This window comes from Rothia sp. 88186D007BW, assembly GCF_053544215.1.
Genome location: NZ_JBPPTR010000004.1, coordinates 56,313 through 112,695, shown reverse-complemented (window position 1 = coordinate 112,695; position 56,383 = coordinate 56,313). Strand labels below are relative to the sequence as shown.

General features: G+C 55.5%; 57 protein-coding genes and 1 tRNA gene (2 of these 58 only partly in view). 17 read left to right on the top strand and 41 right to left on the bottom strand.

What is annotated here, in order from left to right:
• Positions 1-566: the 3' portion of a TIGR03089 family protein gene (locus tag ACEE09_RS03470; protein ID WP_449082102.1), read on the top strand. Its footprint begins 184 nt before the window's first position; 566 of the gene's 750 nt are visible here — the last part of the coding sequence; its start codon lies beyond the left edge, outside the window; it ends in the stop codon at positions 564-566.
• Here ACEE09_RS03470 and ACEE09_RS03465 read toward each other — a convergent pair.
• Positions 517-1,092: a GtrA family protein gene (locus ACEE09_RS03465; RefSeq protein ID WP_449082100.1), complete on the bottom strand. Its 576-nt coding sequence runs from the start codon at positions 1,090-1,092 to the stop codon at positions 517-519. The genes ACEE09_RS03470 and ACEE09_RS03465 overlap by 50 nt on opposite strands.
• A gap of 140 nt (positions 1,093-1,232) precedes the next feature.
• On the opposite strand from ACEE09_RS03465, the gene ACEE09_RS03460 reads away from it, so the two are divergent.
• From ACEE09_RS03460 to ACEE09_RS03445, 4 genes are all read left to right on the top strand, one after another.
• Entirely contained in the window at positions 1,233-2,408 is a 1,176-nt protein-coding gene (locus ACEE09_RS03460) for a 5-(carboxyamino)imidazole ribonucleotide synthase (RefSeq protein WP_449082098.1), read from the top strand.
• A gap of 79 nt (positions 2,409-2,487) precedes the next feature.
• Positions 2,488-3,030, top strand: a complete 543-nt coding sequence (purE, locus tag ACEE09_RS03455) for a 5-(carboxyamino)imidazole ribonucleotide mutase (protein ID WP_449082186.1) — start codon at positions 2,488-2,490, stop codon at positions 3,028-3,030.
• A gap of 188 nt (positions 3,031-3,218) precedes the next feature.
• A complete protein-coding gene (locus ACEE09_RS03450) occupies positions 3,219-4,784 on the top strand; it encodes an LCP family protein (protein ID WP_449082096.1) in 1,566 nt (521 codons plus the stop codon).
• Between the two features lie 36 nt (positions 4,785-4,820).
• A complete protein-coding gene (locus tag ACEE09_RS03445) occupies positions 4,821-5,840 on the top strand; it encodes a lipid II:glycine glycyltransferase FemX (protein WP_449082095.1) in 1,020 nt (339 codons plus the stop codon).
• 142 nt (positions 5,841-5,982) lie between these two features.
• Here the strand turns inward: ACEE09_RS03445 and glpX are convergent, their stop codons facing one another.
• Positions 5,983-6,978 (bottom strand): class II fructose-bisphosphatase, encoded by a 996-nt coding sequence (glpX, locus tag ACEE09_RS03440; RefSeq protein ID WP_449082093.1) that lies wholly within the window; start codon positions 6,976-6,978, stop codon positions 5,983-5,985.
• Between the two features lie 200 nt (positions 6,979-7,178).
• Between glpX and ACEE09_RS03435 the strand changes: the two genes are divergently transcribed.
• From ACEE09_RS03435 to ACEE09_RS03420, 4 genes are all read left to right on the top strand, one after another.
• Positions 7,179-7,874, top strand: coding sequence for a DUF4245 domain-containing protein (locus ACEE09_RS03435; RefSeq protein WP_449082091.1), 696 nt, complete (start codon positions 7,179-7,181; stop codon positions 7,872-7,874).
• A gap of 107 nt (positions 7,875-7,981) precedes the next feature.
• Entirely contained in the window at positions 7,982-8,605 is a 624-nt protein-coding gene (locus ACEE09_RS03430) for a carbonic anhydrase (protein WP_449082090.1), read from the top strand.
• Between the two features lie 90 nt (positions 8,606-8,695).
• The gene (locus ACEE09_RS03425; RefSeq protein WP_449082088.1) at positions 8,696-10,102 is read left to right on the top strand and encodes a class II fumarate hydratase; all 1,407 of its coding nucleotides are present in this window, start codon (positions 8,696-8,698) and stop codon (positions 10,100-10,102) included.
• Between the two features lie 205 nt (positions 10,103-10,307).
• Positions 10,308-10,814, top strand: coding sequence for a MarR family winged helix-turn-helix transcriptional regulator (locus tag ACEE09_RS03420; RefSeq protein WP_449082086.1), 507 nt, complete (start codon positions 10,308-10,310; stop codon positions 10,812-10,814).
• Here ACEE09_RS03420 and ACEE09_RS03415 read toward each other — a convergent pair whose 3' ends face one another.
• From ACEE09_RS03415 to ACEE09_RS03405, 3 genes are all read right to left on the bottom strand, one after another.
• Positions 10,815-11,297: an NUDIX hydrolase gene (locus tag ACEE09_RS03415; RefSeq protein WP_449082084.1), complete on the bottom strand. Its 483-nt coding sequence runs from the start codon at positions 11,295-11,297 to the stop codon at positions 10,815-10,817.
• 104 nt (positions 11,298-11,401) lie between these two features.
• Positions 11,402-11,905: a prepilin peptidase gene (locus tag ACEE09_RS03410; RefSeq protein ID WP_449082083.1), complete on the bottom strand. Its 504-nt coding sequence runs from the start codon at positions 11,903-11,905 to the stop codon at positions 11,402-11,404.
• Positions 11,906-11,958: 53 nt separating this feature from the next.
• A complete protein-coding gene (locus ACEE09_RS03405) occupies positions 11,959-12,720 on the bottom strand; it encodes an isoprenyl transferase (protein ID WP_449082081.1) in 762 nt (253 codons plus the stop codon).
• Positions 12,721-12,913: 193 nt separating this feature from the next.
• On the opposite strand from ACEE09_RS03405, the gene trhA reads away from it, so the two are divergent.
• On the top strand, positions 12,914-13,654 hold the full coding sequence (gene trhA, locus ACEE09_RS03400; RefSeq protein WP_449082080.1) for a PAQR family membrane homeostasis protein TrhA: 741 nt from the start codon (positions 12,914-12,916) through the stop codon (positions 13,652-13,654).
• Between the two features lie 117 nt (positions 13,655-13,771).
• Here the strand turns inward: trhA and ACEE09_RS03395 are convergent, their stop codons facing one another.
• Positions 13,772-14,113, bottom strand: coding sequence for a hypothetical protein (locus ACEE09_RS03395; protein WP_449082078.1), 342 nt, complete (start codon positions 14,111-14,113; stop codon positions 13,772-13,774).
• Positions 14,114-14,197: 84 nt separating this feature from the next.
• On the bottom strand, positions 14,198-15,157 hold the full coding sequence (gene mca, locus ACEE09_RS03390; RefSeq protein WP_449082076.1) for a mycothiol conjugate amidase Mca: 960 nt from the start codon (positions 15,155-15,157) through the stop codon (positions 14,198-14,200).
• 149 nt (positions 15,158-15,306) lie between these two features.
• Here mca and ACEE09_RS03385 point away from each other — a divergent pair, with 149 nt between their 5' ends.
• Together ACEE09_RS03385 and greA are read left to right on the top strand one after the other, a co-directional pair.
• Positions 15,307-15,732 (top strand): DUF4307 domain-containing protein, encoded by a 426-nt coding sequence (locus tag ACEE09_RS03385; protein WP_449082075.1) that lies wholly within the window; start codon positions 15,307-15,309, stop codon positions 15,730-15,732.
• Between the two features lie 156 nt (positions 15,733-15,888).
• Positions 15,889-16,389, top strand: a complete 501-nt coding sequence (greA, locus tag ACEE09_RS03380) for a transcription elongation factor GreA (RefSeq protein ID WP_449082073.1) — start codon at positions 15,889-15,891, stop codon at positions 16,387-16,389.
• A gap of 126 nt (positions 16,390-16,515) precedes the next feature.
• Here the strand turns inward: greA and ACEE09_RS03375 are convergent, their stop codons facing one another.
• The 26 genes from ACEE09_RS03375 to sdhC form a co-directional block, all read right to left on the bottom strand.
• On the bottom strand, positions 16,516-17,769 hold the full coding sequence (locus ACEE09_RS03375; RefSeq protein ID WP_449082071.1) for an AI-2E family transporter: 1,254 nt from the start codon (positions 17,767-17,769) through the stop codon (positions 16,516-16,518).
• A gap of 237 nt (positions 17,770-18,006) precedes the next feature.
• On the bottom strand, positions 18,007-18,909 hold the full coding sequence (locus ACEE09_RS03370; RefSeq protein WP_449082069.1) for a Bax inhibitor-1/YccA family protein: 903 nt from the start codon (positions 18,907-18,909) through the stop codon (positions 18,007-18,009).
• A 114-nt stretch (positions 18,910-19,023) separates the two neighbouring features.
• On the bottom strand, positions 19,024-19,902 hold the full coding sequence (locus tag ACEE09_RS03365) for an HAD hydrolase family protein (protein ID WP_449082067.1): 879 nt from the start codon (positions 19,900-19,902) through the stop codon (positions 19,024-19,026).
• Positions 19,903-20,112: 210 nt separating this feature from the next.
• Positions 20,113-20,346, bottom strand: coding sequence for a helix-turn-helix domain-containing protein (locus ACEE09_RS03360; protein ID WP_449082065.1), 234 nt, complete (start codon positions 20,344-20,346; stop codon positions 20,113-20,115).
• Positions 20,333-20,875 (bottom strand): DUF2975 domain-containing protein, encoded by a 543-nt coding sequence (locus tag ACEE09_RS03355; RefSeq protein WP_449082063.1) that lies wholly within the window; start codon positions 20,873-20,875, stop codon positions 20,333-20,335. The genes ACEE09_RS03360 and ACEE09_RS03355 overlap by 14 nt, the downstream gene beginning before the upstream one ends.
• A 238-nt stretch (positions 20,876-21,113) precedes the next feature.
• A tRNA-Leu gene (locus tag ACEE09_RS03350) sits at positions 21,114-21,187 on the bottom strand.
• 68 nt (positions 21,188-21,255) lie between these two features.
• Positions 21,256-22,641 (bottom strand): NAD(P)/FAD-dependent oxidoreductase, encoded by a 1,386-nt coding sequence (locus ACEE09_RS03345; protein ID WP_449082061.1) that lies wholly within the window; start codon positions 22,639-22,641, stop codon positions 21,256-21,258.
• 190 nt (positions 22,642-22,831) lie between these two features.
• Positions 22,832-24,079, bottom strand: a complete 1,248-nt coding sequence (locus ACEE09_RS03340) for a S8 family peptidase (RefSeq protein ID WP_449082060.1) — start codon at positions 24,077-24,079, stop codon at positions 22,832-22,834.
• A 210-nt stretch (positions 24,080-24,289) separates the two neighbouring features.
• Complete coding sequence (locus ACEE09_RS03335) at positions 24,290-25,246, bottom strand: Ppx/GppA phosphatase family protein (protein WP_449082059.1); 957 nt, start codon at positions 25,244-25,246, stop codon at positions 24,290-24,292.
• Between the two features lie 66 nt (positions 25,247-25,312).
• Positions 25,313-25,894 carry a DUF501 domain-containing protein gene (locus tag ACEE09_RS03330; protein ID WP_449082057.1) on the bottom strand — a complete coding sequence of 194 codons (582 nt, stop codon included), beginning with the start codon at positions 25,892-25,894 and terminating at the stop codon, positions 25,313-25,315.
• A gap of 43 nt (positions 25,895-25,937) precedes the next feature.
• A complete protein-coding gene (locus ACEE09_RS03325; protein WP_449082056.1) occupies positions 25,938-26,633 on the bottom strand; it encodes an FtsB family cell division protein in 696 nt (231 codons plus the stop codon).
• A gap of 182 nt (positions 26,634-26,815) precedes the next feature.
• Positions 26,816-28,096, bottom strand: a complete 1,281-nt coding sequence (gene eno / locus ACEE09_RS03320; protein WP_449082054.1) for a phosphopyruvate hydratase — start codon at positions 28,094-28,096, stop codon at positions 26,816-26,818.
• 260 nt (positions 28,097-28,356) lie between these two features.
• A complete protein-coding gene (locus tag ACEE09_RS03315) occupies positions 28,357-29,049 on the bottom strand; it encodes a MazG nucleotide pyrophosphohydrolase domain-containing protein (RefSeq protein WP_449082052.1) in 693 nt (230 codons plus the stop codon).
• A gap of 8 nt (positions 29,050-29,057) precedes the next feature.
• The gene (locus ACEE09_RS03310) at positions 29,058-30,323 is read right to left on the bottom strand and encodes an adenosine deaminase (RefSeq protein WP_449082050.1); all 1,266 of its coding nucleotides are present in this window, start codon (positions 30,321-30,323) and stop codon (positions 29,058-29,060) included.
• Between the two features lie 84 nt (positions 30,324-30,407).
• A complete protein-coding gene (locus ACEE09_RS03305) occupies positions 30,408-31,913 on the bottom strand; it encodes a hypothetical protein (protein WP_449082049.1) in 1,506 nt (501 codons plus the stop codon).
• 35 nt (positions 31,914-31,948) lie between these two features.
• Complete coding sequence (locus ACEE09_RS03300; RefSeq protein ID WP_449082047.1) at positions 31,949-33,247, bottom strand: thymidine phosphorylase; 1,299 nt, start codon at positions 33,245-33,247, stop codon at positions 31,949-31,951.
• 141 nt (positions 33,248-33,388) lie between these two features.
• On the bottom strand, positions 33,389-33,790 hold the full coding sequence (locus ACEE09_RS03295) for a cytidine deaminase (protein ID WP_449082045.1): 402 nt from the start codon (positions 33,788-33,790) through the stop codon (positions 33,389-33,391).
• Positions 33,791-33,919: 129 nt separating this feature from the next.
• Positions 33,920-35,212, bottom strand: a complete 1,293-nt coding sequence (locus tag ACEE09_RS03290; protein ID WP_449082043.1) for an ABC transporter permease — start codon at positions 35,210-35,212, stop codon at positions 33,920-33,922.
• Positions 35,213-35,214: 2 nt separating this feature from the next.
• Positions 35,215-36,513, bottom strand: coding sequence for an ABC transporter permease (locus ACEE09_RS03285; RefSeq protein WP_449082041.1), 1,299 nt, complete (start codon positions 36,511-36,513; stop codon positions 35,215-35,217).
• Positions 36,500-38,113: an ABC transporter ATP-binding protein gene (locus ACEE09_RS03280; protein WP_449082039.1), complete on the bottom strand. Its 1,614-nt coding sequence runs from the start codon at positions 38,111-38,113 to the stop codon at positions 36,500-36,502. The genes ACEE09_RS03285 and ACEE09_RS03280 overlap by 14 nt, the downstream gene beginning before the upstream one ends.
• 224 nt (positions 38,114-38,337) lie before the next feature.
• Positions 38,338-39,435 carry a BMP family lipoprotein gene (locus ACEE09_RS03275; RefSeq protein ID WP_449082038.1) on the bottom strand — a complete coding sequence of 366 codons (1,098 nt, stop codon included), beginning with the start codon at positions 39,433-39,435 and terminating at the stop codon, positions 38,338-38,340.
• A gap of 296 nt (positions 39,436-39,731) precedes the next feature.
• Positions 39,732-40,955, bottom strand: coding sequence for an amidohydrolase (locus ACEE09_RS03270; RefSeq protein ID WP_449082036.1), 1,224 nt, complete (start codon positions 40,953-40,955; stop codon positions 39,732-39,734).
• Positions 40,956-41,177: 222 nt separating this feature from the next.
• Complete coding sequence (locus ACEE09_RS03265; RefSeq protein WP_449082034.1) at positions 41,178-41,963, bottom strand: succinate dehydrogenase iron-sulfur subunit; 786 nt, start codon at positions 41,961-41,963, stop codon at positions 41,178-41,180.
• Between the two features lies 1 nt (position 41,964).
• Positions 41,965-43,728 (bottom strand): succinate dehydrogenase flavoprotein subunit, encoded by a 1,764-nt coding sequence (sdhA, locus tag ACEE09_RS03260; RefSeq protein ID WP_449082032.1) that lies wholly within the window; start codon positions 43,726-43,728, stop codon positions 41,965-41,967.
• Between the two features lie 40 nt (positions 43,729-43,768).
• Positions 43,769-44,254, bottom strand: coding sequence for a succinate dehydrogenase hydrophobic membrane anchor subunit (locus ACEE09_RS03255; RefSeq protein WP_449082030.1), 486 nt, complete (start codon positions 44,252-44,254; stop codon positions 43,769-43,771).
• Between the two features lie 3 nt (positions 44,255-44,257).
• A complete protein-coding gene (gene sdhC / locus ACEE09_RS03250; RefSeq protein ID WP_449082028.1) occupies positions 44,258-44,638 on the bottom strand; it encodes a succinate dehydrogenase, cytochrome b556 subunit in 381 nt (126 codons plus the stop codon).
• A gap of 314 nt (positions 44,639-44,952) precedes the next feature.
• Here sdhC and ACEE09_RS03245 point away from each other — a divergent pair, with 314 nt between their 5' ends.
• The 5 genes from ACEE09_RS03245 to ACEE09_RS03225 all read left to right on the top strand — a co-directional run bounded on the left by ACEE09_RS03245 (position 44,953) and on the right by ACEE09_RS03225 (position 50,340).
• Positions 44,953-46,062: a mannose-1-phosphate guanylyltransferase gene (locus ACEE09_RS03245; RefSeq protein WP_449082026.1), complete on the top strand. Its 1,110-nt coding sequence runs from the start codon at positions 44,953-44,955 to the stop codon at positions 46,060-46,062.
• Positions 46,063-46,162: 100 nt separating this feature from the next.
• Positions 46,163-47,503, top strand: a complete 1,341-nt coding sequence (locus ACEE09_RS03240; protein WP_449082024.1) for a hypothetical protein — start codon at positions 46,163-46,165, stop codon at positions 47,501-47,503.
• Positions 47,504-47,798: 295 nt separating this feature from the next.
• Entirely contained in the window at positions 47,799-47,987 is a 189-nt protein-coding gene (locus ACEE09_RS03235) for an IS3 family transposase (protein ID WP_449082184.1), read from the top strand.
• 413 nt (positions 47,988-48,400) lie between these two features.
• Positions 48,401-49,636: a sensor histidine kinase gene (locus tag ACEE09_RS03230; protein ID WP_449082022.1), complete on the top strand. Its 1,236-nt coding sequence runs from the start codon at positions 48,401-48,403 to the stop codon at positions 49,634-49,636.
• A 41-nt stretch (positions 49,637-49,677) separates the two neighbouring features.
• Complete coding sequence (locus tag ACEE09_RS03225; protein ID WP_449082020.1) at positions 49,678-50,340, top strand: response regulator; 663 nt, start codon at positions 49,678-49,680, stop codon at positions 50,338-50,340.
• A 13-nt stretch (positions 50,341-50,353) separates the two neighbouring features.
• On the opposite strand, the gene ACEE09_RS03220 is transcribed toward ACEE09_RS03225, so the two are convergent.
• The 8 genes from ACEE09_RS03220 to lxmK form a co-directional block, all read right to left on the bottom strand.
• The gene (locus ACEE09_RS03220) at positions 50,354-51,277 is read right to left on the bottom strand and encodes a hypothetical protein (protein ID WP_449082018.1); all 924 of its coding nucleotides are present in this window, start codon (positions 51,275-51,277) and stop codon (positions 50,354-50,356) included.
• A gap of 13 nt (positions 51,278-51,290) precedes the next feature.
• Positions 51,291-52,550 carry a M16 family metallopeptidase gene (locus ACEE09_RS03215; RefSeq protein WP_449082016.1) on the bottom strand — a complete coding sequence of 420 codons (1,260 nt, stop codon included), beginning with the start codon at positions 52,548-52,550 and terminating at the stop codon, positions 51,291-51,293.
• 23 nt (positions 52,551-52,573) lie between these two features.
• Positions 52,574-53,440 carry a hypothetical protein gene (locus tag ACEE09_RS03210; RefSeq protein WP_449082015.1) on the bottom strand — a complete coding sequence of 289 codons (867 nt, stop codon included), beginning with the start codon at positions 53,438-53,440 and terminating at the stop codon, positions 52,574-52,576.
• Complete coding sequence (locus ACEE09_RS03205) at positions 53,437-54,072, bottom strand: flavoprotein (RefSeq protein WP_449082013.1); 636 nt, start codon at positions 54,070-54,072, stop codon at positions 53,437-53,439. The genes ACEE09_RS03210 and ACEE09_RS03205 overlap by 4 nt, the downstream gene beginning before the upstream one ends.
• Before the next feature lie 204 nt (positions 54,073-54,276).
• Positions 54,277-54,432 (bottom strand): hypothetical protein, encoded by a 156-nt coding sequence (locus tag ACEE09_RS03200; protein ID WP_449082012.1) that lies wholly within the window; start codon positions 54,430-54,432, stop codon positions 54,277-54,279.
• A gap of 218 nt (positions 54,433-54,650) precedes the next feature.
• Positions 54,651-54,806 (bottom strand): hypothetical protein, encoded by a 156-nt coding sequence (locus tag ACEE09_RS03195; RefSeq protein WP_449082010.1) that lies wholly within the window; start codon positions 54,804-54,806, stop codon positions 54,651-54,653.
• 89 nt (positions 54,807-54,895) lie between these two features.
• On the bottom strand, positions 54,896-55,846 hold the full coding sequence (locus ACEE09_RS03190; RefSeq protein ID WP_449082008.1) for a T3SS effector HopA1 family protein: 951 nt from the start codon (positions 55,844-55,846) through the stop codon (positions 54,896-54,898).
• Positions 55,843-56,383, bottom strand: partial view of a class V lanthionine synthetase subunit LxmK gene (gene lxmK, locus ACEE09_RS03185; protein ID WP_449082007.1) — the 3' end only. The gene runs 572 nt beyond the window's last position; the window shows 541 of its 1,113 coding nt (coding positions 573-1,113); its start codon lies off the right edge, out of view — the gene reads right to left on this strand; the stop codon is at positions 55,843-55,845. Before lxmK ends, ACEE09_RS03190 begins: the two co-directional genes overlap by 4 nt.

Below are 56,383 nucleotides of genomic sequence, written 5' to 3'. Positions count from 1 at the left end.
AACCCGGTTCCCTCATAGTTCTGCCCCAGCGCCTGCACTGGCGGTCACTGGTTTTGGCGGTCGCTGCCCTGCGGGTGGGGGCTACCTTGGCCTGGGGGCAGCAGGCGGGGGCGGACGTCCGCGCAGCCTTTGACCCCGCAGAGCTAGAGGGCGCAGATGAGGATTATCTTCTTGCGGTGGCCGCTGAGCCGCTAACTCCTCGTTTTATGGGGCAACTACCGGCAGAGGTTATTGATTATGCGGCTGAGGTGCGCTCGCACCCTGATGTTTATGTGGGTTGGGCGGCTCCTGGCGCGCAGGATCAGGCCTGGGAGGGGGCTAGCTATGGGAGTCTGATGGGCCAGCTTGTTCAAGAGGCTGTAGCTCTGAACACTCAGTTCGAGGCTGAGGTGGCGGCCCTACAGGTTCCGGGTGAGCATTTTGATGCCGTCTACCTGGAGAAGGCCCTGGCGGTGATGGCTTCGGGCCGGGCAGCTCTTATGCTTGACCCGGCGGTGGCCTGGAATCAGGAGCGTTTTAGTCGAGTTTTGGGCGATGAGCGGGCCCGGTCTTTGCCGTCTCAATAACGGGTAGGGAGCCTGTCATAATTTGGGTGGCCTCTTCAATGAGGTCGGCCCGCTTTTCTTCAGTGGTTTTGTTTTCGCTATGGTTCTTGCTCTGGGAGAAGACCCAGAATTTGTAGAGGAAGTAGCGCACGATGGTGCCCAAGATGGTGCCAATAATGGTGCCTGAGATGAAGGATGCTTGGGGGCTGGTGAGCCCTAGCACATAGACGCTAAAGAGTACGCAAGAAGCCTCAACACCGATACCGACGGCGTTGACGAGGCCGAATTCAATGGCCTCGCGCACCTTGTTGCCGGTGCGTTTTTCGCGGAAGGTCCAGAGGCGGTTTGCCACCCAGGAGAAGATGGTGGCGACAATGCCAGCTACGACCTTGGCCTTAGCGTGCCCATCGGAGAAGATGGAGTGCATGAGCGTCCAGGTCACCGCTGAGTTGATGATAAAGGCCATGCCGCCAACGCTGAGAAACTGCATTACTTCTCGGCCGTGGCTATGCCAGAGGGCAGCGAGACGCTCTTTTAGCGAAGTCATGTTTTCTCTCCCTAGTCAGTTGAGGGGGCAGGCCCCCTCTAGGGTGGGAACTGCTCGGTTACCTGTAGCTTGTACAGTATATAGCTCAGACTTTTACAAGCACCCTACACCCAGGTAGCCTAGTGGGTGTGACTTACCCTATGACTGGACCCAAAATTGGTGTTGTAGGTGGCGGCCAGCTGGCGCGTATGATGGCGCCCGCCGCCACTGAGCTTGGCTTTGACCTTCGTATTCTGGCTGAGAGCGAGGACGTCTGCGCCCGCCAGGCTGTGCCTTTCGCCCCTGTCGGTGATTACCGTGATTATGAAACCCTGTTAGAGTTTGCCCGCCATGTTGATGTGCTGACTTTCGACCATGAGCATGTGCCCACCGATTTTTTGCAGCGTCTGATGGCTGAGGGTGTTAATGTGCAGCCCCGCCCCGATGCCCTGGTTCATGCCCAGGACAAAATTGAGATGCGCAAGGCTGTTGACCGCCTGGGCCTGCCTAACCCTCGCTGGGCTGAGGTTCGCACTCTCGATGAGCTTCTTCTCTTCGGCAGCGAAAATGGCTGGCCGGTGGTGCTGAAAACTCCGCGAGGTGGCTATGACGGTAAGGGCGTCATGGTGCTCGATGATGAGCAGGAAGCCCGCACCGCAGCAAGCCCCTGGTTCGAGCAGCTCCCTGACCGCACCGATTTTTCGGCCCTGCTGGTTGAAGAGAAGGTGCCCTTTACCCGTGAGCTTTCTGCCCTGGTAGCCCGCCGCGATTCAGGCCAAGTTGTAGCCTGGCCTGTGGCTGAGTCTCTTCAGGTCAATTCCGTCTGTGATGAGGTCATTGCCCCTGCCCCCGGTATCACCCCTGAGGTGGCAGAAGCAGCCCAGGCCGCCGCCCTTATGGTAGCAGCTGAGCTAGGTGTTACCGGTGTGATGGCCGCTGAGCTCTTTGAGGTTCCTGGCTCTGAGGCTGGCTTCCTCATTAACGAGTTCGCCATGCGCCCGCATAACTCCGGTCACTGGACGCAGGATGGCTCAGTCACCAGCCAGTTTGAACAGCATCTTCGAGCCGTGGCTAACTACCCCCTGGGCAGCACTGAGATTAAGGGTCAAGTAGCCTTGATGAAGAACTTCTTGGGTGGAGCAAACGACGATATCTTCGCCGCCTACCCGCAGCTTATGGAAAAGTACCCGGCAGCTAAGGTTCACTACTACGGTAAGGCCGTCAAGCCTGGTCGCAAGATTGGTCATATCAATATGACCGGTGCAGCAGATGACCTTGCTGCCTTGCGTCAGCAGGCCACCGAAGCAGCGTCCCTGCTCACCGACGGCCCTGCCTAGGCATAACTTGGCAGGCTCGCCCCGCCCCACCTGTGTAGGGGCGGACGTCCGCACCCCACCCCTACCTTCAAGGAGCACTATGACCTCCCCCTACGACTCAACCCAGCCTATTGTCGGCATTGTGATGGGCTCAGACTCAGACTGGCCGGTCATGGAAGCCGCTGCCCAGGTGCTTGAAGAATTTGGCATCCCCTACGAAGCTGACGTTGTCTCTGCCCACCGTATGCCCGAAGACATGATCGCTTACGGGCGCGAAGCAGCAGACCGCGGGATCCGTATCATCATTGCCGGTGCTGGCGGCGCAGCCCACCTACCCGGCATGTTGGCCTCGGTCACTCCCCTGCCTGTTATCGGTGTGCCGGTCAAACTCAAGTCCCTTGACGGCATGGATTCGCTGCTCTCCATCGTGCAGATGCCTGCCGGTGTGCCCGTCGCTACCGTCTCTATCAACGGTGCCCGTAACGCCGGCCTGCTGGCCCTGCGCATGCTCGGCTCCGGTGACAGTGATTTCTCCCGCCAGGTACGAACCGACCTCCTAGAGTTCGCCGCTTCCCTGCGCCAGGTAGCCATGAATAAGGGCGCTGCCTTGCGCACCACAGTCGATGAGCAGAAAAACCGCTAGGCACTATAAACCCCTAAACGGTCAGCATAAACCCCTAAACGGTCAGCTCTGACCTGCACCTCAGCAAGCCCCAGAAGAGCACTCCGGGAGCACCCAGCTTCTTTCAGTAGTGTGGTTGAGTAGATTTTAAGCTGCTCAACCACACTCGGTTATTTTTTAGCCCCACCACGCTAGGGAGGCAATCATTTATGTCCGGTGAGCGCAAGCGTCCGCGCCCCATGGCACCTATCACGGGTATCAGAGGGCGAGGCCAGCACATGGTCAACCCCACCTACACCGACCCGCTGCGGCACCCCGAAGCCGCGTCGGCACCCGTCCGCACCCGCCGGGCCTGGCTCCTGCTACTGCTCACCCTGCTACTTCCCGGCTCTGCCCAGCTACTGACCGGTCAGAGGGCCCTGGGCCGCAGGGCCCTGAAGGTTACCTTTGCGGTATGGGGCCTGGTTCTAGCCCTGCTACTGCTCTGGATGCTACGCCGTACCCTAGTGCTCTCCCTAGTCACTAATACCTGGGTGCTGCTGCTGGTGACTCTTGCCCTGGTGGGTCTCGCTCTCGGCTGGGTCTACCTCTTCTTAGTGACCATGCTAGCTATCCGGCCCAACCTGCTCGAAGGCCGCGCTAAACCCCTAGTGACCCTCGCCCTGGTTGCCTGCATGGCCCTAACCGGTGGCGGGCTAGGCTACGCCGCCTACATCACCTGGGTCGGGCGCGGAGCACTAGGCTCCATCTTCGCCGGGGGAACCCCCATCAAAGAACACGATGGCCGCTACAACATTCTGCTCATGGGCGGGGACGCCGGCGCCGACCGGGTAGGCCGCCGCCCCGACTCCATGACCGTCGTATCCATTGACGCAACAAGCGGCCAAGCTATCACGATCTCTGTCCCGCGCAACCTGCAAAACGCCATTTTTGAGGACGGCTCCCCCCTCTGGAAAATCTACCCTGAAGGCTTCGACTGCGGTGATGAGTGCATCCTCAACGCCCTCTACCCCACCGTCACCGCCGACTACCCCGACCTCTACCCGGGCGCGGCAGACCCCGGCGCAGAAGCCACCATGGACGCCGTCTCAGGGGTACTAGGTATCACCGTTGAGAACTACATTCTGATTGATATGTCCGGCTTTGAACAGCTCATTGACGCTCTTGGCGGTATCACCATCGATGTAGGCGGCTACGTTCCCATCGGCGGCGGCACCAACGAAATCACCGGCCTGCCCAACCCCATCGACGGCTACATTGAACCCGGCGTTCAACGCCTAGATGGTTTCCACGCCCTCTGGTACGCCCGCTCCCGCGAAGGAGCCTCAGACTACGACCGTCAGGCCCGCCAACGCTGCGTACAGGCCGCCATGCTCAAACAGCTGGACCCAGCCAACGTGCTCACCAAATTTGCAGACATCACCGCTGCCGGTGAACAGGTCATCGAAACCAACATCCCACAAAGTGGCCTTGCCTCCCTGGGGGATGTCGCACTCAAATCTAAAAAATACAGCCTCATCCAATTCGCAGCAGGCCCACCCTACTTCGACACCAGCTTCCCCACCTACCCCGACTTCGACCAGCTCCACGCTGCGGTGCAAAAGGTCATTGCAGATTCAGCCTCAGGTATTCAGCCCACCGCCATCACCCAAGCTGCCGGGGGAACTAGCTCGCTGGCGTCCGCCCCCTCAGGTCTAGATACGATTGAAACTGTTGCCTACCGCGCCCAGCTCACCTCAGAGCTCAGCGAGAACGGCACCTGCTCAGTCCCCTAGCCCCACGGCTAAGAGCAAGACGGTAAGCTGGTGCCCATGAGTACAATTCTGCAGTCAGATATTTGGGCCCAGCTCCAAGAAGCTAACGGCCACCAGGTCTTTCGCGGCCAAGGGGAAGGCTGGCGCTACCTAGCCACCCTAGAAGGCGGTTCCACCGGCCGCTACCTCTACGCCCCCTACGGGCCTGAAGCCGACAGTGCCAGCGCCTTCGAGGCAGCCATCGCAGATATGAAGCGCGTAGCTGCCGAAAACAAATGCTGGTTTATCCGCGTTGAACCCACTAACGACGCTATCTGGGGCGCCCAGAAGGGCCAGGCCTTCCTCACCGCCCGAGGTTTTACCCTCTCCCCCCGCCAGGTGCAGCCCAGCCACACCCAAATCATTGACCTGACGCAGAGCGAAGAAGAAATCCTCAAAGATTTCAAATCAACCAACCGCAACCTGCACCGCAACATCCACAAAAAGGGTGTGACCTTCAGAAAGTCCCAGGACCCAGCAGATATCACCATCCTGCTCAAATACCTGGACGAGACTGCCGGCCGGGCAGGGTTCAACCGCCAGCACGATGACTACCTCACCCGCGTAGCCCAGGTGCTCATGCCCGCCGACGCCGCCACCCTCTTCATCGCAGAAGTAGACGGGGAACCTATCGGTGCCTCCCTGGTCTACGACTCAGATGACACCCGCGTCTACGCCCATGCCGCAACCTCTTTTGAGCACCGCAAACTACAGGTGGGAAACCCCCTACTCTCTACCATCATCTTGGATGCCAAAGACAAGGGCCTGACCACCATGGACCTTTTTGGTATTGCCCCAGCCGATGACCCTGACCACGAGTGGGCTGGCTTCACCAAGTTCAAAAAGTCCTTCGGCGGGCACTCTGTCACCTACCCCGGCACCTGGGACCTACCAGTATCACCCCTAGGCTACAAGACCTACCAGGGTATCCGCGCAGGCCGTGAAGCCCTCATCGCAGGTAAAAAAATTGCCACCGGCACCCTAGCCCCCAAAATCAAGGACACCGCCGCCAAGGTTCGCGCGCGTATCAGCAAATAAGATTGAGCAGGTCTTCCCTTCGCCGACTAACCTTCTTGGGCTCGCGCTGGGCGCTCGCCCAATTCATGCCAGCCCCAGCCAGTCGGTTTTCGGGAAGACCTGCTCAATCTCTAGTATCCGAACCTAAATCTGCTCTAGAGTTCTAACGGTTCATAGTCCCAGCAATCATAGCCGAGTAGCGGGAAAGACGGTGCTCAGCCTCAATCAGACGCACAGTGCCAGACTGTGAGCGCATGACCAGGGACTGGGTGGTCACAGTGTCACGCCCGTAGCGCACACCGCGCAGCAGCTTACCGTCAGTGATACCGGTAGCAGCGAAGAAGCAGTTATCGGTAGTGACCAAGTCATCGGTAGTCAGCACAGCATCCAGGTCATGGCCAGCGTCCAGGGCCTTTTGGCGTTCTGCCTCATCAGTGGGAGCCAGACGGCCCTGAATGATGCCGCCGGTGGCCTTAATAGCGCAGGCTGCAACAATACCTTCCGGGGTTCCACCAGTGCCCATCATGATATCCACATCGGTGCCTTCGCGGCAGGCGGCGATAGCACCAGCAACGTCACCGTCTAGGATCATGCGGGTACGGGCGCCGGTTGCGCGGATTTCTTCAACGAGCTTGGCGTGGCGGGGGCGGTCAAGTACGCAGACGGTGAGCTGGTTGATGTTGGTGCCTTTGGCCTTAGCTACCAGGTGCAGGTTCTGTTTGACCGGTAGGCGCAGGTCGACCATGTCGGCTGCTTCGGGGCCGGTGACTAGTTTTTCCATGTAGAAAACGGCTGAGGGGTCGAACATGGTGCCGCCTTCGGCAACAGCGATAACGGACAGGGCGTTGTCCATGCCCAGGGCGGTGAGGCGGGTGCCGTCAATGGGGTCAACGGCCACATCGAACTTGGCGCCGGTGCCATCGCCGACCTGCTCGCCGTTGAAGAGCATGGGGGCTTCGTCCTTTTCGCCTTCACCGATGACTACGGTGCCATTGAAGTGTACGGTTTTGAGGCGGGCGCGCATGGCGTCAACGGCGGCGCCATCGGCCTTGTTTTTATCGCCAGCGCCTACTAGGGGGCCTGATGCGATTGCGGCTGCTTCGGTTGCGCGTACTAGTTCTAGCGCAAGGTTACGATCTTCGTTGTGTACCTTTGACATGACTCACCTTCGAGTAGCTTGTTACAGTGCCAGCGGCTCCTCTCCTATTGAGGGCGCGTGGTCTCCGCCCTCTAGCCTACCCGGTAATATCGGTGAGCGCCTGTTTTATGACCGTGCACCCCTCACTATGACGGGTGCCGGTGGTTATGGTAAGTGGTGGTAGTTCGCGTCCTAGCTGTAGATAGACCAGAATAGAGAGCGTGACTTCATCAACTAGCCCTCATAAGCAGACCTTGCCGACGGCGTCCGCCTCTGAATCTCAGAAGTTGGACGCCGCTGAGCCGGTGGTTCCGCAGATTACCGAAAAACAGGCCCGCCGCATTAATACGCCGGCCCGCAATATGGTGATTTCGATGATTGTCTTGGTCTTCTTGCTTTTGCCGGTTCTCTGGCTCATGCCGCAGCCCGATAAGAACCCTTACCGGCCCAGCGTTGACCTACCTGTGATTGCCTATGAGGCCAGCCAGCAGGCAGGTTACCCGGTGGCGGCTGCTGAACAGGAGGGCTGGCACTATAACTATGCCCGCTGGGTTACCGGGCAGGCTGACGGTATCAACTATTGGTCCACCGGTCAGGTCACTGCCTCAAACCACTTTATTGAACTGGTGCAGGCGCAGGACACTAACCCCACCTGGATTGCTCAGACCGTGGGGCAGGCTGTCGCTGAGGCTACTATCCAGGCAGGGGGTGTGAGCTGGGAGGTTCGTTCCCTGGCCGATGCTGATGATCAGAAGAAGGTCACTAGCTTCTATATTGGTGAGGTAGCTGGCACCACGGTGATTCTTAAGGGTCAGGCTGAGACGGCGGAGTTTCAGTCTCTGGCTGAAACGACTGTTGCCTATATGGATGCTCCGTCTTCTACCGTTTCGCCTACTCCTTCTAGTGGGATTCAATAAGCCACCTGCCAGCATCCTCTCCTTCCAAAGTGTAATTTGCCTTATAGGGGTCTTTGGTGGGGCAGGTTGCTACTTTAAACCTAAGTCACCGCGAAAGGAAACTAGCTATGACTACCATTGAAACGCCCATCCAGGCTTGGGAACGCCTGATGGAAGGTAACGCCCGCTTTGTAGAGGGCACCCGCTCCCACCCTAACCAGGACGCTGCCCGCCGCGCCGAGCTTGTCGCAGGCCAGTACCCTTTCGCCGCTATTTTTGGTTGCGGTGACTCCCGTCTGGCTGCTGAAATCATTTTTGATCTTGGCCTCGGAGATGCTTTTGTGGTGCGCACTGCTGGGCAGGTGCTTGATGATGCGGTGCTCGGCTCCCTGGAATACGCTGGTGGTGAGCTCAAGACCCCGCTGATTATGGTGCTGGGCCATGACTCTTGTGGCGCCATTAAGGCCACTCACCAGGCCCTGATTTCGGGCAATATGCCTACCGGTTTTATCCGTAACCTGGTGGAGGGTATCTTACCTTCGGTTATTTCTACTGACCTGCCTGAGGACGCCACTATCAACGATATGGTGGTTGAGCACACCCGTCAGACTGCCGCTCGTATTGCTGAGCAGTCTGGGATTATCCGGGAAGGTATTGAGGACGGCTCCCTGGCTGTCGTTGGTGTCTTCTATCATCTGGCTGACGGTAAGGCTGATTTGGTCTATTCTTCCTCGCCGCTGATTACTGCCTAAGGCCCTGCCCCCTGCAGGGGGCGGTGAGGCTATCGTGTTATTTTGTGCCCCCGCTGCCAGAGCCAGCGGGGGCGTATTAGACTAGCTGGTATGGCAGAAAACACTGAATACCGTATTGAACATGACACTATGGGCGAGGTTCGCGTCCCCGTAGATGCCCTCTACCGCGCCCAGACCCAGCGCGCCGTTGAGAACTTCCCCATCTCTGGCCAGACACTGGAGTCTGCCCACATTCGCGCTCTCGCTCTTATCAAAAAAGCCGCTGCGAGCGCCAATGAGGAGCTGGGTGTTCTTGATGCCACCCGTGCTGCTGCTATTCGCGATGCTGCTGATAAGGTGGCCGCTGGTGACTACGATGAGCACTTCCCTATCGATGTCTTTCAGACTGGTTCAGGCACCTCTTCTAACATGAACACTAATGAGGTGCTGGCGACCCTAGCTAATCATGCCTTGGAGGGTGAGGATGTTGAGGTTCACCCCAATGACCATGTGAACGCTTCTCAGTCCTCTAACGATGTTTTCCCCACCTCGGTGCATGTTGCTGCCACGGAGGCGCTTATTAAGAGTCTTGTACCGGCTTTGGAGTATCTGGCTGAGTCTTTGGAGCGTAAGGCCCGCGAGTTTAAGGACGTTGTGAAGTCCGGCCGTACTCACTTGATGGATGCTACCCCTGTGACCTTGGGCCAGGAGTTCTCTGGTTATGCGGCCCAGGTGCGGTACGGGGTGGAGCGTGTCGAGGCTTCTTTGCCTCGGGTGGCGGAGGTTCCTCTAGGTGGTACCGCTGTTGGTACTGGTATTAACACCCCTGATGGTTTTAGTGCCCGCGTCATTGAGTTGTTGGCTGAAGAAACTGGCCTGCCGCTGACTGAGGCTCGTAACCATTTTGAGGCTCAGGCTAACCGTGATGGCTTGGTGGAGGCTTCGGGGCAGTTGCGTAATATCGCTTACTCGCTGATGAAGATTAATAACGATATTCGGTGGATGGGTTCTGGCCCTAACACTGGCCTGGGTGAGTTGCATATCCCTGATTTGCAGCCTGGTTCTTCTATCATGCCGGGTAAGGTCAACCCTGTGATTTGTGAGGCGGCCATTATGGTCTGCGCGCAGGTGATTGGTAACGACACCACTATCGCCCTGTCTTCTACCAATGGTGCTTTTGAGCTGAATGTGGGCATCCCGGTGATGGCCGCTAACCTTTTGCAGTCTATCCGCCTGCTGGCTAATACCTCGCGGGTGATGGCAGATAAGATGATTGACGGTCTAGAGGCTAATGTGGAGCGGGCCCGTTTCTTGGCTGAGGCCTCCCCCTCGACGGTGACCCCTATGAATAAGCTCATTGGGTATGAGGCTGCTGCCAAGATTGCTAAGTACGCGGTAGCTCACAAGACTACTGTGCGCGAGGCTGTGATTGATTTAGGTTATGTTGAGCGCGGTGAGGTGACGGAGGCTCAGCTTGATGAGGCGCTGGATGTGACCAAGATGCTGGGTAATTTCTAAACCTACCTAGTTTTATCTCTATCTAATATATAGGTGCGGGTGCGTTGCGTCCGGACGTAGGTGGGCAGGCTCTGATAGAGTCCGCCCACCTAACACAGGGCTAGTGCCCTGGCGCCAACTGACCTAAAGGTAGCCGCCATTAGGTGTGGTTTCTCTATCAGGGACTTGTTTTCTTCCACAGCCGCACAGTGAGTAGGCTTAAAGAATGGAACCATCACCCCGTAACCACACCTACTGGTCCTTTATTGACCAGGTTGGCGATCATCTCGCCAAACATTCCAGTACACCCATCGATGTTGAAGCAACCCTCCTTGCCATGTCGCTCAACCGTGTGTCCGTTGCTATGACCCATGGTTTCGAATCTAAAGTGCACCGCCCCGCAGGTAGCTCCTGGGCCGCCTACCGGGTGCTCTTTGCCCTCTGGCACTCCGGAGCTACCTCAGCTAGCTCTCTAGCTAACATCACCGGCATGACCAGAGCCGCCGTCTCAAACATCAGTAAACCCCTAGAAGCCAAGGGCTTTATCACCCGGGCCAAGGACCCAAAGGACGGTCGAGGCACCCTCGTTGAGCTCACCCAAGACGGAACCGATTTCATCAGCACCATCTTCACCCAGCAAAACCAGCTAGAAACCCAGTGGGCTAAAAAACTAACCCCTGTAGAACGCACCATGCTCGTTGAGCTTCTCCACAAGCTCTCTGCCCAGGCCTAGCTACCGGGCCTCTAGGTCAAACCGGGCGCCGCTCTGCCAGTGCAGGGCGGCGTCAATTCTATCGAGCATACGTTCACTGCAATAATCCGGTAGTTGCCCCACCGGCACCCAGCGAACCTGGCTCGACTCTTCATCATTCACCCGAGCCTGCCCCGAAACATAGCGGCAGTAGAAAGTATGGTCCAAAAACTGGCAGCGGTCCCCGTTACCAAAAGTCATAGGAGGGTCTGCTTTCACCTGGGCAAAACCTACCACCTCAATCACCACGCCCGCCTCTTCTTCAGCTTCACGCACGCAGGTCAGGGCAGGGTTCTCGCCGGGGTCGACGATGCCGGTTACCGGTGTCCAGGCCCCTGTATCGCTACGGCGCACCAGTAGAATATCGCCGTTATCGCGCTGGATTACAGCCGTAGCGCCAGAGAGCCAGAGCATGTCAGAACCAATTTTTTTGCGTAAATCGATAATGAATTGTGGGGTAGGCATATTATCCTTTCCTGGGCAGGTAGCCGGGGCTGGCTCCTGCCCCAGCCTGTGCAGAGCTAAGTGGTAGCGGGTCTGACCTGTGGAGGGTTTAGCCGGTGGAGGGTCTAGCCGGTGACGGGAAAGAGCAGGGCAAGAGTAGTACCTAAAAGCATGAAAGGGCCAAAAGCTATATGGGTGCTGCCTGTAGCCCGGCGAGCCAAAATAAGCACTAAAGAATACAGGCCACCAGCCAGAAAAATGAGCAAGTTCCCCCACAAGAGATTCAAGGGCGAAAAATAGCCCAAGAGTAGACCCAACACCCCAGCCAGTTTCACATCTCCCAGGCCCAGCGCCCCGCGGGAGGCCAGACGCATCAGGCCATAGAAACCAAACATCAGCACCCCACCCACAGCCACCTGACGGGCATGGGCAAGAGGGTCTGAAGAGACCAGCGCAATAGCCCCCAGAAGAGGTACACCCACCAGAACATAGAGAGGAAGCACAATCCGATCAGGCAGGCGGTGCTCACGCACATCAATCACCCACAAGCGAGCTGCAGCCACCAAGTAGCAGGCCAAGACCCAGGCCAGAAGAAGAGCAGCTACACCTGCCTGCCAGTGTCCGCCCAAACCTTCTACAGCCAGACTATATATCAAGTGAAGCATAGCCACCGTAGCCCCTGCTAGGAGCCAAACCGGCGCTGCCGCTGAGCATAATCACGCAAGGCCCGCAAAAAATCAACCCTGCGGAAATCAGGCCACAAGGCCTCACAAAAATAGAACTCAGAATAGGCTGACTGCCAGGTCATAAAACCAGAAAGACGCTGCTCCCCGGAGGTACGAATCAAAAGATCAGGGTCAGGCATGCCACTGGTATACAGGTGGCGAGAAATATCGTCACTGGTCAGGCTAGCCGCCAGCTCCTCTAAACTACGACCAGAACCTGCCGCCTCGCGCAGCAGGCCGCGCACAGCGTCCGTAATCTCCTGCCGGCCCCCGTAGCCAACCGCAATGTTCACCTGCAAACCACTAACCGCCGCCGTTTCTTCAACAGCTCTCTCAAAAGCAGAACGCAAGCTGGCAGGCAAAGACTCAAGCTGCCCCACCGGGCGTACCCGCCCCAGGCCGCTAGCTGCCAGCCGCCCCACAAAATCCTCAATGACCTCAACCAGGTCATTGAGCTCATCACTGCTTCGCTTCAGGTTCTCGGTGGAAAGCATGTAAAGAGTCACCATCGGAATCTTTAGCTCAGTGCACCAACCCAAAAACTCGATAATACGGGCAGCACCAGCCTCATGCCCGTGCTTAGTGCTCTCACCCAGCAGGGCAGCCCAGCGGCGGTTACCATCGACCAGCACACCAATATGCTGGGGTAGTTTCTCCGCTGGAATCGCAGAAATCAGGGACCGCTCATACACCGTATACAGTGGCTGCGGTAGCTTCATATGCTGCTCCTGGTTTTAGGGTGGCAGGTTATCTTTACCCTGCCCATTCTACCTGCAAGGCAGGCCAGGGCAGGGCAGGGCCTAACTCCCCTACCCATCAGATAGGTGGACGCCCCTCCCCAGCTTCTCCCGCCACAAGGTCAGCTACATATTCCCCTAGACCTCGCTTCTTTCCACCTGCCATACTAAAAATATGGCTTCACATGTTCACCGCTCCCACACCACCGGCTCCTCAGGCGCCCCTCACCAGGGCGTGCTCAACCGGCTCACCGATGCGCAAAGCGAAATCATCGAATTCTACCGGCAGAACGGTAAGCCCCTGCTACGCGGCTGGATTCATGCCGGGTTCGCCCCCTTCGCTTTCATTGCTGGCATTGTGCTCATCCTCCTCTCCGGCGGCGGGGTGGTAGGTATCGGCTGCGCTATTTTTGCTCTCACCGGCGTCCTACTGTTCGGTGTCTCTGGTATCTACCACCGCGGGTTTTGGCCCGCTAAAACCCGTATGTTCCTCAAACGCCTGGATCACACCAATATCACCTTGCTCATTGCAGGCACCTATACCCCGGTGGCTCTGACCCTGTTGCAAGGCACCCAGCAGAAGATTCTGCTCTGGAGCATATGGGCCTGTGCCCTGTCTGTCACCCTCTTTAGAATCTTTTGGACCGCCGCACCCCGCTGGCTCTACACCCCCATCTACATCGTGATGGGCCTGATGGCTCTCTTCTACCTGGGCGACTTCTGGCAGGTCTCCCCCACAGCCACCGTCCTCATTGCCACCGGCGGGGCCAGCTACATTATTGGTGCTATCTTCTACGGCACCAAACGCCCCGCCATGGCACCCACCGTCTTCGGCTTCCATGAGCTCTTCCATATCTTCACGGTGATCGGCTTTATTCAGCACTATATAGCCGTTATATTCTGTATCTTTGCCTAGGTAGCCGCTCTTACCCAAAAGCACCCCCACAGCAGCCAAACACAGGACGCCACACCAAAAAACAGGACGCCGCACCCAGCCAGGTGCGGCATCCTAAGTTCCTAACCCCTCAAGCAACTAATGAGGGCGGCGCAGATGATCTTGGGCAACCAGGGCCTGATCGCGCACCGTGGCATGAGCCGACTGCTCACCGCCCTCACCCTGGGCGGTGGCTTCAGCGGCTGCACGTTCCTCAGCTTCTCGTGCGATAGCGTATTCGCTGCGGTAGCGCAGACGGCGAGCGCGACGGGTCAAATCAAGACCCAGCAGCACGATAGCAATCGCCAGGCAGAAGGTGACGATGAAGCCCACGATACCCGGTGAGCCGCGGAAGGAGCCGTCGGGGTTGAGCGTTGTCATGACGGTGGGGGTTGCTTCGGCTGCAAGGAGTGTAAGTGCGGGTGGGGTCAGGGCTGGCACGGTGACGGTTTCCTCTGGTCTTAGGTGCAGGGCGGTGTAGGCCTTTCACCCCCATTGTACGCGGTGGTGTTATGACTTCCTTGTCTAGGAGTTGTAGTCGATGCCTGTTGAGAAGCAGGTTTCGGGCAGGTCGCTCTTCACACGGCTACGGGCCAGTACATAGTCCTCAAAGGGCCAGATTTTACGCTGCAGATCAGATGAGACAGCGAAAAAAATTGAGTCAGGCGCTACCTGGGAGCGGTGAGAGAGCAGGGCCTGGTCTCGTTTTTCTAAGTAGTCAGTGGAGGAGATGCGGGTGGTGGTCTGGTGGCGGGAGACCGGGGGGCGGCGGCCTTCAAGGTCATCTTCCATGGACATGGCAATTAACTGGGCGAAGGGAGATTCTAGGCCAGCGCCCTCAAAGTAGCTGTGGAAGGCCATGACTCGGTCAAGGTTGAAGGCGCGGTCATAGTAGATTTTTGAGACGTCCCAGGGTTCACCGGTGCCGGGGTAGGCATCTGCGTCCCCGGCCTTGTTGAAGGCTTCCATGGAGACCCGGTGGGTCATGATGTGATCGGGGTGGGGGTAGCCGCCGATTTCGTCGTAGGTAAGGATGATATGGGGTTTGAAGTCGCGTACCAGGCGCACCAGCGGGGCGGCAGCCTGTTCTAAGGGTAGGGTTGCAAAAGAGCCGTAGGGTAGTGGGGGTAGGGGGTCGCCCTCAGGGAGGCCTGAGTCCATAAAACCAATCCAGCGGTGCTCAATCCCAAGGATTTCGGCGGCTTGTTTCATTTCTGCACGGCGCACGCCTGCTAGGTCGCGGTGGGCCCAGGCGTCATTGTTCAGGGCCTCGTTAAGGATGTCGCCGCGCTCCCCACCGGTCATAGATGCCACCATGACGCGGGCCCCACGCGCCACATAGGCGGCCATCGTAGCAGCCCCCTTAGAGGATTCATCATCGGGGTGGGCATGAACAGCTAAGATTCGCAGGCCCGTGTAGTCATCTTTCAATGGGGCTAGCAGGGAGGGGTTAAAGCTATCTGCCGCTGGTTCAGTGCTGCTCATGCAAAACTCCATTGGTACGAAGGTGGCTCGAGTAATGTTTGGGGTATCGTAAATGAGGAAGGGCCTACATTCAAAGACACTGGTCAATTCTACCTGTGATTGTGGTGGACCCATTTTTTCTGTTACACCGTATGAAAGGTGTGGGCTCAATGACCGCCCCTGACCTCTCTGCCCGTTATGGCACTGCCCGTTACGGCACTGCCCGCCAGAGCCCGGCCCTACCCCAGTGGTTCTGGTACGCCCTGGCCCTAGTAGCGGTACTTGCAGGCGGGGCCTTCATCTTCTGGGTACAGGCAGGCTCCAGTGAGCAGCCCACAGGCCGGGATGTTGGTTTTACCTTGACCAGCGCCGATGAAGTCTCAGTGACCTTTGAAGTCAGCAAAGGTGCCCACGATACCGCGGTCTGTGCTGTTAAGGCACTCAATACCGCAGGTGCCCCGGTCGGCTGGAAAGAAGTCGCCATCGGCCCCTACACCGATGAGAAGGGGAACGGTATCTCTGTGCAGACCGCCCAGCTGCGGGTGCTAGGTGAAGCCACCACAGTGACCGTCGATAGCTGCTGGAAGGTGAACTAGCGTCCTTTCTCTACGGGTGTAAAGTTAGGGAGCTTACCGCGCCTATAGGTAGACTAGGCTCACGACTGACGTTTGATACGGGGCCTTCTTTGCCCCGTCCACACTCACGGGCCCAGCCCCACCGGTTACGGCGCCGTGCTGACAAGGAGTAAACACATGGCAGAAAACGAAGGCGCATGGCTCACCCAGGAAGCCTACGACAAACTCCAGGCTGAGCTTGAACACCTCTCCGGGCCCTACCGCCAGGAAATCATCGACCGTATCTCAGCAGCCCGCGATGAAGGCGACCTCAAGGAAAACGGCGGCTACCACGCCGCACGTGAAGAGCAGGGCAAGAATGAGGGTCGTATCAAGCAGCTCCAGCACCTGTTAGAGACCGCCCAGGTCTCAGACAAGCCCGCAGCCGATGACGGTGTTGTTGAGCCGGGTATGGTCATTGAGGCAGATATCGCAGGTAAGAGCATGACCTTCCTGCTCGGTTCCCGCGAAGTAGCTGACACCCTGATCGGCGGCACCGACCTGAAGGTCTTCTCCGAGAAGTCCCCCATGGGCGCTGCTATCAACGGCCACAAGGTAGGCGATGAGCTCTCCTACGAGGCCCCTAACGGCAAGCAGATTCCGGTGAAGATTATCTCCGCTAAGCCCTTCCAAGGCTAGAACCAGCCGCAGGCAGAATAGCTGAAGCCCGGGCGTCCTTCCCCTTCTGTGAGGGGCGGACGTCCGGGCTTCAGTTTGCCTATTCACCATAGTAACTAATGCAAGAGGTAGGCCTGAGGCGATGTTTTACTTCTTGGCGCCATGGGTGGTAGCTTCGAGGGTGTCTTCCTCTGCTTCGTCGGCTTTCTTGATGCTCTCTAGACGTTCTTTGACCTTCTCTGCAATAGCTTTTTTCTCACGTCGGCGTTCCTCATGCGGGTAGAGGAAGGCTTCTTCGCGGATATCTGAGTCCCGCTCCCATTCACGCCCTGCCAGATACCTGATCACGGTGTTAGCTACCGCCATGACCGGCACAGCAAAAAGGGCGCCAGGGATGCCATAGAGCATCGAGCCTGCAACCACGACAATGACCACAGCCAGCGGGTACAAGGCAACAGCCTTACCCATCACCAGGGGCTGAAGAATATGAGATTCAATCTGCTGCACAACCAGAACCATAGCCAGCATGATTAGCGCATTGATCAGGCCGTTAGCGACCAGGGCCAAAAGGACGGCGATAGCACCAGTAAGTAGGGCACCCACCACAGGGATAAAGGAACCTAAGAAGACCAACACACCGAGAGGAAAGGCCAGAGGAACACCCAAGAAGAAAGCGGACAGGCCGATACCTACAGCATCTACTGCTGCCACAAAAACCTGTACGCGTACGTAAGAAACCAGGGACTTCCAGCCGCGGCGGCCAGCACCATTCACAGCACGGCGGGCTTTGCGAGGGAAGAGCTTAACGATGAAAAGCCAGATTCGCTCACCTTCCATGAGGAAGAAAATCAGGGTGAAGAGCACGATCACTAGGCCGGTGCCGATATCAGCGGCGGTAGACCCGACGCTGGCGACGCCGTTGAGGATGCTTGATGAATTATCCTGCAAGGTGGTGGCCAGTTGGCTAATGTACTGGTCAATCTTGTCTGCCCCCAGGTCAATGGGCAGGTTGTTGAGCATGGCAACAATCTGGTTCCAGCCTTCAACGACCTGGCCAGATAGGGAGGAGAAGCCAACAGCTAGCTGTTGGCCCACCAGGGCTAGCAAGCCCACGACCGCTGCAATCAGACCTATTTCGGTAATGGCAGTGGCAATACCAGCGTGGATGCGGTTACGGCGCAGGAAGTAAACAACCGGAGACATTAGGCCAGCTAAGAGAGCTGCAATCATCACCGAAATAACGATGAGAGAAATCTTAGACAGCATCCAGTAGAGGCCGGCTACCGCAATACCAACAATCAGCAGACGCCAGGACCAGGCCGCTGCAGTCTGTAGGGCGAAGGGCACCTGGCGGTCAGATGCGGTCTGCCGCGCAGGGGTTTCAGGAATAGTAGCATTCATGCTTTATATCTTCCCACGTTTCCTTACTATTCCTCACTATCTGCCCCTCAAGAGTCCGTATCCCGGGCACAAGAATGAGCAAATGTGCCTCACCCAGCCCGGTGATGCGTCCGCCCCCTTCTTTATCAGCTACCTTCACCGCGGCACCTACACAGACAAAAAGCCGGGGCAAAAGTACAAATACTTCTGCCCCGGGCACCTAGTAGGCCTCTAGCTTGATGCTAAAGAAAGCAATCTTTAGTCGTTCGCCAGAGAGCGCACGTAGTAGAGAATACGCAGGATCTCAACGTAGAGCCAGATCAGCGATACAACCAGGCCGAAGGCAATACGCCATGATTCGCGCTCAGGCATACCTGCCTTGATGGCTTCACTAGCGTGAGTGAAGTCCAAGAGCAGGGAGTAGGTAGCCAGTAGGACAGCGAAGAGACCAATGATAAGGCCCAGGGGAATACCCATGATTTCTACGCCGCGAGCGTTGAAGTCAAAGAAGAATGCGGCCCCCAGGTTAACTAGGCAGAAGACGGCGTAGGAAATCGTAGCAACCAGGAAGAAGCGAGTTAGCTTGGGAGTTGCACGGACCTTCCCAGAGCGGTAGAGCGCCAAGATGGTAGTGAAAACGATGGCGGTTGCTACAACGGCCTGAAGCACAATACCGGGGTAGGAGATCTCAAAGATGTAGGAAATACCGCCAACCAGTAGACCTTGCATCACCGAGTAGGTCATAACCAGGCCCGGTGAAACCTGCTTCTTCAGGGCATTGACGAAACCAAGTGCTAGACCGCCAACGAAACCAAGGAAGACCAGAATAGGCATGTACCAGGAAAGAGCAGCACCAAGGACCACCAGGCCCAGGTTCAGGCCGGTCTTCATGATGATGTCGTTGATGGTGATACGGTTCGTATCAACCGGGCCAGCGGTACCGGCGTTGTACATCTCGTTGAGCTGATCAGCTGAAACCTGCTGGTTATCGTAACCGTAGGGAGCCTGCTGGGTGTAGCTCCCCTGCTGGTAGGTTCCGTAAGGGTTCTGTGTCTGCTGACCGTAGGGGCTGGCGGTAGTGGTGCCACCAGCGCCAAACCGCCCAAAGCGGGGGTCGCTAGCGGACTTAGTCATGTTGTTAATAAGGGGGTTACCTGCCACGGCTGTTGTCTCCTAGTGATAATAAGTAGTCGTGGTATAAAGCTGCGTCTTCTACCCTACCGAATCTTGGCCAGCTTTTCTTCCCTGTTTTCTCAGGGCGTGAGCAGGCAGAAACTAGGCGGTCAGCTCAGCTTCTAGAAAATCAAGGACGGCACCATCATTATTCGAACCAATAGTCAGGTCAGTGACCGGGGCCAGGGCCGGGTCAGAGCGTTCCATGGCGATAGCACGCCCAGCATAGTGGAACATTTCAAGGTCATTGCCTGAATCGCCAAAGGCGGTAGTCTGTTCAGCTTCTAGCCCCAGGTGCTCAGTGAGCCAGGCCAGCCCGTGCCCCTTATGGTTGCCCTCGATAATCAGGTCGATAGCCCCGAAACCGCTGGAGGTTGCCGCCACCCCAGCAGGAAGAACCGCATGAAGTTTATCAATTGTCTGATAGATACCTTCAGCAGGGTCAGCATTCAGGGCAATCTTAACGATGGTTTCCGTGACAGTGGTGGGGTCCTCGATAGTCTCCACATTGGGGTAGAAAGGGCGGACGGCGGTGATAGGGTCTGCCAGATCCAGTCCGGGCAGGTCAATCCCAGCCTTAGTAACCTGCTCATACACTCGCCCAGCTAGGAGCTCCAGCCGGTCAGTTGGCACATAGGAATAGTGGCGAGAAGACAGAATAATGCCCAGGGACGGAAAATCTTCCAGGACGGTGAGGGTCTGCTTGACCAGTTCAGGCTCAAACCCCCACAGGGCCAAATCTGTGCCCTGGTTATGAATGATGGCACCGTTTTCTGCGATGTAGTAGAGGTTAGCATGGTGCTCGTGCCCGGCCAGGTACTGCTCAATTTTGGGTAGCTGGTTGCCGGTTGCCACAGCCAGATAGGAGCCCTGTTCAGCAAGTAGGGTCAGGACGCGGTCAAGCTGCTCATGATGATAGGTTTTGTGGTCCGTGAGCAGGGTTCCATCGAGATCTACAGCGTAGAGGTGAGGTGTTTTCATAGCCTCTACTCTATCGAACGCCCAAGGGGCTACCGTTACTCGGCCGGTGGCGTCCTTATCCCCTATCTAGAACTTCACCCTACTCATTCTCTCTTGACCCTATAGATTATCTCGGGGTCAAGAGAAAAAGAATAGGGTGAACAAAACAATATCTTACTTGTGAGCCAGAGCCCCCCATTCTGGGGGATGGGTGACAGTCGCTGGCGTTCCCTATTCAATACTCAACAGGTCACCCGGCGAGCATTCTAGAACATCACAAATAGCAAGGAGCGTACTAAACCGTATAGCTTTCGCACGATTGTTTTTGAGTTTAGAAAGATTAGCAACTGTCACCCCTACTCGGTCTGACAGCTCAAGCAATGTCATAGAACGCTGATCAAGTAAAACACCCAAATTACAGTGGATGTATTTGCCGCTCTGTTCAACCGGTTCAGACAAGGTCATCAACCTCTTCCCGAAGCTCAATTGCCTGACGAATCGACCCCTGCAGGACGTACAGCATTGCAAGCAACAGGAACACAAGAACCATGACTGAAGTATTGGTGAGTAGACCACCGCTCCACTGGTCGTTTAGGCCAAGACGGTGCGCAAGGAAATTATTACCCATGCCTTCAATGCCACTGCCAACCAGCCAGCCGAGTACCGCATAGGCAACGACAACCGCACCTTGTGATGTCTCTTCGGTGTACATCTGACCATTCTTAATGCGATTCAGCATGGACCACATCCCCCAAATGGCAACTAGCAGGCTCGCCGACTTGAGCACAAAACCTGTCATTAAGTATGCAAAGGGACCCCCAGTTGCAAGGTCAAAACTGACACCACCTTCAACTGCCGGGCTCAGGAAAGTATGAAATTTCTGATCGACAAATACATTCAGTACGTAAGTAACAAGAAATAGGGTGCACAACATAGCCAATGCAGTAACGTCAAACGACCAGAAGCTTTTCTTTCTAAGGGGACTTGTAGACACAGTCACTTCCTTTCTGACTAATTGATGATTGTTCGCATGAACTCTCTCAACCATTTACATATCGTTTTTCAATACTATCGTTTATCGATGTTATCGTTTATCGATGTTATCGTTTATCGACATGCCGTGCAAGCCTTCAGCCTCAACAGAATTAGTCAGGGACACCCAGTTCACCCAGGCAACAAAAAAAGAGAGAGTACGCCTGCGCTTCGCGCATTATGGCGTACTCTCTTTTTTGTAGCCCCACCGGGACTCGAACCCGGAACACAAAGATTTTAAGTCTTCTGCCTCTGCCAATTGGGCTATGGGGCCGTCAGCGTGCGCTCACCAAGACAGGCCCGGTGAGCGCAATCGCTTATATATTTATACCAGAAAAGTTCTTAGAACTTTGCCTTTGCCTTCTCCGGTGCGGTGCCGGTGGCTTCCTGGAAGGCACGGCGAGGTGAGCTCTGGTGACGAATTGAAGAAGTATCGCGACCAAAAATCTGGTTCAGAGCCCAGGTAGCCATCACACGAGCGGTACGCTCAGTGGTGGGGATAGCAGTACCGTGGTAGCCGCGGTGCATAATCCAGGCCAGGGGGCCGCCGATGGTCTTACCCTTGAAGTTAGCTACACCCTTCCACAGGCCCAGACCGGCAACAACACCGATAGTCTCGTGGTAGTAGTCGGTCAGGGCTTCACCGCGGCGCTTGGCCAGCAGGTTTTCTGCCAGCTTGAGGGCCTGACGGGACGCGTGCTGGGCGTTGGGTACACAGAAGCCACCCACGCCGCCACCGGACAGGTCAGGTACAGCTGCGTTGTCGCCTGCTGCCCAGGCGTCCTCGATGATGCCTTCATCGCCAGCAACACGCAAATCTGCCTGTACGCGCACGCGGCCGCGCTCATCGATGGGGAAGTCAGTTTCTTTGAGCATGGGGGACGCTGCAACACCGGCAGTCCAGATGAGGGTGTCAGTATCGACCTCACCGGCAGGTGACTTATCGCCCATGTTGATGAGCTTCAGGTGACCATCGGTAGCGTCTGAAAGTGAAGTGTTCAGCAGAACCTCGATGCCGCGGGCACGCAGCTCAGCGACAACCTTCTCGGCACGCTCTGCAGGGACCTCAGGCATGATGCGCGGTGCTGCCTCGACCATGACAAAACGCAGGTCTGAGACGCGCAGGCGCTCGTTGCGGTTAACGGCTTCACGGGCCATGTCTTCTAGCTCAGAGATGGTCTCAACACCTGCGAAACCGCCACCGACGATGACGAAGGTGAGGGCGCGGCGGCGCTCATTTTCATCGGTGGTCAGGGAGGCAGTTTCGATACGCTCAAGTACCCAGTTACGCACGGAGACTGCTTCTTCAACGGTCTTCATGCCGATAGCGACCTCAGCCAGGCCGGGGATGGGGAAGGCACGGGTAACAGCACCTGCACCCAGGACGATTTCGTCGTAGGTCAGCTCGAAAGGCTCACCGGAATTGATGGGCTCAATGGTTGCAGTCTTAGTTGCGTGGTCGATGGCTACAACGTTGCCTCCGATGATTTCTGAGTCACGCAGGTGCTGGCGCAGGGGTACGGTGGCGTTGCGGCCTTCCATGGAGCCTGCTGCTACCTCGGGGAGGAAGGGCTGGTAGGTCATGTAGGGGTTGGGGTCGACAACGGTGACGACGCCGCCAGACTCCTTGATGACCTTCTGGATTTTCTTTGCAACGGTGAAGCCGACGTAGCCGCCACCAACGATGAGGACGCGAGGACGGTCCTGTGCGATTTTATTAAATGCCATGCGAGTTAACTTCCTCTTGGTGTAATGCCGGTGCCCCGGCAAATAGTCTCCATGCTTATCATGCCATTTTTGAGAGGCTTAAGCATAGTTTTGGGTGGGGTATTTGCTATGAGCGTTTTTCATCCAGTGGGTGTCTAGTCTTTCAGGGCCAGGTGAAGATTTGATGAAAATCAGATGAGCTGCCAGCGGGCTAGCGACGACGGCTCCGTTTGATGATATTAGTGAGCTGATGAATAGAGCCAAAGGTAATAATACCGACCCACAGGGCAAAAGCTGCAAGCACAATGAAAGGCAAGATACCGGAATCTTCAACAGGGCGCACAGGCACAGGTGCGGCTGCCTCTGTGATAGTCTCACCGGCCTGGTGAAGAGGGGCCAGGCTGGCGCTAGCACTGGGTGCAGCTGAGACGGTGTTTTTGCGGTGGACATTCATCCAGTCGCTCATAGAACCTAAGGGGTTGCTGGCAGTATCATCGGGGGTCGAGCTGGCCAGGGCAGCTTTGGGGTTAATGATGCCGTAGCCGTAGAGGGCATCACGGCCGTCCTCCCCTGTATCGTCACTAGATTCGATGATGCGCTGGATCACCTGGTTGCCGGTCAGGTCAGGGTATTTTTCCATGATCAGGGCAGCTAGCCCGGCCACGATAGGGGCTGCTGCTGAGGTGCCGGACCAGGTGGCGTATTTGTTGTTGGGGATAGCACCAATCATAGATTCGCTAGAAGCTGAGACGGCGATAGAGATACCCTGCGATGAAGAGGACCAGGAGTCCTGCCTATTCTTATCAACCCCACCGACACTCAACACACCGGGCATGGTGGCCGGGGCACCAACCTGGGTGAGCCCTGCCCCACGGTTACCGGCAGAGGCGATAATGATGACCCCTTTTTCTTCCGCATAGGCAAAAGCTGAATCCCAGGATTCAGGCCAGCTCGTCTTATCGGAGCCCACAGAAAGGTTGATAATGTCAGCCCCGTGGTCTACCGCGTAGCGCACCGCGTCTGGAATCTGCTCATCAATCGAGCGGGTGGTGGCGCTAGTGGTGCCAAGCTCTAAGGAAATCGGCAAGATGGTGGCCTCAGGGGCCACACCTATCATTCCCGCTGACGCACCAGGTTCACCAGAGTTAGCGGGGGTGGTGCCGTCCTTGTGGCCGTGCCCGGCAATAACAGAAGCAACCAGGGTGCCGTGCTCAGGCTCCACGCCCAGGCCCTTCCAGCCCTTAGTGGTGGTGCTTCCAGTTGAGGCATCATAGCCCTCGATGACGTTACCGCTAAGGTCTTGGTGGGTTCCGTCCACACCGGTATCAATCACAGCAATAGTGACGCCCTTACCGGTGGTTTCCTTCCAAATATCGGTGAAGCCGTACTGGGTGAGCCAGTACTGGCGGGCACGGATAGAATCCCCCTTGGGGGTGGCGATGGTAGGTATAGAGGCCAAGGCGCTGGGGCTGGCATTCGCACTAGGGCTAGCGCTACTAGCGGGGGTAGCTGGCGCTGATGCACTAGCTGTAGAACCCGCACTGGGTGAGGGGCTCGCTGGGATCGCCCCCGCCGGTAGGCTCCCCAGACACAGGGCAGTAACGAGTGCCAGGGTACTAGCTAGCAGTGCTGTACCAGTGGAAAGTCGCCGAAGGGCCATCATAGGCTCCTAGTGGCTGGCGCGGGCGGCAACTGACAGGGCCAGGCCGTCAAGAATATCTTTTTCTGAGGCGATAGCGCTGGTAATCGCCCCGCCGGTCAGAAGGCTGATGCGCTCAACAATGCGGGCCCAAACGATTGAACCTGCAGGGATAACATCTACCCGACCCTCATGCATATAGGGCAGGGCAGCACGTTCGGCGCTGGTCATAGCAACCATATCGGCTGCAGCCCGGCAGATATCCTTGATATCAATTTCGGCACGATCAATTTTTTGAGAGTCGTAAGCCTTCAAACCCAGAACATGGGCGGCTACGGTGGTGACGGTCCCCGCCACACCCACCACGCGACGGGCCGCAGAGAGATCAACGGAGGTGCTTGCAGTTGCAATAGCACGGTCGGTATCTGCAATGACGCGGGCAATCTGGGTGACGTTGGCAGGGTCAGAGCTAACGTGGCGTTCAGTCATACGCACACAGCCGATATCAACCGAGCGGGCTGCTGCCAGGCCGTCCTTATTTCCCAGCACGAACTCGGTTGAGCCGCCGCCCAGGTCAATCACCAAGGTCAGCTCGTCGGTGTTACCTACCGATGAGACAGCACCAGCGAAAGAGAGCTCCGCCTCTTCATTGCCGGTAATCACCTCAGGTTCTACCCCCAGGATCTCGCGGATCCCGTCGATAAAAATCTGGCGGTTGCCCGCATCGCGGGTAGCACTGGTGGCGGCAAAGCGTACATGCTCCACCTGGTACTCACGCAAAAGTTCAGCGTATTCGCGCGCTGCTGCAAAAGTGCGGTCCAAAGATTCTTTGGCCAGCCAGCCGGTGGCGTCCACCCCCTTGCCCAGGCGCACAATCTTCATACGGCGCTCAAGGTCGGTGAGCTCAAAACCAGTATCGGTGGCTTCAGCCTCGGCAATGAGTAGGCGAATTGAGTTAGTTCCACAGTCGATAGCGCCAACGCGCATGGTTACTCCCGGTGATATGTAGAGCGGATAGGTGGGTAGGTGTGAGGGGCGGACGCCGGCAGGGAGTTAGTTGCGCCAGGCCGGGTCGCAGTGGCAGGTCTCAGGGGTCCACCACTGGGCAATCAAATCAAGGGTTGCATCACCGTAAGGGTTGATACCGCGGCCCACAGCCAGGGTGTGGCCTAGAACGGCGTGCAGGCATTTGACGCGGGTGGGCATGCCACCGGCGGAGACTCCCTCAATTTCGGGTATTTCTTCTAGGCCCGCCTTAAGACGGATGCGTTCGCGCTCTGCCAGATAGTTCTCGTGGGCGCCCTGGTAGGCGGCTGCCTTTTCTGCATCGTCGGTGACCTCATCGGTCATCTCGTACATGATGCCTTCTGCCTCAAGGCGGGAGGCTGCCGCGGTAATGACAGGGTGCGCCAGATAGAAAGTGGTGGGGAAGGGTGAACCGTTAGCTAGGCGCGGGGCGGTGGCAGCAACCAGGGGGTTGCCGCACACACAGCGGGCCGGGATCTCTACAACCTCGCGCACAGTGCGCCCCAACTGGGCTGAGAGCACTTTCAAATCTAGCTCTGTGGGGGTGAGAGTTTCGGCGGTGACACCAAAGCCGTGAGGCTGGTGGTCAAAGCTGGCAGGTGTGGTCATGGCGTCCTTAGAAGATGATGCTGATTTTTCTAGTCTACCGGCGCTAAGGGCGGGTGGGGGTAGTAAGCGGCTCAGTGCTAGTAGGTGAGGAGGTGGAAATAGGTGAGGAGGTGGAAGTAGGTGATGGGCTAACGCTATCGGTGCTCTGGGGTTCGGCGGCGGGGCTGGTGACGGAGGTATCTTCAGCCGCCAGTTGTAAAGAGCCCCAGAACTTAGTGGTCCAGGAGTCCTCGGGGGCGGTTTTAGCGGCGGCACTCGTATCATCTGCCAGGTCGCTACTTGAATCCAGCCCTACCACCAGGTAGGGGGTCTCCCCTGGCTCCACGTAGAAGAGGCGGCTGCGGGCCTGTTGCTTCACATAGTTATCGTCCTGCCACCAGCTCACCTGAGCCTTGAGCGACTCCTGCTCAGTTTGTAGGGCGGCGATATTGGCCTTAGCATCATTAATTTCGTTTTGCTGGCGGATAAAAGAGGTGAGCGGGGTGTAAACCGACAGGGCGATAATCACCAGCACGATAGCGAAAGTAATGAAGTGCCCACTAAAGGCATGGGCAGCTACCGGAGTTGCCGCCCCCTCAGAGGGGGCAGTACTTGCAGTCTTGGCACGCAGAGACTGGGCAGGGCCCCGTCTGCTGGTCTTGGCCCGCTTTTTCTCAGAGGGCGCGGACGCAGGCTTGCCCAGGCCAAAACCAAAAAAGGCTGCAATGGGGTTGGGCTTCTGCCCCGGTGTGCGTGCCATACCTGTTATTCCCACCTTCTCATCCGTGAGTAACCTATTTTACCGCCTGAGCTGAGTACAAGCTGAACACCCTAAGCGCCTCGGGCTCCCTTTGTTCCCTCCTTAAAAGGCAGGGCCCCAGCCAGGGGCAACCTGGCCGGGGCGCGGGCGTCCTTATTCTCTCACATTAGAGAAACAGCAGACTACCGTGCAAAGCGGGGGAAGGCGCTCTTACCTGCATAAACAGCCTGATCGCCCAGTTCCTCTTCAATACGCAGCAACTGGTTGTACTTAGCAACACGCTCAGAACGAGCAGGAGCACCAGTCTTAATCTGGCCAGCATTAGTAGCCACAGCCAAATCAGCAATAGTGACATCCTCAGTCTCACCTGAACGGTGAGAAACCATGCAACGGTACTCGTTACGCTGAGCCAAGCTCATAGCGTCAAAAGTCTCAGTCAGTGAACCAATCTGGTTAACCTTCACCAGCAGGGCGTTAGCAGCCCCACCCTCAATACCCTGGGCCAGACGCTCGGGATTAGTTACAAAAAGGTCGTCACCAACAAGCTGAACCTTATCTCCAATTTCAGCAGTCAGAGTCTTGTAGCCCTCCCAATCATTCTCATCCAGGGGGTCCTCAATAGAAACGAGAGGGTAGCGGGCAACTAGGTCAGCGTAGTAGGCAGACATCTCAGCGGCACTCTTCTTCTGACCCTCAAACTCGTAGGAGCCCTTCTTATAAAACTCAGAAGAAGCAACATCCAAAGCTAGAGCGACTTCTTCACCAGGCTTGTAGCCAGCCTTCTCGATAGCCTCAATAATCAGGTCAAGGGCCGCAGCGTTAGAGTCAAGGTCAGGGGCGAAGCCACCCTCATCACCCAGGCCAGTAGACAGGCCACGGTCGTGCAGCACACTCTTCAGTGCGTGGTAGACCTCAACACCAGCCTGCAAGGCAGCAGAGAAAGTATCAAAACCGATGGGGGCGATCATGAACTCCTGAATATCAACGTTAGAGTCAGCGTGTGAGCCACCGTTGAGAATGTTCATCATAGGAACAGGCAAAACATGAGCGTTGGGGCCCCCCAGGTACTTATAGAGAGGCAGGTCTGAAGACTCAGCCGCAGCCTTAGCAACAGCCATTGAAACACCCAAGATAGCGTTAGCGCCAAGCTTGCCCTTATTGTTGGTGCCATCTAGAGCAATCATAGCTGCATCAACAGCACGCTGGTCAGTGGCGTCAATGCCGATGACCTCTTCAGCGATTTCTTCAATCACTGCATCAACAGCGCCCAGCACACCCTTGCCCAGGTAAACAGCCTTGTCGCCATCGCGGCGCTCTACAGCCTCCCACTCACCGGTAGACGCACCTGAAGGAACTGCTGCACGGCCAAAAGCGCCGTCTTCAAGCAGAACCTCAACCTCAACAGTGGGGTTGCCGCGTGAGTCAAGAATCTGACGAGCGTGAACTGCGGTAATCAAAGCCATGAAAATGCTCCTTGAAGGATAAAAAATGAGAATGGCTATATAGCGCTACAGCCACTTGGCTGACCGGGCTCCCATGCCCGGGCGCATTTATGCCCCCAGTCTACCAAAACACCCACATAAACACACAGGAAATCCCCCATCTGGACGGTTTTCTTCAGGGCCCCTGAGGTTTTAGTGGATTCTAACCAACGGGTCACAACTACCCAATGGTAAGAAAATCGTCGGGCCAAATAGTGCCCTCTACGATATTTGGGCAGCTTTTATTGGGTTATCCCCTGCACATAGGTGCGCAGGGCACGTTCCGCATCAAGCCCGCAGGAGCGGGCAGCATCTACTAAAGCATAAAGATAAGCCCCAAGCTCCTGTTCTGTACCGAAGGCAGGAGGCTGCCCACCAGCGTCCGCAGGGTTCACATCAACCCCGGCAGCCTCAGCTTTCTGCCCGACCTTAGCGGCAAGAGCGAGCGCAGGCAGGGCCGGGGGTAGCCCGTCGAAGGGGCCGGTGCGTTCAGGTTTTTCAGCTTTTTTGAGGTGGTCCCAGGCCTCGGAGATGTCGGTAGCGCTCAGATTTTCGCGCCTATCTGCCGGGGCCCCAAAGACGTGAGGGTTGCGGCCTATCAGCTTGGCAGCTAAGCCATTGATAACCTCCTGCATGGTGAAGCCGCCCTGCTCTGCGGGGGTTTCTGAGGCCATGGTGGCATGAAAGATGACGTTGAGGAGCACGTCCCCCAGTTCCTCGCGCAGCAGGGGCAGGTTGATTCCGCCAGGTGCTTCAACGGCCTCAGCGACCTCGTAAGTTTCTTCGATCAGGAAGTGCATGATAGAGGCGTGGGTTTGGGCCTTGGTCCAGGCGCAGCCGCCGGGGCTGCGGAGGGTGTGCATGAGCCCCATGAGGTGCTCAAAGCTGGCTCCTAGACTATCTGGGGTGGAGCTTGCGGTGTTTTCCTCTGCCACGGCTGGCCTCACTCCCCCTGGGCCTGGGCCCGTGTCTGATTCGGGGCCTGCTCTGGTGCCTGGCGGCCCGGTGCCTGGGTTTGGCCTGGTTCTTCCAAGGCTAACTGCCCGTAAGCGCTCTGGATGCTAGCTAACAGGGCCTGCTTCTCATCGAAAGAGCAAAAGGCCCCATTAACGGCGTTATAAGTGACCTCAAAAAATTCAGGTACGCCAAACCCGTGGTGGGTGGCCAGTTCAGCAAATTCGCGGGTCATGCTGGTAGCGCTCATAAGCCGGTTATCGGGGTTAATAGTGACCGCAAACCCAGCCTGTAACAGCAAGGCAACCGGGTGCTCCTCATGAGTAAGGGCCGGTTCAAAGTCCTTGCCCTGCCCCACCCTGCTCGCCTTTTCCGCAGCGTCAGTCTGCAGGTTAGAGCAAGGGCAGGTCTCCAACACGATACGGCGGTTTTTCACAGCCTCAGCAACCTCACCCAGTTGCAGGACGCTCTGGGTGGGGTCAGCACCGGGCATTAAGGACCCATCGGGGTCAATCTCTGCCAGTGTGCGGGCAGTAATATCTTCGGTGATGCGCACACCGTGCCCCAAGCGTAGGGCGCGGCCGGTTACTAGGGCCTGGCGGATAGAGGCCAGGCCGAAGGCTTCACCGGCGTGGAGGGTCACCGGCAGGAAGTGCTCGGCGGCAAGGTTGAGGGCATCGGCGCATAAAGCTGGGGGGTAGCCGTCCTCAGGCCCTGCCAGGTCAAAGCCCACCACGCCCAGCGCCCGGTACTTTAGGGCAGTTTTCACGACCTCGAGGGAATTCTTCTGGTGGCGCATGGCGCAGAGAATCTGGTTGACCAGGATTCGCCCACCGGCCTTAGCGACCTCTTCCATGCCGTCCATCAGGCCTTCTGCTACCGCCTCAACAGCCTGGCCCAAGCTCAGCCCACCGCGCAGGTGCTGTTCGGGGGCCCAGCGCACCTCACCGTAGATAACACCGTCAGCAGCTAGGGTGAGCACGTGCTCGCGGGCCACCCGGCGCAGATTATCGGCAGTTTGCAGGACCGCTACGGTATGCTCAAAGGTCTCTAGGTAACGGGCCAGGGAGCGGGAGTCCGCTGCTTGTTTGAACCACTCCCCCAGTTCCTGCGAGTCGGTAGCGGGCAAGGTGTGCCCTATCTCTTGAGCTAGTTCGATAAGGGTCTGGGGTAGCAGCCCACCATCGAGGTGATCGTGCAGGCAGACCTTGGGGAGTTTCTGTAACCAGGTCAGGGTGGGGGCGGGGGTGCTCATGCCGTCTTAGCTCTTTCAGTAAGGGGCCCGCCCCGAAAGGGTTGGGGCTCTTTCGGGGCGGGGTATATCAGGGGAGGTAAGGGCCTAGAAGGTCCAGGAGGCCAGGGCCTCGCTCATGTGGGCCGGGATGTTCTCACCGGTGCGGGGGAACATGCGTAGCTCCTCAACGTACTGCTGGGCAGGTAGGTGCTCAGGGTAGCGGACGAAAGCCTCCTCATCGGCGTAGTCAAAGGAAACGTCAACCGGCGTGCCAGGAGTGAAGCGGATGTTAATAGCCAGGGGTGAGCCGTGACCTTCCTTGTAGGAGTCAGCCTTGAGCTGCAAAATGGCCAGGGTTTCTTCGGGGACGAGGTCGAAGGTGCGCACCTGCTCCCAGAAGCCCTTACGACGAACATGGGTCAGGGCATCGTAGTAGGACCCTAGAGTACGTACACGAATCAGCACGGTAGAGACGTCGCGGGCGCTACCTTCTGCCCCGAAGAGGGCCTGGTAGGCAGGGGCGAAACGGGAGACGACCTCAGCTTCAGTGAGTACCAGGTTGCCGCTGGCCTTCTTGGTGGTAGAGGGCTTGGGCTGGCTGTGGTCAGAGAAGGAGGGGGCAACGTCCACGCTGGTGCTGCTCATGGGCGCATCCAGGGTCGGTGCGGACGCGGGCAGGGCAGAAACCGGGGTGTGTGTATCGGGTTCTTGGGGCTGGTCCTCGGTCTCAAATTCGTTGTCGTCCAGGTGGGCTGGTAGCTGGCGACTCTCAGTCTCTTCGTCAGTGGGCTGGTCAGTGCTATCTTCTGCGCCAGCTTTTTCAGCGGGACTTGCATCGTCTGCGGAAGTTACATCATCTGCGGGAATACCCTCAGCAGATTCCAGCTCAGCGGGCTCTACATCAGCAGACTCGTGTGCAGCAGGCTCTACATCAGCAGACTCCTGTGCAGCAGGCTCAGCAGGTACTTCCGTTACGGTCACTTCTGAAGAGGCCACCACCTCAGCATCAGCGCCCTCAACGGGGGCAGGGGTCACAGCTGTCTCAACTGGGGTTTTGTCCTGGGCCAGGCGAGCTGAAATACGGCTCATACGGTCTTCAAGCTGCTGCTCCGGGGTACCACCCATATCAAGGGCATAGTTGAGGTTGTGGGTCTTGCTGGTGGAGGTGTTCATGAAAGAAGCGTGCACAGCCGCGTCACTGCCGATAGCAGGATTGACCACAATCAGGGCCCGGTTCCAGGCGCCGCGCTCACTCTTTTCTTCCTCCACATAGAGGTCAGCTACAGCCTGGAACCATTCGGTATCGGGAGTGACCAGCCCAGACTCTACCTCCTGACCCCGCTGGTAGAGGGTGTACTTCATCTCCCCAGCATTCTGGGTCAGGTTCAAAGTCACTTGGCCTTCTGTCTTGGCGCGCATGAGCTTAACAACGGCCTTAAGACCCTCACCGGCGCCGGACTGAGCAGGGCGAAGTGAGGCAGGGGCAGTAGCCTCAGATATCTGAGAGGTGGGAGCCTGCTCAGTGTCAAGGCTAGTTGCCAGAACATCCCGCTGGGCGGTCTGCTGGTCAGAGGCAGGTACCTGAGTTTTTTTGCGGCTAAATAGGCCCACGATTTTTCTCTTTTCTTGCAAGGTCAAAGATAGCTTTAAGCGTTGATTCTATCGAGAATCAGGCCGGTAGGGGTGTAATGGTCGCCGATAGCCCAAGCGCCTTTGAGCGATTCCAAGGCTCGGGCAAAGCGTTCAGGGGTGTCAGTCATCAGGGTCATCAGAGGCTGGCCTGCGGTGACGGTGTCCCCGGGCTTAGCGTGCAAGTTGATACCTGCGGCCAGTTGCACGGGGTCTTCCTTGCGGGCCCGCCCTGCACCCAGACGCCAGGAGGCCATGCCCACAGCTAGCGCGTCCAGGCGAGTCAGGGTGCCGCTGGTCTCTGCGTAGATAGTATGAGTTTCACGGGCCTGAGGCAGGGGCGCATCAGGGTCACCGCCCTGGGCTGAGATCATCTCACGCCACTTATCCATGGCCCGCCCATCGGCTAAAGCTTCAGCCGGGTCAGCGTCGATACCAGAATTTTTTAGCATGACGCGGGCAAGCTCCACGGTGAGCTCAACAATATCGTTAGGCCCACCACCGGCAAGAACCTCAACAGATTCCGCAACCTCATTAGCGTTACCAACCGCCAGACCAAGTGGAGTATCCATAGCGGTCAGCAAGGCACTGGTTCTCACACCGGCCCCTTGGCCCAGCTCCACCATGATCTCAGCCAGTTCGCGGGCGCGGGCGGCGTCCTTCATAAAAGCACCAGAGCCGACCTTGACGTCCAGCACTAAAGAATCGGTACCCTCTGCAATTTTCTTGCTCATAATTGATGAGGCAATCAGGGGAATAGCCTCAACCGTTGAGGTAGTATCGCGCAGCGCATAGAGCTTCTTATCGGCAGGAGCCAAACCAGAACCAGCGGCCGAGATGACCGCACCAACCGTACCCAGAATGTGGAGAGTCTTCTCATTAGAGATATTGGCCTGCCAGCCAGGAATCGCCTCAAGCTTATCTAAGGTTCCCCCGGTGTGGCCTAGGCCGCGGCCAGAAAGTTGAGGTACCGCCACCCCATACACGGCCACCAATGGGGCAAGAGGCAGAGTAATTTTGTCGCCCACACCGCCGGTTGAATGCTTATCTGCGGTAGCAACCTTTTTACCGGGCCCAATAATAGATGAGAAGTCCATACGTTCACCAGAGCGAATCATGGCATCGGTCCAGCAGGCAATCTCTTGCCGGTTCATACCGTTCAGAAAAATAGCCATAGCCAGAGCACTCATCTGCTCATCGGCAACACAATCACGGGTGTAAGCATCAATCACCCAATCAATCTGCTCCTTGGTGAGGGTTCCTCGGTCGCGCTTAGTGCGGATGATATCTACGGCATCAAAAGCTTCAGTGCTCAAGCACCCACCTTTCCGGCTGGGGTGTAGCGTCACTCCCCTACCTTCTCTTGCCATCCTGTTAGGGTCTTATCTTCCAGTATGCCAGTTCACGCCCCAGTGCAGGGCCCCAAAGAGGTGCCAGATCACAAATAGTCCAGCAACTTAGGAGGTAGCTAGACGGTCAGGGCCAAAAGCATCCGGCAGCATCTGCTCAATGGTCAGCACCCCACTAGTAGAACGCAGAAGCATACCGGGGGCACTGTGCTCATAGAGCAACTGACGGCACCGCCCGCAGGGCATGAGAGCCTTCCCCTCCTTATCAACGCAGGCAAAGGCAGCCAGCTTGCCGCCACCGGTGCGGAAGAGCTCAGACACCAAGGAACATTCGGCACAAAGAGTCAGCCCGTAAGAGGCATTTTCGATATTAGCGCCAGTAATCAGACGCCCATCAGTGGTCAGGGCAGCCGCGCCCACCGCGAAGTTGGAGTAGGGCGAGTAAGAGTTCGCTAGGGCTGCGGTTGCAGCAGCGGTGAGCTGGTCCCAGTCAATCTCTTGTGGAGTCATTGGTATCTTCCTTTGCAAGTTTTCTATCAGCACGGGGAGGCGGACGCCCCGGTAGCCGAAATTTAAGAACGTTAAGACGGCAGTGGCCGCTACCCCATGTGAAGGTAGCGGCCACCCGTCCGTCCGGACCTACTCCTTGATGTAGGGCTTACCCACAGCGGCAGGGCCACGGGAGCGCCCAACCAGGCCCGCCACCGCGAAGATAGTGACCAAGTAGGGCAACATAGCCAGCAACTCGGTAGGCACACTAGTGCCCAGAATAGAGAGCACAAACTGCAAGTTGAGGGAGAAGCCAAAGAGCAGAGCCGCTGAGAGAGCCCCAATAGGAGTCCAACGGCCGAAAATGAGGGCAGCAAGGGCGATGTAGCCTTGGCCGGCCGTCATATCAGAGTTGAAAGCTGAAACAGAAACCAGGGTGAAGAAGGCCCCACCCATACCTGCTACAGCACCCGCCAACAGGACGTTGGTGGCGCGTAGACGGTTAACGTTCACGCCCAGGGTGTCAGCAGCCTTAGGGTGCTCACCAACTGCACGAGTGCGCAACCCCCAGCGGGTCTTATTCAGGGCGAACCAGATGAGAGCTACCACCACATACATGAGATAGACCAGCACGTTCTGGTTGAAGAGGACGGGCCCAAGCACCGGAATCTCAGAAAGCCCAGGGATAGCGAAGGCCGGTAGCTTGGGAGCTGAGTTGAGGGTGGCGGCGTTAGGTTCAAGGACGCGGGCATAGAGGAAGCCAGTCAGACCTGAGACCAGCACGTTGACCACAACACCAACGATAACCTGATCTACCAGGTACTTGATGGAGAAGAGGGCTAGCAGGGTTGAGACAAGCATGCCACCTACCATGGCTGCTAGAAGACCTGCCCAGGGACTGCCGGTGGTAGAACCGACAATGACGGCTGAGAAGGCCCCTAGGAGGAGTTGACCTTCAATTGCGATGTTAACGATGCCAGAGCGCTCACACAGTAGGCCGCCCATGGATCCGAAGATCATGGGGATGGAGAGAAGCACGGCGCCGTTGAGTAGGGAGACGAGGGAGAGTTCTGGGTTGGTGGTGGAGCCGATGGCCCAGATGAGTAGGCCGGTGGCGAAGGTCAGCCAGAAGAGGGGCGCTACCCAGCGGCCTAGGGGTTTGCCAACCGAGGTGGTAATCAGGGCGTAGCCTGCCAGGGCAAGCATAATGGCAGAGGCTACCCAGCCGTAGATGTGGGGATTGATGCTCAGGGGCCGGGCGGAGAACCAGCTCACCCCCTCTGAGATGCCCAGGCGTAGGGTGCTTTGGGGGGCGCGGAGGGCGATGAGGTAGGTAGCAAGAATTGCAAGGACGCCGTAGATGGCGGTGTTCTTCCAGTTTTTAACGGCCTGTTTTTCTTGGGGTTTGGTGGTGGCGGTTTTTGAAGTTGCGATGACGCTCATGGTTATGCCTCCACGGCCTTCTTTTTAGCTGTCTTCTTTTTCTTGGGTTTGCCGGTGGGGTCAGGCAGGCGGAAGATGGCCCGAACCAGCGGGGGTGCGGCAATGAAGAGCACAATCAGGGCCTGAAGAACCAGGACGATATCGATGTTGGTTCCGGTGGCAACTTGCATGGTCACGCCGCCTGCGCGGAAGGCGCCGAAGAGGATGGCGGCGAAGAAGGTGCCCCAGGGGGTGGAGCGTCCTAGCAGGGCTACGGTGATGGCGTCAAAGCCTAGTGAGCCTGCGATGCCGATGGTGATAATTTTTTCGGTACCGGAGACTTGGGCGGTACCTGCCAGGCCTGCGAGGGCACCGGAAATAGCCATGACGATGATGTAGCCGGAAGCAACTGAGATTCCGGCGGTGCGGGCGGCGTTGGGGTTAGCACCAACTGCGCGCAGGCGGAAGCCGGTGGTGGAGCGGTTCAATAGCCAGCTAACGAAAATGACGGCCACGATGGCAACGAGGAAACCTAGGTGCAGGCGGAAGGGGTTGCCCAGGAGCAGGGGGAAGACTGCGTTTGCGGGGAGGGAGTCGGAGATGGGGTTGGAGCTACCGGTGGCTTGGAGGACAGGGGTTTTGAGCAGGTAGGTCAGGAGGTGGGCGGCGATGTAGTTCATCATGATGGACAGGATGACTTCGTGGGCCCCTGTCTTGGCTTTGAGGAGGCCGATGGTTCCACCCCAGAGGGCACCGCCGATGATGCCGCCGAGGATGATGAGGGGAATCATGAGGGGCAGGGGTAGGCCTGCGTTGAGGCCAACCCAGCCGGAGACGATTGCGCCGAGAATGATTTGGCCCTGAGCACCGATGTTGAAGAGCCCTGCGCGGAAGGAGAGTGCTACGGCCAGGCCCGCAAAGATGAGCGGAGTGGCCATAGTGAGGGTTTCGGTAATGGGTCGGATCTGTTGGGCGAAGCTTCTACCCTTGGGGTTGTAGATTGCGCCCTGGAGAAGGGCTAGGTAGGCCTGGTAGGCGGCGTTCCAGCCTGCGCTGAGGGTGTCCATGGGGCGGGCGAAGAAGTAGGAGGCCGCTTTCTGGGTGGCCGGGTCGGTTACTGCAATCAGTAGCCCACCGACGATGAAAGCTGCTAGAGCTGCGCCGATAGACAGGCCGATGCTGCCACCTGCGATGCGGGTAAAGGTGGTTGGCTTCTGTGTGGCTACTAGCTGGGAGGGAGCGTCCTGGGGCGGGGTTTTGACTGCTGTGTCGGCAGCAAGGGCAGGGTCTACCTGCGGGTTTGCGGGCTTATGCTCGCTCATTCTCTTCTCCTTCTGCCCAGGGGGTCTTGGGGGTAGGTGCCGTGTGTGCGGCGTGGGAAGTACTGGGAGTTTCTTGGTGGTCTGTAGAGGCTGCCAGGGCTTCTTGGTAGGTGGCTCCTGCCATCATCTGGCCAAGGACGGAGCGGGGTGTGCTGGGCGGGACGATGCCCATGAGCTCGCCGTGGAAGAAGACGGCGATGCGGTCAGCAAGCCCGTAGACTTCATCGAGTTCGGTGGAGACGATGATAACGGGCACGCCCTTGTCTCGTTCTTCGACGATGCGTTTGTGGATGAATTCGATGGAGCCGACATCGACGCCGCGGGTGGGCTGGGAGGCGACGAAGAGTTGGAGGGGGCGGGAGAGTTCGCGGGCGACCACAATTTTCTGTTGGTTACCGCCAGAGAGAGTTGAGGCGGCGTGCTCCTTGGAGCCCATACGAATATCGAACTCTGTGCCTACTCGGTCAGCGTTTTCAGAAATTTTGGTGCGGTTGAGGGTTCCGGCTGATGAGAATTCTTTGGTGTCGAAGAGGTCCAGGACCAGGTTCTCTGCAATGGAGAAGGAGCCGACCAGGCCGTCCTTGCTGCGGTCTTCGGGTACGAAACCTACACCTGCGCGAAGCACCTGTTTGGTGGTCTTGCCTAGTAGCTCGGTGCCGTTGAGTTTCATGGAGCCGCTAGCCTTGGGGTGCAAGCCGATGATGGTTTCTGCTAGTTCGGTCTGGCCGTTGCCTTGCACACCGGCGATGGCAAGAATTTCTCCGCCCTGGACGGTGAAGGTGACGTCTTTGAGCAGGGCCAGTCCGTTATCGGCGACCAAGGAGAGATTTTCTACGGCGAAGGTCTGGTCGTTGGTGTGGGCCTCGTCCTTATCGACGGTGAGTTGCACCGCCTTACCTACCATGAGCGAAGCTAGCTCGGTGGTGGACATAGAGGGATCTGCCTGACCGACGACCTTGCCGCGGCGGATGACGGTGATATCATCTGATATTTCGCGCACTTCGCGGAGCTTGTGGGAGATGAAGAGCAGGGACTTGCCGTCTTTGCGGAGCTGGTCCATGATGCCCAGGAGCTGGTCAGTTTCAGAAGGGGTGAGCACGGCGGTGGGCTCGTCTAGAATCAGGATTTCTGCATCGCGCACCAGGGCCTTGATGATTTCCACGCGCTGTTGCACACCCACGGGTAGGTTTTCCACGATGGCGTCGGGATCAACGGCGAACCCGTAGCGGTCTGAGATTTCTCGAATTTTACGGCGGGTGGTTTCTAGGTCCAGGGTGCCGTCTTTAAGAGATTCGGAGCCTAGGGCGACGTTTTCGGCGACGGTAAAGACGGGTACCAGCATGAAGTGCTGGTGTACCATGCCGATACCTGCAGCCATGGCATCTGAGGGCCCGGAGAACTCAACTGGCTGGTCGTCGATAAGCATCTGCCCTTCGGTGGGCTGGTAGAGGCCAAAGATGACGTTCATGAGGGTGGATTTGCCTGCGCCGTTTTCGCCCAGTAGGCAGTGGACTGTGCCGGGGCGGACCACAAGGTCGATGCTGTCGTTCGCGGTAAAGTCACCGAAGCGTTTGGTGACCTTGCGCAGTTCGAGTTTCATGGGGTGGCTTTCTGTGTGAGAACCGGGCACACGCTACAGCCGGGTGAGGGCTGCAGAGTGAAGGAGCGTTTGTTGCCTAGTTTAGCGGTTGAGACACCTATCGCTAAAGGCTACTTGTCGAGGTAAGTTCGTCGAGGTAAGTTCGCGAGACAGACAAAACGGCTCACGCCCTCATGGGTGAGGGTGTGAGCCGTTATCTAGGAGTCCACAGCCAACCTACCTGCCTAGGCGGTGGGGGTACCTGCGGTTTCGACCTTAATGGTGCCAGAGATGATGTCTTCCTTGATCTTGTCGAGCTCAGCCTTGGTCTCACCTGAGACTGCTGAGTCGAAGTGGTGGAAGGGAGCCAGAGCCACGCCGTCGTTCTCCAGGGTGCCGATGTAGGCATCGGAGGTGAAGTTGCCGTCCAAATCTGCCTTGATGGTCTCGGTGACGGCGGTGTCCATCTTCTTGAGGATAGAGGTCAAGATGATGTCAGCGTACTCAGGGTTGGTTTCAACACCATCGGCGTCAACCCAGACAACGGAGGCGGTGTGCTCAGGGTTGGTGGCGTTGTATTCCTTGACTGCTTCGAGGGTGCCAGCGCCTACAGGGCCAGCTACGGGCAGGATGATGTCAGCGCCCTGGTCCAGGAAGTTCTGGGTGTTGACCTTGCCCTTTGAGGCGTCATCGAAGTCCCCGGTGAAGGTACCTGACTGGTTCTGAGTGTTCCAGCCCAGCACCTGCACGTTGGTGCCCTTCTGCTGGTTGTAGTAGGCAACGCCCTGGGCGAAGCCGTCCATGAAGATGGTAACGGTGGGGTACTGGGCGCCGCCGTAGGTTGCGACCTTACCGGTCTTGGTCTGGGAGGCAGCCAGGTAGCCTGCCTGGAAGGCAGCCTGGGCGGTATCGAAGATGATGGGGCGCACGTTGTCCAGTTCGATGGAGTTATCATCGACGATAGCAAAGTGCATATCGGGGTTCTGGCTTGCTACTTCTTCGGTAGTCTTGGCCAGGTTGAAGCCGACGGTGATGGTCAGGTTGCAGCCTGACTGGACCATCTGGTTGACGTTGGGGCCGTAGTCGGTGTCTGATGAGGACTGAGCTTCTTTGAAGTCAATACCGTAGTCGGTAACAGCGTCTTTCAGGCCCTTGTAGGAGTTCTGGTTGAAGGACTTGTCGTTGAAGCCGCCGAAGTCAGAGACGATACAGCCCAGGTAGTCGCTGTTCTCGCCGGAGGCTGAGGATGAGTTTTCGGGGGCAGCGCCACATGCTGAGAAGAGCAGGGCTGAGATACCCAGGATGGAACCGGTGGATGCAAGGTGCTTACGTGAGAAAGCCATGGAGGTCCTTTTCGTACAGCCCTGAAAGCCAGCGGCGCATCATTGACGCCGTCTATATGCGAGTGCTACTTTCAGAGAATATTTTGCGTAACACAACACATCTTAGTGTGATTTATCTTCCTATTCACCCCCTATTCATCAGACAGGAAGTGAATCACGTAACAAAACACTGCTCTTTCACGGAAGAAAACAGCGTTTAGGCTAATCACACGCACAAGCAGACACCCCCGCCCAGCAGCGTCCTGCGTCATACCTGAAAAAATTTTCTAAAAACGCCGGCCAGCAAAAAATGAAGGTTAACTGCGAGATAGCTCCGTGCGGATAGCCCGCAGAGCCGTCGCCGCCATAACCTGCACCCCATACCCGATAGCACGCTCATCAGGTGCATAATCGCCCCGGTGCAAATCGTAGGTAACACCACCGGGCACACGAGTACCCAGGCGGATCAAAGCACCAGGCACCTCCTGCAGCATCCAGGCGAAATCCTCTCCACCCATGGACTGCTCCACCAGCACCACAGAGTCCTCCCCCAGTTCCGCACGCGAAGCAGCCTCAATCATGGCCACCTCATCTTCGACATTGACCGAGGGCGGAACCCCCCGGTAGTGCTCCAGCTCAACCTCTACGTTATAGGGGGCAGCAATTTGACCGACCACCTCATCGAGCATGGTACCAGCCTGCCGCCAAGCGTCCACATCTAAACAGCGCATGGTACCGGCAAGGAAAGCGGTAGAAGGAATAGCGTTAGGAGCAACCCCCGCCTCAATCTGCCCCCAGGCCACCAGCACCCCGGAGCGGACGTCCGTCTTACGGGAAAGCACCGCAGGCACGTTAATAGCAATTTGAGATAGGGCATAGATAACATCTTCTGTCAGATGGGGGCGGGAGGTGTGCCCGCCCCGGCCCTTAAGAATAATTTTGATGGTGTCTGATGCACTAGTAATTGCCCCAATGCGGGTGCCAATTTTGCCCACATCCACCTTAGGTTCGCAGTGCAAGGCAAAGGCACGAGGCACCCCTTTAAGAACGCCCTGAGCAATCACATCCACTGCCCCACCAGGTAGTTGCTCCTCAGCTGGCTGGAAGATTATACGCACCGTACCACCTAGCGGAATCTCGCTGTGCAAACGGTGCAAAGCAATAGCCACACCTAGCATGACGGTCTGGTGAATATCGTGCCCACACGCGTGCATGATCCCATCTATCTGCGAAGCGTAGGGCAAGTCGGTTTCTTCTTGAATGGGCAGGGCGTCTATATCTGCGCGCAGGGCAGCAGCCATGGGGCCAGAGCCTACATCCACATAGCAGCCGGTTCCCTTCAAATGCTGAGGGTGTAGCCCTGCCTCAGTGAGCGTGTGGAAGATACGTTCAGTCGTCTTATTCTCCAGGTAAGACAGCTCAGGGTTCTGATGGACGCTCCTGCGGAACTTAATAAGTTCAGGCACGAGAGAGCGAATGCGCTGGGCAAAGAAAGGAGCGCTTAGATCCAAAGAACTTGCAGCAAAAGAATAGGAGGACATGTATATAGAGTAGCCCCAATACCCCTGCTCCCTGAATTGTTTGTCTATAGGGGGCAGCAGACTCACAGCGAAGCTGCTGGCTCGGGGCTGGCGTGAATCGCTTGTGAGCGCTAGCGAACCAGCGAGAGGGTCGGCAGCGAGCGTGAGTCTGCCGCACCAGCATTCCTTCGTACAAAAAAGTCGCGCTCTACAGGGATATGGAGCGCGACTTTCTACCGGTGTTTAGAGGGAGCGAGCCAAGATAGCTTGCTTAACCTCGGCAATGGCCTTAGTTACCTCAATGCCTCGCGGGCATGCCTCGGTGCAGTTGAAGGTGGTGCGGCAACGCCAGACGCCTTCCTTATCGTTAAGAATCTCAAGGCGCATGTCACCGGCGTCATCACGAGAGTCGAAGATGAAGCGGTGGGCGTTGACGATAGCTGCCGGGCCGAAGTACTGGCCGTCAGTCCAGAAGATGGGGCAGGACGAGGTGCAGGCCGCGCAGAGAATGCACTTGGTGGTGTCATCGAAGCGGGCGCGGTCCTCTTGGGACTGGTGGCGCTCACGCTCTGGCTCATGGGTGCCGTTGATTAAGAAGGGCATAATCTCGCGGTAGGACTGGAAGAAGGGTTCCATATCTACGATGAGATCCTTTTCGCAGGGCAGGCCCTTGATAGGTTCAACGATGATGGGCTTAGACAGGTCAAGGTCTTTGAGCAGGACCTTACAGGCCAAACGGTTACGACCGTTGATGCGCATGGCATCAGAGCCACAGATACCGTGGGCGCAGGATCGGCGGAAGGACAGGGAACCGTCAATCTCCCACTTAATCTTGTGCAGGGCATCGAGTACACGGTCGGTGTCGTACATGGTCAGCTTGAATTCGTCCCAGTGGGCCTCTGCTGACTCTTCAGGGTTGTAGCGGCGAACTTGTACCGTCACGTCGAAAGTGGGGATAGCGCCCGCTTCGCCTGACTCAGACTCTAGCTCAACCTTGGATTCGGGTTCACGTGCTTCAAATTCAGCCATTTTAGTACTTACGCTCCATCGGTTCGTAGCGGGTGAAGGTCACGGGCTTAGTGTCAAAGCGTAGGCCCTTGATGCCTTCCATCTCGGCGTTCTCATCGAGGTAGACCATTGAGTGCTTCATGAAGTTGGCGTCATCGCGTTCAGGGTAGTCCTCACGGAAGTGACCGCCGCGGGATTCCTTGCGGTGCAGGGCCGCAATAGACATGACCTTAGCTAGTTCCAGCAAGAAGCCCAGCTCAACTGCTTCTAACAGGTCAAGGTTAAAGCGTTTGCCCTTGTCCTGAATCTGGATGTTCTTGTAGCGTTCTTCCAGTTCAACAATCTTATCGACGGCCTTGTGGATGGTTTCTTCGGTGCGGAAGACCTGCATGTCTGTGTCCATGACCTCCTGCAGTTCCTTGCGGAGCTGGCCCACCTTTTCGGTGCCTTCACCGTTACGGATCTGGTTGAGCAGTTCCAAGGTGGCATCTGCGGCGTCCTCAGGGATGGGCAGGAAATCGGTGGAGGCTGCGTATTCTGCCGCGTACATGCCAGCACGCTTACCGAAGACGTTAATGTCGAGCAGGGAGTTGGTGCCCAGGCGGTTGGAACCGTGTACTGAGACGCAGGCTACCTCACCGGCAGCGTAGAGGCCGGGGATGGTGTCCTCAGAGTTGGCGTGTACCTCTGCCTTGATGTTGGTGGGAATACCGCCCATAGCGTAGTGGGCTGTGGGGAAGACCGGTACCGGCTCGGTGTAGGGTTCTACACCCAGGTAGGTGCGAGCAAACTCGGTAATATCAGGCAGTTTCTCGTCGATGTGGGCGGGTTCAAGGTGGGTGAGGTCCAGTAGGACGTAGTCCTTGTTGGGGCCGCAGCCTCGCCCTTCACGAACCTCGTTAGCCATAGAACGGGCCACGATATCGCGGGGAGCCAGGTCTTTAATGGTGGGGGCGTAGCGTTCCATGAAGCGCTCACCGTCAGAGTTACGCAGAATACCGCCTTCACCGCGGGCAGCCTCAGAAACCAGAATGCCCAGACCAGCAAGGCCGGTGGGGTGGAACTGCACAAATTCCATATCTTCTAGCGGGATGCCGTTACGCAGGGCGATGGCCATACCGTCACCGGTGAGGGTGTGAGCGTTGGAGGTGGTCTTGAAGATTTTGCCGCAACCACCGGACGCGAAGATAACGCTCTTGGCTTGGAAGACGTGCACATCGCCGGTAGCTAGGTCGTAGGATACGACACCTGCCGGGCGGCGGACGCCGTCCTCATCTTCTACCATCACAAGATCAAGCACGTAGTACTCGTTGTAAAACTCTACGTTGTGCTTCACGCAGTTCTGGTAGAGGGTTTGGAGAATCATGTGGCCGGTGCGGTCTGCTGCGTAGCAGGCGCGGCGTACTGGGGCTTTACCGTGGTCGCGGGTGTGGCCACCGAAGCGACGCTGGTCGATGCGGCCTTCGGGGGTGCGGTTGAAGGGAAGGCCCATCTTTTCTAGGTCAAGCACGGCGTCGATGGCTTCCTTAGCCATGACCTCTGCGGAGTCCTGGTCTACTAGGTAGTCGCCGCCCTTGATGGTGTCAAAGGTGTGCCATTCCCAGTTGTCCTCTTCGACGTTGGCCAGGGCTGCGCACATACCGCCTTGGGCTGCACCGGTGTGGGAGCGGGTGGGGTAGAGCTTGGTGAGCACAGCGGTGCGGACGCGCTGGCCAGCTTCGATAGCGGCTCGCATCCCTGCGCCGCCTGCGCCGATAATGACGACGTCGTACTTATGTACCTGCATTGTCTGGTTGCTTCTTTCTAAAATCTAGAGCGCCAATAGCTTAGGGGGCGGTGCAGATGGAGGGCAGAAGTTCTGCGGCAGCACCGGCGGGGCAGGGGTCAAAGGTGAAGATGACCAGGGTGCCCAGCAGAATAACGAAAGCTGTGGCTAAAAAGAGGGCTATCTTCAGTACGAAGCGTACCCAGTCCTTTTCGGCATAATCATCGATGATCACGCGGATGCCGTTAGCCCCGTGCAGCATAGCCAGCCACAGGAGCAGCAGGTCCCAGACCTGCCAGAAGGGGTTTGCTAGCTTACCGCCGACGAAACCGAAGTCGATACGGTGTACGCCTTCACCCATCATGAGGTTGACGAAGAGGTGGCCAAAAATCAGAATGACCAGCAGAACGCCAGATACTCGCATGTAGAGCCAGGCGAACATCTCAAAGTTGTTGCGCTTAGAAGAGGCCCGATTGTATTTGACACCTGAGACGGTGTTGTCGCGGCTGCGGGGAACCGAAATCTTGGTTTTCAGAGGAGTTGCCATGTCTTAGTGACCCCCAAAGACGAGCATGATGTGACGGATGAGGAAGGGAACCATGACCAGAGCCCAGAGCACTAGAACACCCCAGAGCATAGCTTTTTGCTTCCGGGCACCGTTCTTCCAGAAGTCCACCAGGATAATGCGGATGCCGTTAAAGGCGTGATAGACGATAGCTGCCACAAGGGCTGCTTCGCCCATACCCATAAGGGGGTTCTTGTAGATGTGCATGACAGCGTTGTAGGCCTCAGGAGAGACGCGGACGACGGCAGTATCAAGCACGTGCACTAGCAAGAAGAAGAAAATGGCGATACCGGTGATGCGGTGGGCAACCCACGACCACATGCCTTCACGGCCGCGGTATAGCGTGCCCTTGGATGTATTCGGCACTGGATAACCTCCTGTGTTACGAAGTGACACACCGACAGGTTCAACCCGTTAGCGCACCTACGCAACATACGTATTGTGTGTTCTACTCAACATTAGATTATCAGGTTTTCAGGTCACTTACTTACAGCGTGTCACCACTCATCAGGCCAGTTTTTTGCGCCATATTAGAGAAGATTTTTATGGCTTTAAACTACCTTTCGGGAGCTTCGTAGGGTAATTGCCATAAAGATTTAGAGCAAAAGTGACTCTTATCGTATATGCAGGGGAAAAGATTTCATCCTTATGCCGTCAAATCTCGGTACACTGTAAAAACAATGAGAACACCACTTGAACGGTTCTACCCCCTCATTCCGGCCGGCGGCGTAGGGTCCCGCCTATGGCCCCTCTCTCGCGCCGTAGAACCTAAATTTCTGCTTGACCTGACCGGGACAGGTTCATCCCTGCTCCGCGCCACCTACGATCGCTTGGTTGACCTTGCAGCCAACGGCGTCCTTGTCGTCACCGGCCAGGCCCACGCCAACGCCGTCACCCAACAGCTTTCAGAGCTACGCGGATCCGACCTGGTACTCGAGCCCTCACCCCGCGATTCCGCTGCCGCCATCGGCCTAGCCTGCGCCATCCTGCATGAGCGCGACCCTGAGGCTATCATCGGCTCTTTCGCAGCTGACCACGTCATCAGCCCTGTTGAAGAATTCCAGGCTGTAGTACGTGAGGCTGTCCATGCTGCTGCCTCCGGCAAGATTGTCACTATCGGTATCGAGCCCACTGAGCCTTCCACCGCCTTTGGCTACATCAAGGCAACCCAGAACCTGGGGCTAGAGGATGCTCCCAGCGTCCTGGCTGTTGAGCAGTTCGTTGAAAAACCCGATCAGGCCACCGCCTCAGAGTATCTAGCCAGTGGCGACTACACCTGGAATGCTGGCATGTTCGTAGCCCCAGCTTCCCTCATGTTGCAGCACCTTGAAGCCAACGAACCGGAACTTTACGCCGGAATTATGGAAATTGCTCGCGCCTGGGATACCCCCGCACGCGAAGACTGCATGAACCGTCTCTGGGAGACCCTACCCAAGACCGCCATCGACTATGCAGTAGCGGAACCCGCCGCAGCAGCCGGAGATGTAGCTATGGTCCCTGGGCGTTTTAGCTGGGACGATGTGGGCGATTTTGATGCTGTGGCCCGCCTGAACATCGAAAAGAGCGGTGAAGAGCTTTTCGTGCTGGGAGATAAGTCCAGCGTCATGAGTGAAAGCTCCACCGGCATCGTGGTTAACAAGACCGGCCGCAAGATTTCGGTCATTGGCATCGACGATGTAGTTGTGGTTGATACCGCAGATGCCCTGCTTGTTACCGTGCGCAATGACGCCCAGAGCGTGAAGAACACTGTCAATACTCTCAAAGAGCTGGGCCAGGGCAACCTGCTCTAGTGCATTAGAGATAAGAGAGGGCCCGCACCGGTAAAAGGTGTGGGCCTTTTTTGAGAGCAATATTGTGTAAATGATTCTCATTTAGTTTAGACTGGTGTGCATGCACAAAACCTCTCATACTCTCTTTACCGTTGTCAGCGCTACCCTAGCTCTTGCCCTTGCAGGCTGCGGGGCAGCGAACACCTCAGCTGACACCGCAAACTCAGACAAGCCCAGCGCCACTGCAACCGCAGAACGCCCCGTCATCACCGAAGCCTCCACTCCCTCAACCCGCATCGCCCTGACCTACGATGGCGGTATCATGATCGTGGACGGCAAGACCTTCGAGGTCATCGAAACCATCGAAAAAGACGGCTTCTTGCGCCTACAGTCCGCTGGCGACAACCGCCACCTGGTCGTAGCTGACGGCTCCTCCTTCACCATGCTCGATATGGGCGCCTGGTCACAGAAGCACGGCGACCACGGCCACTCATACACCACCACCCCCACCCTGACTAACCTCAGCTTCGCAGCTGACGGCACCGGCCACGTCATCACCGACCACGGTCGCAGCGCCATGTTTGCAGATCACACCGGCACTATCGAAATCTACAACCCGGCAGAACTCACCGGCGAAGATAACTACACCGCCACCAGCCTGACCACCGAAACCATCAAGCTACCCCAGGCCCACCACGGCCTTGCCATCCCCCTGGATAACAACCAGTACCTGGTTTCAGTTGGCACCGAAGAAGCCGGCACGGGCGCTGCCGTCATTAACGCTGACGGGTCTGTAGTCACCGAGAACCTGGAATGCCCCGGTATTCACGGTGAAGCTATCGCCGCAGATGACACTTTCACCCTTGGCTGCCAGGACGGCGCTCTCATCTACAAGGATGGCGCTTTCACTAAGGTCTCCAACCCCGAAGACCCCTACTCACGTTCAGGTAACCAGTTCGGTTCAGCAGACTCAGCTATCGTACTTGCTGACTACAAGACCGATAAGGACGCCGAACTCGAACGCCCCGGCCAGTTCGCCCTGATTAACACCATCACCAAGGAACGCACCAAGGTTGCCCTACCTGAGGGTGTCTCCTACACCTTCCGCTCCCTGGCCCGTGGCCCTGAAGGCTCCCACCTGGTTTTGACCACTGACGGTAAGCTGCGTTTCTGGGCTGAGGACGGCACCGAGCTGGGTTCCGTTGACGTTGTAGCCCCCTGGAGCGAGCCTGAGGACTGGCAGGAGCCCCGCCCCGCTATCTGGGTTGACGGTGAAACTGCTTACGTGACCGACCCCGCTACTAAGAAGCTGCACGTTATCTCCCTGGCAAAGATGTCTGAGGGCACCGCTGAAGTTTTCGCAAGCGCTGACCTGCCCCAGGTACCCAACGAGATTAACGGTATCTCCCGCAACGCCCACCTCGTCACTGACCACGAAACCGACTTCGGCCACGACGCCTAAGCCCTGGTAGAAAAGTCTCTGGTAGAACAAGCCCTATAGCAAGGGCCCCCTACAAAAGACCCTGCTTCTTCACCCATGTGAACTGCTCCCCATTTGTTGGACCAACAGAACAAACTCCAACAAACGGGGAGCATTTCTCATATGCACACGAAGTTCTCTCACCCAACATCAAAGAGAACAACTCATCGAATCAGGGGTTCCCAGTATCAGCATTCCAGTTAGAAGAAACTAATTGAATCGGTCAGGGGGTGCTCATTCCATACCGTGTAAGGGTAACGGTTACGATAATGCGGTGATGGGGAATTTCTTCAGCCACCTTAAATCTGAGATATATTACGGAGAAAGTTCCGCCAATGTTGAGGATTGGTGTCAGGTAGTTGATAAATATATATGTTGGTACAACAATGGCAGGGGCAAGAAGCGCTTCAAGGGTCTGGCTCCGTTGGAGCACCGGAGCCATGTTTTGAATATCTTAGCCGCCTAGAATTTAGCTCAGTCCAACTTTCGGGGCTCGTCCAGAAGACAAAATCTTTAGACCTTGAACTTAAGTACAACAATAGGTAGTCCTCTTCTGAACTTTTGTATATGCACCTCAGGGAGCCTAATACTCCACAATAGATAGCAGGACAACAGTTCACCTCACGACGTTAAGGACTCCGAACCATGAAGAACATCCGCAAGGCGCTGGCTTTTACCTCTGTCGCCGTTGCTCTCATCCTCGGGTTTTCACCTGCGCAGGCTACTTCATTTCCACGGAATATCGATGTTCAGATTTCCTCAGCTTCAGTAGCTATCGCACCCCCTGCCTTCTTTGGCTGGCTTTGCAGAATAGGAATATGTGACTAACATTCATATATTCCGAAGCAGTATGGCGAAAGGGTTTGATAGCATAAACCCATGACGACAAGCCCCCGTAGTATCTCCAACAAGAAGTGGTTTCCTCTTGGTCCGCCCATGAGGGCACTGTTTATTTGCCTGGTATTTATCTTTGTTACGGTCGATTTATCTTTGGGGGTCTATGAAAACACAGATACTCAGAATCGTGTATGGGCTATTGCGATTGCCTATCTACCCGTTTTTATGATGGGGTTTGGGCTCATGCCCGGCATTTATGGCTGGTATTTTTCTCTTGCGAACATTACGGTACTCTATAGCGATTCCGGTTTTACCTGGGCTGGATTCTCATCAGCCGCAATTCTAGTATCTGTGTACTGCGCTTATCTGGCGCCAAAACGTCATGTCATAACGTTCGGCATTGTTCTATGTGCTTTTGTTGCATACCCGAGCTGGGGGTCCGATGTTTCAATCGCTCAGCTCTTCACATCATCATTAGCACTGTTTTCATACGCCGCAGGATTAGTACTCAGAAAATTCCGGCTTCAGCGAGAAAAAGACCAGCAAAAGATTATTGCTATTCGGGAAGCCCAACTCCAGGCACGGAATGAGGAACGCACTCGTCTTGCCTACGAGTTACACGATATTGTTGCGCATGAAGTCACCATTATCGCTATGCAGGCACGACGCGCACAGTTCGCAAAGAATTCAGAAAGTACAGCCGCTATTCTGACTGGAATCGGGGATTCTGCAAGTCAAGCGCTCGAGGATCTTCGCAAGCTGGTGACTGTCCTTAAAGCTGAGAAAAATGACTCGCCTGAGGGCGAACTACCCGGTGCTCCCCAGGCGGAAGAGAATCTATTGCTGGGCAGCACCCGACTTTCAGGGGAAACCACTTCAGCAATGGCTCTCACCCACGATTTACATAAAATATCTGATGCTCTAGAAGGTGCAGGTTTTACTGTTACCTTGATTGTTAATGGGGATGTAAGCCTTATTCCTTTGGCATCACGTCAAGCGCTACGACGTACAGCTCGCGAGATAGGAACCAACATTCTCAAGCACGGTTCCCCTGATGGATCTGTAAAAATTGACCTTACGGTGGGGCAACATAACGTCATGCTATCCTCAGAGAACGTTATCTCTCGCAACGAACCTGTTTCTTCATCTTTGACTGGGTTAGAATCAATGAAGGCTAGATTTCACGACTTAGGCGGAACATTGTCTTATCAAGATGATGGCGGCGTGTGGAGAATCCAGGTCAGTCTCCCCCTGCCTAAAACTATGTCCAGGGTTTAGTTGCCACTTTAGCTTGTTTACACGTAGCGAAGGAACTATTCATGGTTAAAGTCCTCCTTGTAGATGATGAATCCCTCATTCGTAATATTTTGAGGGATTATCTTTCCTCTGATGAAAGCCTGGAAGTGGTAGGGGAAGCCTCAAATGGCAAGTTGGCGATTTCACAAGCAAGAGCTTTACAACCAGATGTGATTTTGATGGACATGCAGATGCCTCTGATGGACGGTGTTGAGGCAACCCAGTATATTCACCATTCTTTTCCTGATATAAGAATATTGGGGCTGAGCACCTTTGCCACTGATCGCTATGTTGTTGATCTCTTACGAGCCGGTGCGTCAGGTTACCTGGTGAAGGATTCTCTCCCTGAGGAGGTCACCAGCGCAATTCATACCGTTTACGCCGGTGGATCCGTGTTGTCCCCTGAGGTAACCCGTTATGTGGTGCAGGGGCTTGAACAATCGATACCTACTGAGATTTCCCCCGATGAAGAACTCATGTCTCTTCTTACCGCTAAAGAAATAGAGGTTATTGAGCTTCTCGCCCGCGGGTTGAACAATAAAGAGATGGCTGCAGAACTTTTTGTTACTGAATCAACGATTAAAGCGCGTTTTGTGAAAATTATGGAAAAGATGCAGGTACGCGACAGAGTTCAGATTCTGGTTAAAGCTATTGAACACAACCTCATCAACCTAAAAACCTGGTAAATCCATAAATTTACTATTTTTTAACAAGGTCAAGCCCTAGAACAGCTCCAATCGGATAGACCAATTCAGCGAAAGCTGGGGCAAGATTCTCTAGGCTAAGGCTGTTGATACGATGTGTATCTAGTAAAGCGTCAATACCCCAACCCATCACGCTGTACTGCGTTAAAAACCTTGCTAAATTATCGGGTGCCAGACGCGGGCGGCTGAGATTACTGAAAGAAAACTGTTTAACCTGCTCAAATTCCGTCCTACTATAATTTTCAGGAATACTAATAACTGCCTTTGCTGTGTTCTCTAGAACTTCTAATATCTCTCCGCTTTCGCTATTTTCTCCACTACAGCTCCAGATGATACGTGGTTTCCCTTCAACCAATGCGCGCATCGGCTGAAGGCTAATCCTAGCGGGTAGACACGACGCCACAAACGGGTTCATAGGATTCATGAGCAAACACATGGCAACAAAGGTTTCAAGGCTTCCCACTTTGGCGGCTGGCTCCGGGCCTGCGATGATGATATGTTCTGTTGAGCCTTTCTGGTATCGCTGAAGGTTTGCAGTTACTTCCTCTGCCTCAGTTGTAGGGGGAACGCAAAAGGCGGGGAAGCTCTTTGCCACAGCTTCAGGAGCAACAATGACAACTGTTGCTTGGCCACTAGAAATATCAGGATTCTCATCAAAAATTTGAGTAAAGTGCTGTATCCAAGTTTGCACATTCGTTGGGTTCATCACAAATGATGCTAATCCTACCTGCTGATTACTATCCCGTATGATTAGTAGGGGTTGGCTACCTACGACCAAGTTGGTCTGCTCCACAGCAGCTATCACCATAGCTTCTAGATAATTCTCACGAGCGGCAGCAGGCCAGCCAACTGTCATAAAAGTATGCTCTGACCTGTGATCGCTGACAGTAATGAGGGTGTAGTTCTTCGGAGTAAACATAATGGTATTCCTCTTAGGTATTAGTGCCGATAATTAGGGAAGCAAAAACCTGGTTTTCAAAAGAGTCGGCAGCTTTATTGGCTAGTTCCCGTAGAGTATCCGTCTGATTTTCGATATTACGGAGGCGCCTTGTTAATCTATAGATATAGTGAGGGTCATATCGAATAACAGCATCACGAGCCATTACACGAGAGATTTTCTGATCGTTATAAATATTGCTTTCCAGCCGAAGAATTGCTCTCTGAGCAGCAAGTTTCACAGCACTATCCGAAGCTGTTTTAACCGAGTTAAAACGGTCGGCAGGTTCCAGAGGGGCATTGGTGTCATCAACAAGAACAAAAAGATCATCATATGGTGTATCAGCAACGCCAAAGATACCCGCACTTGCATCTAATGCCCGCACACCAGACAAGGTTTCTGCCACCAGCAAGCTACCTAGTAAATGAGGGCTGATTATATCTGTATCGACATTACGGGTCACGGAAATCCTTCGTGAACCCCATTCTACGGGCTGGTTCAAATAGCTAGTGACGCTTCGCTGGATAGGCTGGCCAGCACCTTTCCTCTGACTTATTTTTGCAGTGGCAGCACTATGTGCATGGTGAACTAAACCTAGTTTGGCCAAGGCTCTTTCAACATAACCGAACACTTGTTCAGCAGGGAGCGGGCTAATAATTACTACAACGGACTCGCCCAGCTGATAGTAACGCTGATGGATGTCGGTGAGGGCAGTGGTGGTGGCTCGTTCACGAAGCCCCAAATCACCGCTACCATCATGCCCGTTAGCATAATCAGACCAAAACTGACCGGTAAGGTGTGGCCAAGGAAGAACTCCACCAGGTGCTTTAGCCAGTCTGTGGAAGCGTTCGGTGGCAACTGCTTGAACTTGGTCGTCAAGCTGATGGACTTTAAAGGCAGGAAAGAATACCTGTTCTAGGATTCTATGTAGCGAAATTTTCAAATAAATTGGGTTGCCTGTCTCATAGAACTCGGTGTAGTCCATATGCGTATTACCGCCGAGAATTCCTCCTTCACTTGAAATAGCAGTGCCTCGCTGGTCAGCTGTAGAGGCATGAGAATCCTGGTAAATCATGTGTTCGATAAGGTGAAAGAACCCTTCTTGCCCAGGTTCCTCGTCACGCATACCAGCAGGTACTGCCAAACTGATAGAAAAATTAGTTGCCCTTTGATCATGAACAGCGATAGCACGTAAACCCTCGACTATAAGCTCTTCATGGCCGTGATTTTTCAGGAGTGTACGGTTAAAACTCATAAGAAGTTACCTCCCTTTCATATCTATCGATTAAGATAGTCAGTAGCTAATTCGATGAGAAGCTGAGTGGCTTGAAGATTTGCTCCCGCATAATGGTGCCAGTCATAGGCATGATGAATAAGACGGAAGGCGATGCCCGAATTTAAGTTATTTTCCAGGAAGTCCCCGTACCCTGTGAGAAATCCTTTCTGGAGATTGACCAGTTTCGGTCGCAACCTAGGGTAGAAAGCATATAATTCAGCAAACTCTCCTAGGACCCAGCCAATGTCATATTCTGGTAGGGCGTAACCAACATCTTCGCCGCTTAACAAGGCTCCAGTAACCTGCCTATCTGAGACAAGCCAGCTAATAAAACCTGCGTTCCCGTGCGATACCACCAAGTTTGCACCACAGGTAACGCTCCTCTCCCACTGCCTTAGCTTTTCAAAGTGCTCAGTGACCAGAACTTTGTTGAGGTACTCCCACCCCTCTTCATTCAGCCAGTGGTGGGAGCGTACCGCAGTTCGAGGCAGGTAGGAAGCAGATGGTGTATTTCCTGAGACCGGTAGCTGGTGCACTTCCCGCAGCGCGGATCCCCAAGCCTTTCCTACCATCTGGTAATAGTTCAAGTGGTACTGCCCTTCTGAATCCATCACGCAGGTATAGATTGGTGTATACCCAGTTAGAGGGTAAAAACGTTCTTTGGAACTTCCCTGCCCCCACACCAAAGCTGAAGGTCGTTCTTCTTGAGGCATGAAATGCAGGGTGTTAAAAGGCAGAGATGCTGAATTACCTAAAGTGTGCACCAGCCCTCGCTGTTCGCCAGCAGACCACTTTTCAATCTTTAAAAGACCGGTAGATGATAGTAGGGTCCGCTCGGGCTGACTGGGTGTAGTCTCAGTAAGGATCATGCTGCCCTTTCGTAGGCTGAGCCTAAGCGAGCTACCCGATGCCCTTCAATCATCCGAAGTACAGAAACAAAAGTTGGCGGAACCCAGGCCAAAGCAGTATCGCTTGACTCGCTAGGTCCCGGAACAGGATCGATGACCAGGTAATCAGAAGGCTGACGAAGTTTCCTCAGCACTTCTTGAATCGCAGGATGTTTTATTGACCGAGGGGGGAAGGAAGGGGCTATACAGACCTGCGCTTCTGTAGCAATTGCAGCCAGAAGAGAAGGAGAGTCTGTAATTCCATGCGCTAAGCGTGAAGCATAGTCTAAGGTAGCCGGATAGATTAATATGAGGTCTGCCCACTCAGCTATATCGATGTGCTCAGCAATAATATTATCTGCCCAGATATCATTTTGGATTCGGGAACGTGAGCTTGATTCTATGCCATGTCTTGTCACAAACCGGTATGCAGATTCACGCATGATTATGCGAAAATCCACCTGTGGCATGGTTTTTCTCGCCCATTCAATCCAGTAGGGCATAACCTGAGTTACAGCCGATCCTGTTAGTACTAGCGCCACCTTCGAGTATCCGAAGCCAGGCAGGGAGAAGTCTTCTTGCAGTGGCTCATCTATAGGATTTTTCGGTGCCATAAGATTCCTCTAACTGATAGAATGAATTTGTTTATAGATAGTTGCGGTGCTGGAATTTTGATGTGAGGTTAAAATTCCAGCACCGACCGTTTATTACTTCATCACGAAATACACAAGATAAAAGAATTTCTAAGCACTCATAAACGAATGGTCGCACTTTTTACCAAAACAATTATGCATATATCGTGACCAACCGTCTATTTATTAGCAGCCAGCAGTCAAAGTCAACCCGATAACAACGCCTGCGCAGAAAGGGGTAGTTGCGGGTGCATCAGAAGCTGCATCTGCTCCCAGTTCTGCTGAAGCAGCAAAAACGGTATGTGCATCTGCCAGTTCCACAAGGTTTGCATTCTGAGCCATAATCGGTTCTCCTTAAATAAAAAGTAATTAGGGGTTACTTGCAACAGCAAGTCCTAATATAAAAAATTTTGTTTATAGTTAGTTGCGGCGCTGGAAATTACATGAAAAATGAAAATTTTCCCCACCAGTTCTATAATATATTTTGCAAGTCGCTTTCCAGCACCTCTAAGCGTTATTTGTGCTGCGAGGAAAATTGCAAAATAGTTACTTATATTTTTCTAGCAGCCAGTACCCAGAGTTGCACCAACAATGATGCCGACACAAACGGGGCTAGTTGCGGGCGCTTCAGAAGCTGCATCTGCTCCCAGTTCTGCTGAAGTAACAAAAGCGGTATGTGCATCTGCCAGTTCCATAAGATTTGCATTCTGAGCCATGATAGTCTCACTTTCTTTTTGTTGTGTTGTTAGTTATGCCCTTGGGGCTGCGGGGCAAGACTATAAAGTTATAGTTTTTACCCGCTTACTCATACGCTATTGAACGCAGGGAAAGTTGCGTCAATTCCAGCGCTGAGAGTCTCTTGATTCCAGCACTCTTGCAGAGTCTGGTGTGTACACGCAGCGTTTAATAAAGCATCTACAAGCACTCTTGATCGATGTTGGCCAAAGCTAAGACCCTGGTAGGTAGATCGTGTATCATTCGGCTCCGCTGCAATAGCTATATTGGGGCCTACCGGCTGAGCAAAGAGAGAGTATTCCTGATTATCGTTGGCTGTTGCGATCACTTCAAGCTCGTTCAAAGCGGTTACGACATGGTCTCGATCCTTATCTGCTATGTAAACTACAATTCCATCAGAGCGAGGGTATGAAGCTCTGGCCGATAAAGCTTTTACCTGATAGTTAGCACCCAGAAGGCTTAAAATCTCTAAGGTATTTTTCCACGTTTCTAGAGCTTTTTCAGCAGTGTCACATCCGATATACAAGCGGACTAAGCTATCGTGAGTCATAATCTGGAGAGGCTGTTCACTCAGAGCTAGCAGGTAACCCGGGGTCGTATTTCTACGCCAGCTGGGAAGAGTAACTCTTACTTTTCCTGGAAGATTAGTGTTTTCTACAAGATAGCTAGGTAAACTAACCTTGAGACCCATAATTTGAATTCTGGTAAGCCCCTCTTGTCTGGAGCTACTCAAGAAATCTGCAAGTTGATAGTGGTTTTGGTGAGGAATGCAGTCAATAAGAGCCTGAGATAAGTCTTGACTGTCGTGAAGACTAACTCCACTCGTCTTCGGATTTTGAAGATGGAAATGAGCATAAATCAAGGCGCCTAGTTGTGATTTGAGCTCCAGCAAGCTGGTGGCTTGGGTTCTTTCCCCATCAACCCTGGCTTTTAGGCGAGACAAATCAATATCAACGCGTTGCTGCACCTCTATTAGGCTTTCTGTAAACCCAGGAAACCTGCTTTCAGTGACTAAGGTCACTTCTTGTCACTCCTTTCAAATCCTAAGATTTGTGTGTACTTCTGGGGTTCTAGAAGAATTCGACGACCAATGCCTGCAGCCGCTCTTTCGATTCCCGGCAACTTAGCAACCGAAGAAGCTCTAGCGATTGTTCGATCAATTAGATGCCATCCTAAAAAGGCAACGGACCGTGAGGCTAATGCATGATAGTCATCATCGTGACGTTCTTGGCAGTATGCTTCCCACATCACTTGTATGTTAGGAACTAGATGCCCTATCCGTTCTGCAATCCGCTGATTCGCGGATTCCTCGCTGAACTGTTGCGGAGGCTCCTCTGCTCCACCGCGAGTAGTTACGGTGTCAAGCACACCACGGTATATCCATTCGCCTGCAAAGGTTCCAAGGTCCCGAGCAGGATCCCCTACACCAAATTCTTCCCAGTCCAGCAGATTGAGTTGGTTTTGATGCATCTGGTATTGGTCCAGTCGCAGGTCACCATGCACAGGTGAAACGCTATGATTTTCTTCAGCAGCTTTTAGTGCCACTGCGCAATCTACT

Excerpts from the sequence above, each read along its gene's own strand:
- ACEE09_RS03345 (WP_449082061.1), bottom strand. The coding sequence starts at position 22,641 with ATGGCATTTAATAAAATCGCACAGGACCGTCCTCGCGTCCTCATCGTT.
- ACEE09_RS03280 (WP_449082039.1), bottom strand. The coding sequence starts at position 38,113 with ATGAAACTCGAACTGCGCAAGGTCACCAAACGCTTCGGTGACTTTACC.
- glpX (WP_449082093.1), bottom strand. The coding sequence starts at position 6,978 with ATGTCAAAGGTACACAACGAAGATCGTAACCTTGCGCTAGAACTAGTA.
- trhA (WP_449082080.1), top strand. The coding sequence starts at position 12,914 with ATGGCTTCACATGTTCACCGCTCCCACACCACCGGCTCCTCAGGCGCC.
- ACEE09_RS03285 (WP_449082041.1), bottom strand. The coding sequence starts at position 36,513 with ATGAGCGAGCATAAGCCCGCAAACCCGCAGGTAGACCCTGCCCTTGCT.
- ACEE09_RS03460 (WP_449082098.1), top strand. The coding sequence starts at position 1,233 with ATGACTGGACCCAAAATTGGTGTTGTAGGTGGCGGCCAGCTGGCGCGT.
- ACEE09_RS03195 (WP_449082010.1), bottom strand. The coding sequence starts at position 54,806 with ATGGCTCAGAATGCAAATCTTATGGAACTGGCAGATGCACATACCGCT.
- ACEE09_RS03205 (WP_449082013.1), bottom strand. The coding sequence starts at position 54,072 with ATGGCACCGAAAAATCCTATAGATGAGCCACTGCAAGAAGACTTCTCC.
- ACEE09_RS03235 (WP_449082184.1), top strand. The coding sequence starts at position 47,799 with ATGGGGAATTTCTTCAGCCACCTTAAATCTGAGATATATTACGGAGAA.
- ACEE09_RS03365 (WP_449082067.1), bottom strand. The coding sequence starts at position 19,902 with ATGAAAACACCTCACCTCTACGCTGTAGATCTCGATGGAACCCTGCTC.
- ACEE09_RS03415 (WP_449082084.1), bottom strand. The coding sequence starts at position 11,297 with ATGCCTACCCCACAATTCATTATCGATTTACGCAAAAAAATTGGTTCT.
- ACEE09_RS03200 (WP_449082012.1), bottom strand. The coding sequence starts at position 54,432 with ATGGCTCAGAATGCAAACCTTGTGGAACTGGCAGATGCACATACCGTT.
- sdhA (WP_449082032.1), bottom strand. The coding sequence starts at position 43,728 with ATGCAGGTACATAAGTACGACGTCGTCATTATCGGCGCAGGCGGCGCA.
- ACEE09_RS03405 (WP_449082081.1), bottom strand. The coding sequence starts at position 12,720 with ATGAAGCTACCGCAGCCACTGTATACGGTGTATGAGCGGTCCCTGATT.
- ACEE09_RS03420 (WP_449082086.1), top strand. The coding sequence starts at position 10,308 with ATGGAACCATCACCCCGTAACCACACCTACTGGTCCTTTATTGACCAG.
- ACEE09_RS03265 (WP_449082034.1), bottom strand. The coding sequence starts at position 41,963 with ATGGCTGAATTTGAAGCACGTGAACCCGAATCCAAGGTTGAGCTAGAG.
- ACEE09_RS03335 (WP_449082059.1), bottom strand. The coding sequence starts at position 25,246 with ATGCGCGTTGGCGCTATCGACTGTGGAACTAACTCAATTCGCCTACTC.
- ACEE09_RS03310 (WP_449082050.1), bottom strand. The coding sequence starts at position 30,323 with ATGAGCACCCCCGCCCCCACCCTGACCTGGTTACAGAAACTCCCCAAG.
- ACEE09_RS03450 (WP_449082096.1), top strand. The coding sequence starts at position 3,219 with ATGTCCGGTGAGCGCAAGCGTCCGCGCCCCATGGCACCTATCACGGGT.
- ACEE09_RS03465 (WP_449082100.1), bottom strand. The coding sequence starts at position 1,092 with ATGACTTCGCTAAAAGAGCGTCTCGCTGCCCTCTGGCATAGCCACGGC.
- purE (WP_449082186.1), top strand. The coding sequence starts at position 2,488 with ATGACCTCCCCCTACGACTCAACCCAGCCTATTGTCGGCATTGTGATG.
- ACEE09_RS03275 (WP_449082038.1), bottom strand. The coding sequence starts at position 39,435 with ATGGCTTTCTCACGTAAGCACCTTGCATCCACCGGTTCCATCCTGGGT.
- ACEE09_RS03330 (WP_449082057.1), bottom strand. The coding sequence starts at position 25,894 with ATGACCACACCTGCCAGCTTTGACCACCAGCCTCACGGCTTTGGTGTC.
- ACEE09_RS03385 (WP_449082075.1), top strand. The coding sequence starts at position 15,307 with ATGACCGCCCCTGACCTCTCTGCCCGTTATGGCACTGCCCGTTACGGC.
- ACEE09_RS03220 (WP_449082018.1), bottom strand. The coding sequence starts at position 51,277 with ATGTTTACTCCGAAGAACTACACCCTCATTACTGTCAGCGATCACAGG.
- ACEE09_RS03375 (WP_449082071.1), bottom strand. The coding sequence starts at position 17,769 with ATGAATGCTACTATTCCTGAAACCCCTGCGCGGCAGACCGCATCTGAC.
- mca (WP_449082076.1), bottom strand. The coding sequence starts at position 15,157 with ATGAGCAGCACTGAACCAGCGGCAGATAGCTTTAACCCCTCCCTGCTA.
- ACEE09_RS03225 (WP_449082020.1), top strand. The coding sequence starts at position 49,678 with ATGGTTAAAGTCCTCCTTGTAGATGATGAATCCCTCATTCGTAATATT.
- ACEE09_RS03445 (WP_449082095.1), top strand. The coding sequence starts at position 4,821 with ATGAGTACAATTCTGCAGTCAGATATTTGGGCCCAGCTCCAAGAAGCT.
- ACEE09_RS03230 (WP_449082022.1), top strand. The coding sequence starts at position 48,401 with ATGACGACAAGCCCCCGTAGTATCTCCAACAAGAAGTGGTTTCCTCTT.
- ACEE09_RS03270 (WP_449082036.1), bottom strand. The coding sequence starts at position 40,955 with ATGTCCTCCTATTCTTTTGCTGCAAGTTCTTTGGATCTAAGCGCTCCT.
- ACEE09_RS03425 (WP_449082088.1), top strand. The coding sequence starts at position 8,696 with ATGGCAGAAAACACTGAATACCGTATTGAACATGACACTATGGGCGAG.
- ACEE09_RS03240 (WP_449082024.1), top strand. The coding sequence starts at position 46,163 with ATGCACAAAACCTCTCATACTCTCTTTACCGTTGTCAGCGCTACCCTA.
- ACEE09_RS03295 (WP_449082045.1), bottom strand. The coding sequence starts at position 33,790 with ATGACTCCACAAGAGATTGACTGGGACCAGCTCACCGCTGCTGCAACC.
- ACEE09_RS03215 (WP_449082016.1), bottom strand. The coding sequence starts at position 52,550 with ATGAGTTTTAACCGTACACTCCTGAAAAATCACGGCCATGAAGAGCTT.
- ACEE09_RS03255 (WP_449082030.1), bottom strand. The coding sequence starts at position 44,254 with ATGGCAACTCCTCTGAAAACCAAGATTTCGGTTCCCCGCAGCCGCGAC.
- eno (WP_449082054.1), bottom strand. The coding sequence starts at position 28,096 with ATGGCTTTGATTACCGCAGTTCACGCTCGTCAGATTCTTGACTCACGC.
- ACEE09_RS03325 (WP_449082056.1), bottom strand. The coding sequence starts at position 26,633 with ATGGCACGCACACCGGGGCAGAAGCCCAACCCCATTGCAGCCTTTTTT.
- ACEE09_RS03360 (WP_449082065.1), bottom strand. The coding sequence starts at position 20,346 with ATGACCTTGTCTGAACCGGTTGAACAGAGCGGCAAATACATCCACTGT.
- ACEE09_RS03430 (WP_449082090.1), top strand. The coding sequence starts at position 7,982 with ATGACTACCATTGAAACGCCCATCCAGGCTTGGGAACGCCTGATGGAA.
- ACEE09_RS03245 (WP_449082026.1), top strand. The coding sequence starts at position 44,953 with ATGAGAACACCACTTGAACGGTTCTACCCCCTCATTCCGGCCGGCGGC.
- ACEE09_RS03210 (WP_449082015.1), bottom strand. The coding sequence starts at position 53,440 with ATGATCCTTACTGAGACTACACCCAGTCAGCCCGAGCGGACCCTACTA.
- greA (WP_449082073.1), top strand. The coding sequence starts at position 15,889 with ATGGCAGAAAACGAAGGCGCATGGCTCACCCAGGAAGCCTACGACAAA.
- ACEE09_RS03290 (WP_449082043.1), bottom strand. The coding sequence starts at position 35,212 with ATGAGCGTCATCGCAACTTCAAAAACCGCCACCACCAAACCCCAAGAA.